Annotated in this window: 49 protein-coding genes and 1 tRNA gene (2 of these 50 only partly in view); 18 read left to right on the top strand and 32 right to left on the bottom strand. The window is 67.8% G+C overall.

Going from position 1 to position 57,671, the window contains the following annotated elements:
• The 17 genes from AC3RXZ_RS15170 to AC3RXZ_RS15090 all read right to left on the bottom strand — a co-directional run.
• A protein-coding gene (locus AC3RXZ_RS15170; RefSeq protein ID WP_243232798.1) for an ABC transporter permease crosses the window boundary here: on the bottom strand, window positions 1-710 show its 5' portion. The gene continues 25 nt to the left of window position 1, outside the view; only the first 710 of its 735 coding nucleotides appear in the window; its start codon is at window positions 708-710; its stop codon lies off the left edge, out of view.
• Entirely contained in the window at window positions 707-1,480 is a 774-nt protein-coding gene (locus AC3RXZ_RS15165) for an ABC transporter ATP-binding protein (RefSeq protein ID WP_491494571.1), read from the bottom strand. The genes AC3RXZ_RS15170 and AC3RXZ_RS15165 overlap by 4 nt, the downstream gene beginning before the upstream one ends.
• 46 nt (window positions 1,481-1,526) lie before the next feature.
• Window positions 1,527-2,123: a TetR/AcrR family transcriptional regulator gene (locus AC3RXZ_RS15160; protein WP_491494570.1), complete on the bottom strand. Its 597-nt coding sequence runs from the start codon at window positions 2,121-2,123 to the stop codon at window positions 1,527-1,529.
• Between the two features lie 43 nt (window positions 2,124-2,166).
• Window positions 2,167-2,934, bottom strand: coding sequence for an AAA family ATPase (locus AC3RXZ_RS15155; RefSeq protein ID WP_243232801.1), 768 nt, complete (start codon window positions 2,932-2,934; stop codon window positions 2,167-2,169).
• A complete protein-coding gene (locus AC3RXZ_RS15150) occupies window positions 2,934-4,409 on the bottom strand; it encodes an L-serine ammonia-lyase, iron-sulfur-dependent, subunit alpha (protein WP_491494569.1) in 1,476 nt (491 codons plus the stop codon). The genes AC3RXZ_RS15155 and AC3RXZ_RS15150 overlap by 1 nt, the downstream gene beginning before the upstream one ends.
• Window positions 4,410-4,501: 92 nt before the next feature.
• Window positions 4,502-4,574: transfer RNA gene (locus tag AC3RXZ_RS15145), tRNA-Arg, on the bottom strand.
• A gap of 75 nt (window positions 4,575-4,649) precedes the next feature.
• A complete protein-coding gene (locus AC3RXZ_RS15140; RefSeq protein WP_243232807.1) occupies window positions 4,650-5,213 on the bottom strand; it encodes an asparagine synthase in 564 nt (187 codons plus the stop codon).
• Window positions 5,214-5,247: 34 nt separating this feature from the next.
• Window positions 5,248-6,117 carry a hypothetical protein gene (locus tag AC3RXZ_RS15135; RefSeq protein ID WP_491494578.1) on the bottom strand — a complete coding sequence of 290 codons (870 nt, stop codon included), beginning with the start codon at window positions 6,115-6,117 and terminating at the stop codon, window positions 5,248-5,250.
• Window positions 6,117-6,365: a hypothetical protein gene (locus AC3RXZ_RS15130; RefSeq protein WP_243232808.1), complete on the bottom strand. Its 249-nt coding sequence runs from the start codon at window positions 6,363-6,365 to the stop codon at window positions 6,117-6,119. Before AC3RXZ_RS15130 ends, AC3RXZ_RS15135 begins: the two co-directional genes overlap by 1 nt.
• Window positions 6,362-7,039, bottom strand: a complete 678-nt coding sequence (locus tag AC3RXZ_RS15125; RefSeq protein ID WP_243232809.1) for a GntR family transcriptional regulator — start codon at window positions 7,037-7,039, stop codon at window positions 6,362-6,364. The genes AC3RXZ_RS15130 and AC3RXZ_RS15125 overlap by 4 nt, the downstream gene beginning before the upstream one ends.
• A 57-nt stretch (window positions 7,040-7,096) precedes the next feature.
• The gene (locus tag AC3RXZ_RS15120) at window positions 7,097-8,041 is read right to left on the bottom strand and encodes a GNAT family N-acetyltransferase (RefSeq protein ID WP_243232810.1); all 945 of its coding nucleotides are present in this window, start codon (window positions 8,039-8,041) and stop codon (window positions 7,097-7,099) included.
• A 39-nt stretch (window positions 8,042-8,080) separates the two neighbouring features.
• Entirely contained in the window at window positions 8,081-8,950 is an 870-nt protein-coding gene (locus AC3RXZ_RS15115) for a sulfurtransferase (protein WP_243232811.1), read from the bottom strand.
• Window positions 8,951-9,053: 103 nt separating this feature from the next.
• Window positions 9,054-9,497, bottom strand: coding sequence for a Fe-S cluster assembly sulfur transfer protein SufU (gene sufU, locus AC3RXZ_RS15110; protein ID WP_491494568.1), 444 nt, complete (start codon window positions 9,495-9,497; stop codon window positions 9,054-9,056).
• Window positions 9,494-10,795 (bottom strand): aminotransferase class V-fold PLP-dependent enzyme, encoded by a 1,302-nt coding sequence (locus tag AC3RXZ_RS15105; protein ID WP_491494567.1) that lies wholly within the window; start codon window positions 10,793-10,795, stop codon window positions 9,494-9,496. Before AC3RXZ_RS15105 ends, sufU begins: the two co-directional genes overlap by 4 nt.
• Before the next feature lie 27 nt (window positions 10,796-10,822).
• Window positions 10,823-11,131, bottom strand: coding sequence for a DUF7882 family protein (locus AC3RXZ_RS15100; RefSeq protein ID WP_243232814.1), 309 nt, complete (start codon window positions 11,129-11,131; stop codon window positions 10,823-10,825).
• 97 nt (window positions 11,132-11,228) lie between these two features.
• A complete protein-coding gene (locus AC3RXZ_RS15095; protein ID WP_243232815.1) occupies window positions 11,229-12,164 on the bottom strand; it encodes a helix-turn-helix transcriptional regulator in 936 nt (311 codons plus the stop codon).
• On the bottom strand, window positions 12,161-12,508 hold the full coding sequence (locus AC3RXZ_RS15090) for a DUF6804 family protein (protein WP_243232816.1): 348 nt from the start codon (window positions 12,506-12,508) through the stop codon (window positions 12,161-12,163). Before AC3RXZ_RS15090 ends, AC3RXZ_RS15095 begins: the two co-directional genes overlap by 4 nt.
• Before the next feature lie 135 nt (window positions 12,509-12,643).
• On the opposite strand from AC3RXZ_RS15090, the gene helR reads away from it, so the two are divergent.
• From helR to AC3RXZ_RS15065, 5 genes are all read left to right on the top strand, one after another.
• The gene (helR, locus tag AC3RXZ_RS15085) at window positions 12,644-14,800 is read left to right on the top strand and encodes an RNA polymerase recycling motor ATPase HelR (protein WP_491494566.1); all 2,157 of its coding nucleotides are present in this window, start codon (window positions 12,644-12,646) and stop codon (window positions 14,798-14,800) included.
• A gap of 81 nt (window positions 14,801-14,881) precedes the next feature.
• Window positions 14,882-16,243, top strand: a complete 1,362-nt coding sequence (locus AC3RXZ_RS15080) for a hypothetical protein (RefSeq protein WP_243232819.1) — start codon at window positions 14,882-14,884, stop codon at window positions 16,241-16,243.
• 4 nt (window positions 16,244-16,247) lie between these two features.
• On the top strand, window positions 16,248-17,936 hold the full coding sequence (locus tag AC3RXZ_RS15075) for a SulP family inorganic anion transporter (protein WP_243232821.1): 1,689 nt from the start codon (window positions 16,248-16,250) through the stop codon (window positions 17,934-17,936).
• Window positions 17,937-18,000: 64 nt separating this feature from the next.
• Window positions 18,001-19,083 carry an ATP-binding protein gene (locus AC3RXZ_RS15070; RefSeq protein WP_243232822.1) on the top strand — a complete coding sequence of 361 codons (1,083 nt, stop codon included), beginning with the start codon at window positions 18,001-18,003 and terminating at the stop codon, window positions 19,081-19,083.
• 73 nt (window positions 19,084-19,156) lie between these two features.
• Complete coding sequence (locus AC3RXZ_RS15065) at window positions 19,157-21,721, top strand: LuxR C-terminal-related transcriptional regulator (RefSeq protein WP_491494565.1); 2,565 nt, start codon at window positions 19,157-19,159, stop codon at window positions 21,719-21,721.
• A gap of 14 nt (window positions 21,722-21,735) precedes the next feature.
• On the opposite strand, the gene AC3RXZ_RS15060 is transcribed toward AC3RXZ_RS15065, so the two are convergent.
• Entirely contained in the window at window positions 21,736-22,179 is a 444-nt protein-coding gene (locus AC3RXZ_RS15060) for a DUF6325 family protein (protein WP_243232826.1), read from the bottom strand.
• Window positions 22,180-22,347: 168 nt separating this feature from the next.
• Between AC3RXZ_RS15060 and AC3RXZ_RS15055 the strand changes: the two genes are divergently transcribed.
• Window positions 22,348-22,968, top strand: coding sequence for a TetR/AcrR family transcriptional regulator (locus tag AC3RXZ_RS15055; RefSeq protein ID WP_243232827.1), 621 nt, complete (start codon window positions 22,348-22,350; stop codon window positions 22,966-22,968).
• A gap of 1 nt (window position 22,969) precedes the next feature.
• On the opposite strand, the gene AC3RXZ_RS15050 is transcribed toward AC3RXZ_RS15055, so the two are convergent.
• Window positions 22,970-24,094, bottom strand: coding sequence for a Gfo/Idh/MocA family protein (locus tag AC3RXZ_RS15050; protein ID WP_491494564.1), 1,125 nt, complete (start codon window positions 24,092-24,094; stop codon window positions 22,970-22,972).
• On the bottom strand, window positions 24,091-24,915 hold the full coding sequence (locus tag AC3RXZ_RS15045; protein WP_491494563.1) for a sugar phosphate isomerase/epimerase family protein: 825 nt from the start codon (window positions 24,913-24,915) through the stop codon (window positions 24,091-24,093). Before AC3RXZ_RS15045 ends, AC3RXZ_RS15050 begins: the two co-directional genes overlap by 4 nt.
• A 112-nt stretch (window positions 24,916-25,027) precedes the next feature.
• Between AC3RXZ_RS15045 and AC3RXZ_RS15040 the strand changes: the two genes are divergently transcribed.
• Window positions 25,028-25,924, top strand: a complete 897-nt coding sequence (locus AC3RXZ_RS15040; protein ID WP_491494562.1) for an alpha/beta fold hydrolase — start codon at window positions 25,028-25,030, stop codon at window positions 25,922-25,924.
• On the opposite strand, the gene AC3RXZ_RS15035 is transcribed toward AC3RXZ_RS15040, so the two are convergent.
• Window positions 25,925-26,683, bottom strand: coding sequence for a glycosyltransferase family 2 protein (locus AC3RXZ_RS15035; RefSeq protein WP_491494561.1), 759 nt, complete (start codon window positions 26,681-26,683; stop codon window positions 25,925-25,927).
• 129 nt (window positions 26,684-26,812) lie between these two features.
• Here AC3RXZ_RS15035 and AC3RXZ_RS15030 point away from each other — a divergent pair, with 129 nt between their 5' ends.
• A complete protein-coding gene (locus AC3RXZ_RS15030) occupies window positions 26,813-28,096 on the top strand; it encodes a DUF3500 domain-containing protein (protein WP_243232831.1) in 1,284 nt (427 codons plus the stop codon).
• A 6-nt stretch (window positions 28,097-28,102) separates the two neighbouring features.
• Here the strand turns inward: AC3RXZ_RS15030 and AC3RXZ_RS15025 are convergent, their stop codons facing one another.
• Window positions 28,103-28,735 carry an NAD-dependent epimerase/dehydratase family protein gene (locus AC3RXZ_RS15025; protein WP_243232832.1) on the bottom strand — a complete coding sequence of 211 codons (633 nt, stop codon included), beginning with the start codon at window positions 28,733-28,735 and terminating at the stop codon, window positions 28,103-28,105.
• Window positions 28,736-28,973: 238 nt separating this feature from the next.
• Here AC3RXZ_RS15025 and AC3RXZ_RS15020 point away from each other — a divergent pair, with 238 nt between their 5' ends.
• Entirely contained in the window at window positions 28,974-29,546 is a 573-nt protein-coding gene (locus AC3RXZ_RS15020; RefSeq protein WP_243232833.1) for a YdeI/OmpD-associated family protein, read from the top strand.
• Window positions 29,547-29,853: 307 nt separating this feature from the next.
• Here the strand turns inward: AC3RXZ_RS15020 and AC3RXZ_RS15015 are convergent, their stop codons facing one another.
• The 5 genes from AC3RXZ_RS15015 to AC3RXZ_RS14995 are packed head-to-tail and all read right to left on the bottom strand — an operon-like array spanning window position 29,854 to window position 34,818.
• Window positions 29,854-30,246, bottom strand: a complete 393-nt coding sequence (locus tag AC3RXZ_RS15015) for a phosphotransferase (protein ID WP_491494560.1) — start codon at window positions 30,244-30,246, stop codon at window positions 29,854-29,856.
• A gap of 25 nt (window positions 30,247-30,271) precedes the next feature.
• Window positions 30,272-30,637: a phosphotransferase family protein gene (locus tag AC3RXZ_RS15010; protein WP_491494577.1), complete on the bottom strand. Its 366-nt coding sequence runs from the start codon at window positions 30,635-30,637 to the stop codon at window positions 30,272-30,274.
• Window positions 30,522-31,424: a response regulator gene (locus AC3RXZ_RS15005; RefSeq protein WP_491494559.1), complete on the bottom strand. Its 903-nt coding sequence runs from the start codon at window positions 31,422-31,424 to the stop codon at window positions 30,522-30,524. Before AC3RXZ_RS15005 ends, AC3RXZ_RS15010 begins: the two co-directional genes overlap by 116 nt.
• Window positions 31,424-32,575, bottom strand: coding sequence for a sensor histidine kinase (locus tag AC3RXZ_RS15000; protein WP_491494558.1), 1,152 nt, complete (start codon window positions 32,573-32,575; stop codon window positions 31,424-31,426). The genes AC3RXZ_RS15005 and AC3RXZ_RS15000 overlap by 1 nt, the downstream gene beginning before the upstream one ends.
• A gap of 47 nt (window positions 32,576-32,622) precedes the next feature.
• A complete protein-coding gene (locus AC3RXZ_RS14995; RefSeq protein ID WP_491494557.1) occupies window positions 32,623-34,818 on the bottom strand; it encodes an MMPL family transporter in 2,196 nt (731 codons plus the stop codon).
• A 96-nt stretch (window positions 34,819-34,914) separates the two neighbouring features.
• On the opposite strand from AC3RXZ_RS14995, the gene AC3RXZ_RS14990 reads away from it, so the two are divergent.
• The 4 genes from AC3RXZ_RS14990 to AC3RXZ_RS14975 all read left to right on the top strand — a co-directional run bounded on the left by AC3RXZ_RS14990 (window position 34,915) and on the right by AC3RXZ_RS14975 (window position 42,522).
• Entirely contained in the window at window positions 34,915-36,654 is a 1,740-nt protein-coding gene (locus tag AC3RXZ_RS14990; RefSeq protein ID WP_491494556.1) for a GH35 family beta-galactosidase, read from the top strand.
• 157 nt (window positions 36,655-36,811) lie between these two features.
• Window positions 36,812-38,146, top strand: coding sequence for an MFS transporter (locus tag AC3RXZ_RS14985; RefSeq protein WP_491494555.1), 1,335 nt, complete (start codon window positions 36,812-36,814; stop codon window positions 38,144-38,146).
• A gap of 112 nt (window positions 38,147-38,258) precedes the next feature.
• Window positions 38,259-39,866, top strand: a complete 1,608-nt coding sequence (locus tag AC3RXZ_RS14980; protein ID WP_491494554.1) for a DUF5597 domain-containing protein — start codon at window positions 38,259-38,261, stop codon at window positions 39,864-39,866.
• A 46-nt stretch (window positions 39,867-39,912) separates the two neighbouring features.
• A complete protein-coding gene (locus tag AC3RXZ_RS14975; RefSeq protein ID WP_491494553.1) occupies window positions 39,913-42,522 on the top strand; it encodes a beta-glucosidase in 2,610 nt (869 codons plus the stop codon).
• Window positions 42,523-42,575: 53 nt separating this feature from the next.
• Here AC3RXZ_RS14975 and AC3RXZ_RS14970 read toward each other — a convergent pair whose 3' ends face one another.
• Window positions 42,576-43,535: a LacI family DNA-binding transcriptional regulator gene (locus tag AC3RXZ_RS14970; RefSeq protein WP_491494552.1), complete on the bottom strand. Its 960-nt coding sequence runs from the start codon at window positions 43,533-43,535 to the stop codon at window positions 42,576-42,578.
• A 238-nt stretch (window positions 43,536-43,773) separates the two neighbouring features.
• On the opposite strand from AC3RXZ_RS14970, the gene AC3RXZ_RS14965 reads away from it, so the two are divergent.
• From AC3RXZ_RS14965 to AC3RXZ_RS14950, 4 genes are read left to right on the top strand one after another with little or no spacing between them, the layout of a single operon-like run.
• Window positions 43,774-46,224, top strand: a complete 2,451-nt coding sequence (locus AC3RXZ_RS14965) for a glycoside hydrolase family 2 TIM barrel-domain containing protein (RefSeq protein WP_491494551.1) — start codon at window positions 43,774-43,776, stop codon at window positions 46,222-46,224.
• Window positions 46,225-46,244: 20 nt separating this feature from the next.
• Window positions 46,245-48,452 carry a glycoside hydrolase family 3 C-terminal domain-containing protein gene (locus AC3RXZ_RS14960; protein ID WP_491494550.1) on the top strand — a complete coding sequence of 736 codons (2,208 nt, stop codon included), beginning with the start codon at window positions 46,245-46,247 and terminating at the stop codon, window positions 48,450-48,452.
• A gap of 14 nt (window positions 48,453-48,466) precedes the next feature.
• A complete protein-coding gene (locus AC3RXZ_RS14955) occupies window positions 48,467-49,255 on the top strand; it encodes an SDR family NAD(P)-dependent oxidoreductase (protein ID WP_491494549.1) in 789 nt (262 codons plus the stop codon).
• Between the two features lie 23 nt (window positions 49,256-49,278).
• The gene (locus AC3RXZ_RS14950) at window positions 49,279-50,448 is read left to right on the top strand and encodes a glycoside hydrolase family 1 protein (protein WP_491494548.1); all 1,170 of its coding nucleotides are present in this window, start codon (window positions 49,279-49,281) and stop codon (window positions 50,446-50,448) included.
• Window positions 50,449-50,526: 78 nt separating this feature from the next.
• Here the strand turns inward: AC3RXZ_RS14950 and AC3RXZ_RS14945 are convergent, their stop codons facing one another.
• The 3 genes from AC3RXZ_RS14945 to AC3RXZ_RS14935 form a co-directional block, all read right to left on the bottom strand.
• Window positions 50,527-52,302, bottom strand: coding sequence for a family 43 glycosylhydrolase (locus AC3RXZ_RS14945; protein ID WP_491494547.1), 1,776 nt, complete (start codon window positions 52,300-52,302; stop codon window positions 50,527-50,529).
• A complete protein-coding gene (locus AC3RXZ_RS14940; protein ID WP_491494546.1) occupies window positions 52,299-54,785 on the bottom strand; it encodes an alpha-L-rhamnosidase in 2,487 nt (828 codons plus the stop codon). Before AC3RXZ_RS14940 ends, AC3RXZ_RS14945 begins: the two co-directional genes overlap by 4 nt.
• Window positions 54,786-55,056: 271 nt before the next feature.
• On the bottom strand, window positions 55,057-55,446 hold the full coding sequence (locus tag AC3RXZ_RS14935; protein WP_491494545.1) for a hypothetical protein: 390 nt from the start codon (window positions 55,444-55,446) through the stop codon (window positions 55,057-55,059).
• A 257-nt stretch (window positions 55,447-55,703) separates the two neighbouring features.
• Between AC3RXZ_RS14935 and AC3RXZ_RS14930 the strand changes: the two genes are divergently transcribed.
• Complete coding sequence (locus AC3RXZ_RS14930) at window positions 55,704-57,347, top strand: endo-1,4-beta-xylanase (RefSeq protein ID WP_491494544.1); 1,644 nt, start codon at window positions 55,704-55,706, stop codon at window positions 57,345-57,347.
• 209 nt (window positions 57,348-57,556) lie between these two features.
• Here AC3RXZ_RS14930 and AC3RXZ_RS14925 read toward each other — a convergent pair whose 3' ends face one another.
• Window positions 57,557-57,671: the final stretch of an IS256 family transposase gene (locus tag AC3RXZ_RS14925; RefSeq protein ID WP_491494576.1), read on the bottom strand. Its footprint extends 1,127 nt past the window's final position; the window shows 115 of its 1,242 coding nt (coding positions 1,128-1,242); its start codon lies beyond the right edge, outside the window; the stop codon is at window positions 57,557-57,559.

Below are 57,671 nucleotides of genomic sequence, written 5' to 3'. Positions count from 1 at the left end.
AGCGAGGCCAGCCCCAGCGCGGCCACCGCGAACGCGACGACGATGAGCATCGGACCGAACACGTCCCAGCCCTCGTCCCCCGCCGCGACCGCGTTGATCGTGTCGATCGCGTAGCTCAGCGGCAGCCAGTCCGAGATCGCGTACAGCACGTCCGGCATCTGATCGCGCGGCATGAACAGGCCGCCCAGGATGATCTGCGGGAACACCAGCAGAGGCATGAACTGCACGGCTTGGAACTCGGTCTGCGCGAACGCGCTGGCCAGCAGGCCCAGGGCCGTGCCGAGCAGCGCGTCCACGACCGCGACGAGGCCCAGCTGCCAGAGCGGACCGTCGACGTCGAGTCCGCACACCCACACCGCGAACGACACCGTGATCACCGCCTGCAGCAGTGCCATCAGGCCGAACGCGAGCGCGTATCCCAGGATGAAGTCCGCCTTGCCGAGCGGTGTCGTCATCAGCCGCTCCAGCGTCCCCGAACGCCGCTCGCGCAGCGTCGTGATCGAAGTGATCAGGAACATCACGATGAAGGGGAACAGCGCCAAGATCGCCCCGCCGAACTGGTCGAAGACGCCCTCCTGATCGCTGAACAGCCACGCGAACAGCCCCACCAGCAGGCTCGGCGCGACGAGCATCAGCGCGATCGATCGCGGATCGTGCCGCAGCTGCCCGAGGACTCGTCCCGCCGTCGCCAGCATCCTCAGCCCGTTCATGCCTCGTCCTCCGCCCGGTCCGCCCGGCGCGTCCGTCGCGTCGCCCGATGCTGCTGCACGTCGCGTTCGACGAGCGCGAGGAACGCGGCATCCGGATCGTCCGCGCCGGTCTCGGTCAGCAGCTCGTCGGGGGTCGTGTCGGCGATGAGCCGGCCCGCCCTCATCAGCAGCAGGCGGTCGCATCGCAGCGCCTCGTCCATGACGTGGCTGGAGATGAGCATCGTCACCCCGTCGTCCGCGAGGGAGCGGAACAGTTCCCACAGCTCGGCGCGCAGCACCGGATCCAGCCCCACGGTCGGCTCGTCCAGCACGATGAGCTCGGGCGAACCGATCAGAGCCATCCCGAGCGAGACCCGGCTCTCCTGTCCGCCGCTGAGCGAGTCCACGGTCTGGCCGGCCTGGTCGCTCAGGCCGACCACCTCGATCACCCGGTCGACGTCCGAGCGCGGCGCTTTCAGGAGCGCCGCGACGTAGCGCAGGTTCTGCCGCACGGTGAGGTCGCCGTACACCGCCGCCCCCTGCGTGCCGTAGGCGACGCGCGTGCGCAGCGCGCGGGTGCCGGCCGACTCCCCCAGCACGGTCACGGTCCCGGACGCGACGCGCTGCACCCCGACGATCGACCGCATGAGGGTCGTCTTGCCGCATCCCGAGGGACCGAGCAGGCCCGTGATCCGCCCGCGCGGAATCGACACATCGAGCCCGTCGAACACGCGCACGTGTCCGCGCTGGACGCGAAGCTGCGAGACCTCGACAGCCACTTTATTCATCATGTGATGAATTCTTCACCTGGGCTGCTCCGCCGTCAAGGGCGATCGCTCAGTCGAAGAGGTAGCGCTGCACGGTCGGTCCCACCCGCTCGACGAGCTCGTCGACGGATGCCGCAGCGATCGGCGGGATCCTCAGCAGATACCGCGTCAGCAGCATCCCGGCGATCTGCGAGGCGACCAGGCTCGCGCGCAGGTCGGCGTCCGGAACGCCGAGGGTCCGCGCGATCCGCCCGATCAGCTCCCGCGACAGGAACCCGGACAGCACCGGTGTCGTGAGCCGACTGCTGATCGCCGTCCGCATGAGCATCACGCCCCGGCGCTGCACCTCCGGCTTCTCGAAGGCTTCGAGCACGTAGCGCACCAGGCGCTCCCCGACCTCCTCCCGGGGTCCTGCGATGATCGCGGGGACGTCGATGTCGGGGCGCAGCGGGATCCCGACGGCCTCGGCGAACAGATCCGCCTTGGTGCCGAAGTAGTGGTGCACGAGCGCGGAGTCCACGCCGGCGCGGCCGGCGATCGACCGGATCGTGGCGCCGTCGTAGCCGTGCTCACCGAACTCGTCGACGGCGGCGGCGATGATCCGGGCCCGCGCGTCGGATCGTCCTCGCGGGCGCCCTCGTCGCCGCGGTGCACTCGCCTCCGTCATGCCGCCAGCCTACTCAGCGCCGAGGCCGCGACACGACGGCGGGTCAGTCCAGGAGATGCCGCAGATACCGCGGCGGCGAGTCGAGGAACGAGCGCCAGTGGCTCACGAGCTCGAGCCCGTCCCACTCCGCCTCGCGGATGCCCCACTCCCCCACCTCGAGGATCCGCGCCCCGGGGAGCGCGGCCAGCACCGGGGAGTGCGTCGCGCACAGCACCTGGCCGCCGTCGTCGGCGATGCGGCGGAGCACCGCGATGAGTGCGAGCGTCGACTGGAACGACAGCGCCGCCTCCGGCTCGTCCAGACAGTAGAAGCCGGGCTCGTCGAAACGGCTGTCCAGGAGGGCGAGGAACGACTCTCCGTGGCTCATCTCGTGGAAGGGGACGTCGGGCGCGCGCAGCGACGGGTTCTTCTCGAGATACGTGTAGAAGGAGTGCATGGTCTCGGCCCGCAGGAAGAATCCCCAGCGGCTCGCGCCGATGCCGCGCTGCAGCCGCAGCCAGTCCGAGAGCGGCGATTCGGTCGGGCGCGTGCTGTGCTGCGCCTGACGCGAGCCGCCCTCGGGGGACAGCCCGTACGCGACGGCGATGCCCTCCACGATCGTCGACTTCCCGCTGCCGTTCTCCCCGACGAGGAACGTCACCCCTGGCGAGAGGTCGATGCCCTCGCGCAGCACCTGCGCGACCGCAGGGATGCTCGTGGGCCAGCGGCCGCCCGGGGCCGGGGCGTCGTCTGTCGCCCGCACGGACACGACCGGCTGCTCGCGGCGCCGTCGGCTGCCCGGCGCCCAGATCGACTCGGAGGCGTCCCTCATCAGCACTCGATCACGTTGACCGCGAGCCCGCCCTCGCTGGTCTCCTTGTACTTGGTCGACATGTCCAGGCCCGTCTGGCGCATGGTCTCGACGACGGCATCCAGGGACACGTAGTGCCGGCCGTCGCCGCGCAGCGCCAGTCGGGCGGCGGTCACGGCCGTCGACGCCGCGATCGCGTTGCGCTCGATGCACGGGATCTGCACGAGCCCGCCGATCGGATCGCACGTCAGCCCCAGGTGGTGCTCCATGGCGATCTCGGCGGCGTTCTCGATCTGGCGGTTGGTGCCGCCCATCACGGCCGTCAGTCCCCCAGCGGCCATGGCGCACGCCGACCCGACCTCGGCCTGGCATCCGCCCTCGGCTCCGGAGATCGACGCGTTGGCCTTGAAGAGCGAGCCGAGCGCCGTGGCGGTCAGCAGGAAGCGCCGGATGCCGCGACGCCGGTTCGCCTCGGCGATCGCCGCCTCGTCGGCCACCGCGTCGTCGGCGGGCTCGGTCGGCGACTGCAGCAGCGCGCTGCCGACGAGCTCGCCGTGCGGGGTGACGGCGTTTCCCGACCCGAGTCCGGAGTCGGCGAGGAAGCGCCACCAGTACATCGCCACGGCGGGGAGGATGCCGGCGGCGCCGTTCGTCGGAGCCGTCACGACGCGCCCGCCCGCGGCGTTCTCCTCGTTCACTGCCAGCGCGAACGCGCCCAGCCACTCCCCCGGGATCTCCCGTCCGCCCTCGGCCTCGGCGGCCTCGAGCTGCGCGCGGATCACCGCGGCGCGCCGCTTCACCTTCAGGATGCCGGGGAGAACGCCCTCGGCGTGCAGGCCGGCGTCCACGCATCCGGCCATGGCGTCCCAGACGGCGTCCAGCCCCGCCGCCACCTCGGCCTCGTCGCGCAGAGCCGTCTCGTTGCGCCGGGCGAGCTCGGCGATCGTCAGGCCGTGCTCGTCGCACAACTCGAGCAGCGTCGCGGCGTCGTCGTACGCGAACGGCAGCGGCGCCGTCGCGATCCGACCCGCCTCGCCCTCGCGCCGGATGAATCCGCCGCCGACCGAGTAGTAGGTCTCCTCGGCGACGACCTCGCCGCCCGAACCGTGCGCCGTGATCGTCATGGCGTTCGGATGCCCCGGCAGCCGCGTCCGCGGGGCGAACACGATGTCCTCCTTGGCGAACGCGACGGGATGGACTCCGGCCAGGTGCAGCGCGGCACCGTCCGGAAAGTCCGCCCACGCGCGGCGTACGCCGACCGGGTCGCACGTCTCCGGGCTCAGCCCTCGGAGGCCCGCGACGACCGCGTCCGGGGTGCCGTGGCCGATGCCGGTCGCTCCGAGCGACCCGTACAGCGTGCAGGTGACGCGCGCCACGGCATCCAGCGGCGTCCGGTCGACGAAGTCCAGCGCCGCTCGCATCGGTCCCACCGTGTGGGAGCTCGACGGCCCCACGCCGATGGAGAACAGGTCGAAAGCCGAGACGTACGCAGTCACCGTCCCAGGCTACGCTCGAGAGCAGACGTCCGGAAAAGAGAGAACCCCCGCCGCTTCCGCGACGGGGGTTTCAATACTGTCTCAACACAGTGCGCGCCCCGAGGGACTCGAACCCCCAACCTTCTGATCCGTAGTCAGATGCTCTATCCATTGAGCTAGGGGCGCACGGCCTGTTCCGCTGAACGCTTTCCGGGCCGTCGTCAAGAATACATGAGGAACCGCGCCGGAGCGAATCGAGCCTCAGGCGGACTCGGCCTGCCGCTTGCGCCGCGCCCGCTGCTCGGAGGACAGCGCCTGCAGGTCGACCAGGCGCAGCGCCTGCATGCGCGCTTCGCGCATGGTCTCGTACTCCGGATCCTGATCGGGCCGCATGCCCTCGACCCGCAGACGCCGATCGAGATTGTGGCGCACGTCCGCCCACGCGGCCTCGCGCGCCTCCTCCACGAGTGCGCGAAGCCGGTCGTCGTCCTCGGCCATCGCCCGCAGCCGCGTGGCGACGCCCGCGGACTGCTTCGCCCTGCGGCGGAGGTTGCGCACATCGCGATCCCGGTAGTCGTGCGTGCCAGACGGGTCCGAATGCCGCCCCCTGGCGCGCTTGCGGAGCTTCGTCACCAGCTCGGCGGCGTCCTCGGACTCCTGCGCCATGGCGAGCAGCGATTGACGCGCGTCGTCGAGATAGCGATCGGTGTCGAACACGCCGCCCTGCGCGATGGTGCCGACGAGGATGTGGTTCTTCACCGCCAGCCGGGTCGCGGCCGTGGCGATGGCGACGCCCTCTGCGATGGCATCCGCTGTCCGACCCACGACGACCTCCTCCCTGAAATCGTACCGGCACGGGTCACCGCACCGCGCCGACCCAGATGCCCGAGGCCCACGCCTGCTGGTCGCCGTCGCACCCCACCGAGCCGGCGTAGCCGCGCACGAGTGCCATGCAGTTCGCCAGGAACTCCGGGTCACCGCCGAACAGGCTCTGGTACGCCGCCGACGCGTTCAACGAGCCCCACACACGGAACTGATGGATGTGCGCCAGTTCGTGCGCCATCGCCCAGTTCAGCCTGCCGTCGCTCCAGGTCGCGATGTCCGCCCGGAACTTGATGTAGCCGTTGCTGTTCGCACACGCCGGCGCCGATCCGCCCGCGCACGACGAGGACTCGTAGAGCCCCACGCCCCCGCCGCCGACCCGGTCCAGCGCTGCACGGACCCGCGCGTAGGCGTCCTGGCCGCCCGCCGCCCACTTCGGCCCCGGCGCCGCCGAGCTCGCCGCCTGCACCCGCTCCCAGCCTGCGACCTCCTCGTCGACCTCGGTTCTCAGGGCGCGGATCGTCGCGGTCGCGGCGACGACGACACCCGGCTCCTCGCGCTCGGCGAGGACCGTCTGCTGAGTGGACACGGCCGCCGTCCGCTCGTCCGCGACATCCACCTTGCCCTCGGCCTCCGCGAACGCCGAGGACAGCGCTTCGAGCTCGGCGAGGAACTCGGGACGGACCTCGAGGACCGATTCGAGTTCGGCGGACTCGTCGTCGGCGAGCGCGATCATCCCCGCCAGGTGGACGGCACGCGCTTCGGCCTCGTCCGCCTGGGTCGTGACCTCGATCACCTGCGTGATGAGGTCCCGCCGCTGCTCATCCAGCGTCGCTGCCTTCGCGTACACGCCGGCGGCCACCACGGCGACGACGGCGAGCGTCACCGCGACCGCTCGGCGCCGCATCACTTCAGGAACCCCTCGGTGTCCGCCAGGCGATCCTGCTGCTCCGCGATCGTGACGCGAAGCGCCGTGAGCGTCCCCGCCAGCTCGAGGTTCTCCGCACGCGCCGCCTCCCGGCGCGCCTCGGCGTCCTCGAGTTCCTCTCGTGCCTGCGCCACCGCCTGCTGGCGCTGCTGATCCGCGAGCACGACGGCGCTCGCACCCGCTACGAGCAGCAGCCCGCCGAGGACGAACGCCGTCGTGCGCATCACGGACGGGCGGCTTCTCTGTCCGGGGCTCCGGTCGCCTCGCGCAGGCGGCGTTCGGCCGTGGCCCGCCCTCTGGCGAGGTGCTGGGGCACGAGATCCCCCAGCAGCTCCACATCGCGCGCGGCGATGGCGGCGAAGATCTCCTCGTGCTCGGCGACCATTCCCGCCAGGTCGTCGTGCTGGCCGAACAGCCAGCGCAGTCGGGTCACGAACACGCCGATCAGCTCGGTGAGCATGTCGTTCCCCGACAGCCGGGCGGCGACCTCGTGGAACTCCCCCGCCGCCGATCGGCCGGCGAGGATGTCGCCCGCCTCCGCGGCGGCAGCCTCCCGATCGAGCGCCTCGCGCAGCTGCACCAGTCCTTCCTCGTCGTGCCGTGCCGCAGCGAACTGGAAGATCACAGTCTCGATGGCCTCGCGCACCTCGGAGAAGTCCTGGATGTCGCGGGCGGTGAACTCCCGGACCACCGCCCAGGTGCGCGGCCGGGCGACGACGATGCCCTCTCCGACGAGCGCGCGGATCGCCTCGCGGACGGGCAGGCGGGAGACGTTCAGCTCGGCGGCGATGTCCCGCTCCACGAGCCGTGAACCGGGTGCGCGGCGCCCGAGCATGATGTCGTCGCGCAGCATCCTCGCCACCCGCGCCGACTCCAGCTCCACGGCCCCCGCCTCCGTCATGGATGGATTCTCCCACCTGCCCGGGATTCGCACCACCGCTGGTATCCCATCCAGGGCTCACAGCCTCAGCAGCGCCAGCTCCTCGACACGGCGGTAACCGAGCCGCTCGTACAGGGCCACGGCCGGCGCGTTCGCGGCGAACACGTGCAGACCGATCGATCCGGCACCCCTCGCGGCGCTCTCCCGCTCCGCCGCGAGCATGATCTCCCGCCCGTAACCCCGCCTGCGGTGGGCCTCATGAACGGCGACGTCGAGGATGAACGCGTGCGGCGTCCCGGCCCGGGTGCGCAGGCCCAGCCAGAGAATGCCGACCTCCACCCCTTCCGCCTCCGCCACGAACAGCGCCTGTCCGCGACTGGAGAGGCCCTCCGGCAGCTCTTTCGCGAACTGCCGACGCGCCTCGGCCGCGGCATCCGCGGGAGTCATGCGCCCGGTGCCAGCGAGCTCCTCGGCGAAACCGCGTTCGGACTCGGCCGCGAAGCGCTCGAACCGCTCCGGAGTCATCCCCACCACGCGAACGGCTCCCGGCTCCTCGACGCGCTCCGGCAGCGGTTCGAGCAGCATCTGGACGGAGGATGCCGCGAATCCGCGCCCCGCGAGCAGCCGGCGGGTCGCGACGTCCTGGGGGAAGAGGGTCACCGCGAGGGTGACGGCTCCCGACCGGCGCCCGGCGTCCTCGATCAGGTCTGCGAGCGCCTCGCGGTCGGCGGGAGCCAGGTCGTCGTCCGCCTGCACGTCGACGAGGAACGCGCGCTCGCCCGGAAGGCTCAGCCACACGAAACCGCGCTCCGCCCCGGCTGCGTCGAAAACCCGCAGGATCGCCGACTCCTCCGTCGCCGCGCCGCCGGGCATCAGCTGACCGAAGATCGCGTCGGCGTGCTCCACGGCATCCGGACCGGGACGGAAGCCGGATTCCTGCAGCAGCCGGATCAGGCGTCCTCTCGTCCGCGATCTCCAAGCGGGCAGGCGATCGGCGGGAAGAGGCTCCAGGCGCAGCGTCACGCCACCATCCTCCGCTCCGCGCCGCGCCGCGTCCAGACGTCACACCGCCGTGAGCCTCCCATACGGCAGGATGCCGACGGCCACCGGCAACCCGCGGTGGTTCGACCACTCGCTCCACGACCCCGGATACACCGCGGCGCGGATCCCGGCCTGCTCGAGGGCCAACGCCGTGTGCATGGCAGCGACGCCGGAGCCGCAATACACCGCGACGCGGCTGCCGTCACGGATGCCCGCCCCGGCGAAGACCCGCTGCAGCGCAGCAGGAGGCAGCAGTCTCCCGTCGCCGCCCACGGTCGCCATGGCCGGCAGATTCACCGCGCCGGGGATGTGCCCGCCGACGGGGTCGAGCGAGGCCTGCGCACCGCTGTACTGCTCGGGCGTGCGGACGTCGAGCAGGATGCCGTCGCGCGCGAAGTCCGCCACCTCGCCGATCTCGAGCCGGTCGCCCTCCCCCGCCGCCAGCACGACGTCGCCCGCTTCGGGGAGCACGTCGCCGCCTTCCAGCGGCAGCCCCTCCGCGACCCAGGCGCGGATTCCGCCGTCCAGCACCCGCACGTCCACGCCCGCGCGACGCAGCAGCCACCACAGACGCGCGGCGGCGACGCCGCGATTGTCGTCGTACGCGACAGCGATGTCCTCGTCGTGCAGGCCCCAGCCGCGCGCGGCGACCTGGAGGTCGTCGAGGGCCGGAAGCGGGTGGCGTCCCCGCTCCGGCTCGCTGCGACAGGCGAGCTCGTGTTCCAGATCCACATACACGGCTCCGGGCAGGTGCGCGCGCACGTACTCCGGGCGCCCTTCCGGGCGATCGAGCCGCCAGCGCACGTCGAGGACCCGCACGGCGGGGCCCTCACCGTGCTCGGCGCGCCGCTGAAGGTGGATCAGCTGCGCCGGGCTGACGAGATTGGTCATGGCCCCAGCATCCGCGTCCGGGCGCCCGCCGTCATCGGGTCATGACACGTCGCTTCACGAAGCGACACACGACGTCACACGGAGTGCGGGGCCGCTCGCGGAATCAGTCGAGCTTGCGCAGCGCGTCCTCCGCCGCGACCCACGCGAGCATGGCGCACTTCACCCTCGCGACGTAGCGGGACACTCCGCCGAGCGCTGCCGCGTCCCCGAGCAGGTCGGAGTCGGGCTCGATCTTCCCACGGGAGCGCATCGCCTCGCGGAACACCTCGATGCGGCGCTCGACCTCGGGCTGGGGCATCCCCTCGACGAGTTCGGCGAACAGCGAGGCGGACGCCTGGGAGATCGCACAGCCGTGACCCTCCCACGCCACGGCCTCGATGGTGCCGTCGACGGCGCGGTGCACCTGCAGGGTGATCTCGTCCCCGCATGTCGGGTTCACCTGATGCGACTGCGACGGCACCTCGTCGCGCAGGCCGTAGCCGTGCGGGGTGCGTGAGTGGTCCAGGATGAGCTCCTGGTACAGGTTCTGCAGATCGGACGAGCTCACCGGTTCCCCCCGAAGAAGTCGATGGCGGCCGCGACGCCGTCGATCGCGGCGTCCACGTCCTCGGCGGTGTTGTAGACGTAGGTGCTCGCCCGCGTCGAGGAGGTGACTCCGAGCCGGCGGTGCAGCGGCTGCGCGCAGTGGTGACCGACCCGCACGGCGATCCCGCGGTCGTCGAGGAACTGGCCGAGATCGTGCGAGTGGATGCCGTCGACGTCGATGCTCGCGAGACCCACGCGCGGCAGGTCGATGCCGCCGCCGAGCACGCGGACGCCGTCGATGGCGCCGAGGCCGTCGACGAGGCGCCTGCCGAGTTCGGCCTCGTGCGCGGCGATCCGCGGCATCCCGATCGCGTCCAGGTACCGCACTGCCGCGGCGAGCGCGATCGCCTGCGACACCCGCTGCGTCCCGGCCTCGAAGCGCTGCGGCGACGGCAGGTACTCGGCCTCCGTCGTCGAGACGGTCGTGATCATCGACCCTCCGGTCAGGAACGGGGGCATCGCGTCCAGCAGCGTCCGGCGGCCAAAGAGCGCGCCGATGCCGGTCGGACCGAGCATCTTGTGCCCGGAGAACACTGCGAAGTCGACGTCGAGCGCGCGCACATCGACCGGCAGATGCGGCACGGACTGGCAGGCGTCCAGCAGGAACAGCGCACCGACGTCGTGAGCTGCGGCGACCAGATCCTCGACGGGGTTGACCACGCCCAGCACGTTGGACACGTGCGTGGCGGCCACAAGGCGGGTGCGTTCGGTGATGTACGCGGGCAGCTCCTCGAGCCGCAGGGCGCCGTCGTCGTCGAGCGGCAGCACGCGCAGCGTCGCGCCCGTGCGCGCCGCGAGCTCCTGCCACGGGATGAGGTTGGCGTGGTGCTCCATCTCGGTGGTGACGATCTCGTCGCCCGGACCGATCCGCAGCTGCTCGGCGGCTGCGCCACCGCGACCGGCCGACGCGTTCGAGATCGCATACGCGACGAGGTTCACGGCCTCGGTGGCGTTCGAGGTCCAGACCAGTTCGCCCTCGCCCGCGCCGATGAATCCTGCCACGGTCGCGCGGGCGTCCTCGAACACCTCGGTCGCCTCGGCCGCGAGCGTGTGCGCTCCGCGGTGCACGGCGGCGTTCAGCGTGAGCAGGTGGTCGCGTTCGGCGTCCAGCACGGCGAGCGGGCGCTGCGAGGTCGCCCCGGAGTCGAGGTACACGAGCGGATGCCCGTTCACCTCCGTGCCGAGGATCGGGAAGTCTGCGCGGATCCGGCGCACCGCGGCGTCGGTCAGCGCAGCCGCGGCTGTCGTGGTGGAGCTCATCCTTCTAGCTTCTCACCCCCGAGGTGCTCAGTCACTGGATTCGAGGTGCTCCTCGACGAGCACGATGCCTCCGCTCGAGCTCGCGGAGTTCGCGAGATCCGCGACCCACGCGGCGCTCAGCTCGGTCGGCTCCGGCTCTTCGAACACGAACCGCAGCGGGATCGACGGATGCAGCCAGATCGTCGAACGGCCTCCCGGCTCTCCCTCCGGATGCCGCCACGAGAGCGTGAAGCTCTCGTTGCGGCGCAGTTTCGTCGCCACGACGACCTTCAGGTGCGCCAGAGCCCGGTCCTCGATGAAGATCGGCTTCGCGTCGCCGTAGTGCAGATGTCCCATGACGCGACGTTAGGCCGTCCGTCCGGGGGTCGAGCGCCGGGACGTGCCGGGTATCCGCAACGCGACGCGAGCGGTGCGCACCGCGTCACCAACTGCGTCACCGAAGGCGTCGGGCGACGACTCCCGGCGCCACGCCGTACTCGGCGCGGAAATAGGCCGCGAACCGCGACGGGTGGGTGAATCCCCAGCGCCGTGCGACGGCCGCGACGGTATCGCCGGTGCGCTCGAGGTCCCGGCGAGCGCCCTCCAGGCGCGCGCGTCGGAGCGCCTCACCGGGAGTCGTGTCCAGCGCGCGCTGGAAGGCGCGCTGGAGGCCGCGCGTGGACATGTGGACCGCCGCTGCCACATCGTCGACGGTGATCGGCAGATGCGCATGCTCCTCGATGTGCGTCAGAGCGCGACGCACGGTTGCCGGAGCCGCCCGCGTCTGCGGCGAGCGCCCCATCGTGTCGCGGAACGAGGTGCCGAAGGAGGAGAGCGTGATCACGAGCGCGTGCCGTTGCAGCGAGGCGAGCAGGATCTCGTCCTTCAGCTCTGCGGAGGACAGCGCCGACAGCAGATAGTCGACTGTGCCGCTCCAGAGCTTGCTCGCCGCGGCATCCGCCATCAGCGCGTCCTGCACGGACAGCTCGAGCCCATCGTCGCCGGAGATCTGCCGCGCGGCCGACTGGGCAGCCGCCTGGTCGAAGATCAGAGCCTGCACGGTCGCGGGGCCGTCCCAGTGCGCGCCCACGGATCGTCCGTCCGTGATCCAGGCGCTCTCGCCGGTCACGACGCCGTCCGCGGTCCGCACCCGCGCGCCGCCGCCTCGCACCCGGCAGGCCAGGATCTGGTCGACGGGTTCCACGACGGAGGTCACGCCGGCGGCGAGCTCGTAACGCACGACGGACAGCTTCGGAAGCGTCGCGGACGCCCAGTCGAACCGGAAGTCCCGCGCCTCGACCCGCTCCAGCCCGGCCGACGGGACGAAGCGCTGCCAGGTCTCCTCGACGCGCCCGACGTCCCGCGACCGGAACCTCAGCACGGCGCTCACCGGTCGGACGCGTTCCTCTCGGTCTTGATGAGCGCTCCCGCGGCGAGGAACAGCACAGCGCCGATCACACCCGCGATCGCCCACACGCCGTACTCCACGTCCACCGCGAAGACCGGGTTCCAGAACACCGCCACCAGCACGAAGACGATCGTCCACCACCACTGCCCGGCCTGCACCGCGAACCACGCCACGATCAGGGCGAGGATCGCCACGACGAAGCGGACGATCGTGGCGCCGATGCCCTCCGGCACGAGGGGCGACAGGAACAGGGCGATGGCGGCCAGGATGCCGGGCGCCAGCGCATTGCGCTGGAACGGCGGATCCGACGGACGGGAGGCGTGCATGAGACCAGTCTCCCAGCTCCCCCGCACTTCCAGGATACCGGGGAGACGGGGGCTTGCGGCAAGGGCCCCCGGAGGGCGCATACTGGTCCGTCGCGCCCGTCGACACCCGGCGGGGCGCGTGCGAACGGAGCCCGCGTGAACCCCTCGTCCCTCACCGTTTTCGACCTGCCCGACCGCCTCGCCGCCAAGGCCGACCCGGCTCTCATCGCCGAGGACGAAGCCCATTTCGCCCGGATCGCCGCGACCCTCGAGGAGGCCGTCTCGTCAGCATCCTCGAGGCTCGACGCCGTCCTGCATTCGCCGGCGGGCGTCGGCGGAGCCGCGGTCGAACGCGACCTCGAGATCCACCGGCTGAACGCGCGCCTGGGCATGCTGCGCCGGTACGGCGTCGACCTCTGCCTGGGGAAGATGACCCCCGACAGCGGCGAGCCGGTGTACATCGGACGCACGGGCCTGACGGATGCCGAGGGCGAGCCGCTGCTCGTCGACTGGCGCACGCCCGCAGCGGAGCCGTTCTTCGCGGCCAGCCATGGCGCCCCGATGGGACTGGTGAGCAGACGGCGCTACCGCTGGACGGGCCGGCGCATCAGCGACTACTGGGACGAGGTGTTCACGGCGGACGGACTTCGCAATCGCGCGGCGCTGGACGACCAGTCCGCCTTCATCGCGAGCCTGGGTGCCAGCCGTTCACCGCGGATGCGCGACGTCCTCGCGACGATCCAGGCGGATCAGGACGCGATCATCCGCGCGGGCGGGGACGGCGCCCTCGTGGTCGACGGCGGCCCGGGGACGGGGAAGACCGTGGTGGCGCTGCACCGGGCCGCGTACCTGCTGTACGCCGAGCCACGCATCGCCGCGGGCAGTGGGGGCGTGCTCGTCGTGGGCCCGCATCAGCCGTACCTCTCCTACGTGGAGGACGTGCTGCCGAGCCTGGGCGAGGAGGGTGTGCGCACCTGCACGCTGCGCGATCTCGTGCCCGAGGGCGCTGAGGCCCTGGCCGAGCCCGACCCGCATCGCGCCGCGCTCAAGGCCGATGCCCGTCTGCTGGATGCCGTGGCGACCGCCGTGCGCCTGTACCGGCGACCGCCTCAGGACCGCATGCTCGTCGAGACGGAGTGGGCGGACATCCCGCTCGACCCGGAGGACTGGGCCGATGCCTTCGACGCCGTCGAACCGGGTACTGCGCACGACGACGCCCGGCCGGACATCTGGCGCGCCCTGGTCGAGATCCTCGCGCGTCGCGCCCGTGTGCCGCAGCGCGTGCTCGCCCCCGCTCTGGCCGCGAACGATCGGCTGGGCCGGGCGTTCGAACGCGCGTGGCCGCTGCTGGACCCGACCGCGCTCACGGCCGCGTTGTTCTCGGATGCCGCGTTCCTGCGCCGATGCGCTCCATGGCTCCCGGCAGCCGAGGTCGATGCGCTCGTCCGGGCGGAGGACGCCGCCTGGACGGTCTCCGATCTGCCGTTCCTGGACGCCGCCCGCCGACTGGTCGGCGATCCGTCCGCCGAACGTGCCCGCCGTGAGCGCGCCGCGCAGCTGACCGCAGAGCGCGCGTACCGTGAGGACATCGCGGACTATCTCATCGCCAGCTCCGACGACGACCTCGGTCTCATGTCCATGCTGCGCGGCGACGACCTGCGCAACTCGCTCGACGACCTCGACGCCCTTCCGGACGTGTCGAGCGCCCCGCTGGACGGCCCGTTCGCGCACATCGTCGTCGATGAGGCCCAGGAGCTCACGGATGCCGAATGGCGGATGCTGCTGGAGCGCTGCCCCTCGCGCAGCTTCACGATCGTGGGTGACCGCGCGCAGGCCAGGCACGGGTTCACCGACACGTGGGAGGCCCGCCTCGCCCGCGCGGGCCTGGGCGAGGTCCGCATGGCCTCGCTCACCGTGAACTACCGCACGCCCTCCGAGATCATGGCGGAGGCGGAGCCGGTGATCCGCGCGGCGATCCCCGACGCCAACGTCCCGAGGTCGATCCGTTCCGGCGGCGTGCCGGTGCACCATGGCGCCCTCCGCGAGCGGGACGCGATCCTGACCTCCTGGCTCGCCGGGAACGAGGACGGAACGGCCGCCGTGATCGGGATCGATCCCGGGCCGACTCCGCCGCGCGTGCTGTCCCTCACGCCGGAGACCGCGAAGGGCCTCGAGTTCGACCTGGTCGTGCTCCTCGACCCCGACGGCTGGGGCGACGGGGTGGAGGGGGCCGTCGACCGCTACGTCGCGATGACGCGCTCCACGCGCGAGCTCGTCGTGCTGCGCCCCGACGCGCTCACCCGCGCGGGATGATCGAGCGCGTCCCTCCGGACGGACGCGGGGCACAGTGAGGAAGCGGGCCGCCGCCGCGGCCCGGACACGGATGGGGGAACCATGGCCGCCGAGACGGACACCGCAGCGCTGCAGGCGAGGATCGCCGCCCTCGAGGCCGAGAACGACGCGCTGCGCACCGAAACGCCGCGCCGGCGGCGCGTCCGCGGTCGCAGCATCCTCGCGGGCGTCCTGCTGGTCGTCGCGATCCTGCTCGCGCCGATCGCAGTGCTCGGCACCTGGGCGCGCGTTCAGCTCGTCGACACGGACCGCTTCGTCGCGACCTTCGCCCCGCTCGCCGAGGACCCACAGGTCCAGTCCTACATCGCCGACCAGGCGATGACCGCGATCGATGAGAACCTCGACATCCAGGGCATCGTCGACGACCTCGCGGACGGGCTGACCCAGCTGGATCTGCCGCCGCGCGCCGAGAACGCGATCCAGCTGCTCACGGTTCCCGCCGCGCAGGGGATCCGCACCCTTGTCGGCAACGCGGTGGACCGCGTCGTCGCCTCGGATGCGTTCGCGGGGATCTGGCAGACGACGCTGCGCGAGACCCACTCCCGCGCCGTCGCCATCATCCAGGGGCAGGAGGGCACGGCGATCACGCTCGGCGGGGACGGCACGCTGTCGATCGATCTCGGCGTGGTGATCGGCAACGTCAAGGACCATCTCGTCGACAGCGGCTTCGGCTTCGCCGAGGCGATCCCCGAGATCCAGCGCACCATCCCGCTCGCGACGGCGGACTCCTTCGTCCTGATCCGGACCCTGTACCAGGTGGCCACGGCGGCCGGCTATTGGCTGCCCTGGGTCGTGCTGGGCCTGCTCGTCGTCGGCGTCGCGCTCGCCGTGAAGCGCTCCCGCGCGGTCGTGGCGGCCGGCGCGGGGCTCACGATCGCGTTCCTGGCGCTGCTCGCCGGTTTCGGCATCGGCCGGCAGTTCTTCATCGGCGCGGTGAGCCCGTCCGTCATGCCTGCGGGAACGGCCGCGGTCGTCTTCGACCAGGTGACCGAGCTCATGAACGCGACGCTGGTGGCACTCACGGTGCTCGCCCTGCTCATCGCCCTGGGCGCGTGGCTGTCCGGGCCCTGGCGGCCCGCGCGCCGGATCCGGCGCATCGGACAGGATGCCGAGAACACCCTGCGCCGGACCGCCGAGCGGTACGGCCTGAGCACGGGATCGTTCGGCGCGTTCCTCGACCGCGCGGCCCCGGCTCTGCGGGTGATCGTCGTGCTCGGCGCCGTCGCGATCCTGTTCCTGTCGCGGCCGATCACGATCGGCGGCGTGCTGTGGACTCTGGTCGGCGTGATCGTCCTCCTGCTGCTCATCGAGGTGCTGCGCCGCCCGGCCGATGAACCGGAGACGGCGACGGACGCGGCACCGGATGCCGAGGCCGCCGCGACCGTGTCGCGGCCTCCGGCCTGAGCTCATGAGGATCCCCGGCCCTGTCCAGGCGTACCTCGGCCGCTTCGGCGGACGCGGCACGGTGCGCAAGGATCTCGTCGCCGGGGTCGCGCTCGGCGTCGAGAGCGTTCCGGACGGCCTGGCCGCAGGTGTCCTCGCCGGGGTCAATCCGCTGTTCGGTCTGAACGCCTATATGGTCGGTACGTTCGCCGGGGCCCTCACGACGGGCTCGGTGTTCATGAGCGTGCAGGCGACGGGCGCCATGAGCGTCATCCTCGCCGATGTCCCCGAGATGCAGGGGCCGCTCGCGGCCACCGCCGTCGCGACCGTGACGGTGATGGCCGGGCTCATCATGCTCGGCCTCGGGCTCGCCCGCATGGGCAGCCTCGTCCGCTTCATCCCCACGGCCGTGCTGATCGGATTCGTCAACGCCGTGGCGGTCAACATCGTCCTCGGCCAGCTCGACAACCTCACCGGCTTCACGAGCACCGGCGCGAACCGGCTGGTGCGGGCGCTGGACAGCGCGCTGGGCATGTCGCACTTCAGCTGGCCCTCGCTGCTCGTCGGGGCCGTCACGGCGGCGATCATCCTGCTCCTGGAGCGCACCAGGATCGGCGCGCTCGCCCTCGTCGTCGCCGTCGTCCTCGGCTCCGCCGCGGCACTGCTGATGCCGAACGAGTCCGTCGCGACCGTCGGCGATCTGGCCGAGGTGTCGCGGTCGGTGCCGGGGCTGAGCCTTCCCGATCCGTCCCTGATCCTGGCGCTCATCGTCCCCGCACTGTCGCTCGCCCTCGTCGGGCTCGTGCAGGGGGCGGCGATCTCGGGCTCCATCCCGAACCCGGACGGCCGCTATCCGAACGCCTCCGCGGACTTCCGCGGCCAGGGGATAGCGAACATCGCGACGGGGATGCTGCAGGGCATGCCGGTCGGCGGATCGATGTCGGCCACGGCCCTGGTGCGTGCCGCCGGAGCGCGGACGGCTCTGGCGAACCTCACCGCCGGGGTCGTCATGCTCGTGACGCTGCTGGTGTGCGGCCCGCTGATCGAATACGTCGCCATGCCGGCGCTGGCGGCCCTGCTGATCCTCATCGGCGTCAGGACCTTCAAGATCCATCAGGTGCTGCTGGTGTGGCGCACCGGTGCGATGCAGATCGCGGTGTTCCTCGTCACCTTCGTCCTCACGCTGCTCATCCCGCTGCAGTACGCCGTGCTGGCGGGTGTGGGCCTGTCGGTCGTGATGCACATCGCGCGGCAGTCCAATCGCATCAGGGTGCTGCGGTGGGTTTTCGACGGCGATGGGTTCCGGCCGCGGGAGGTGGCGCCGCCCGCGGAGCTCCCCGGAGGCGAGACGGTGGTCCTGACCGCTTACGGCAGCCTGTTCTTCGCCTCGGCGCACTCCTTCCGCGCCCAGCTGCCGCAGCCGACGCCCTCCTCGGCCGGCGCCGTGGTGGTGATCAGGCTGCGCGGCACCGAGGAGCTCGGCGTCACGTTCCTCACGATGATCCGCGACTACGCCGTCGACCTGCGCGCCCACGGCGCCACCCTCATGATCACGGGCGTCGAGCCGCGACTCGCGCATCAGCTGGACGCGACGGGAGTGGGGGCGATCGTGGGCGAGGAGAACATCTTCCCGCTGCGCCGGAGACTCGGCGACTCGCTCGACGACGCGCTGAACGCGATCCGCGCGCGGCGATCGCCGGACGACGCGGGCTGAGGCGTCACCCCGGCCGGGCGACGCGCTCCCTCCGCCCTCCGTCGATGCCTCTACGATGACGGGCATGAGCGCTGAGATGCCGATCGGCACCCTCCTGGATTCGTCGGACACCGCGTACCTGCGCGCACCCCGGTTCAACCGGCACACGTTCTGGTGCGGCCAGAGCGGCTCAGGGAAGACGTACGCGCTCGGTGTCGTCCTCGAGCAGGTGCTGCTGCACACGCGCCTGCCCATCGTCGTGCTCGACCCGAACTCGGACTTCGTGCACCTCGACACCCCCCGGGAGTCCGCGCCGGAGGACGCCGCGGCGCAACTGGCCGCGCGGGACATCCGCATCCTGCGACCGGGGTCCGAGGGCGAGGACCATCTTCAGGTGAGATTCGTCGACATGGACATCCGCTCCCGTGCGGCCGTGCTGCAGCTCGACCCGGTGCTGGACGCCGAGGAGTTCAACGCGATGCTGCGGGTGGGCGCGACATTCACGAAGGCGGACGACCGCCGCCTCGGCGACTGGCTGGAATCCCACGACGACCCGATGTTCCGGCGGCTCGCGCTGCGACTGCGCAATCTCGGCATCCTGGAGTGGGACCTGTGGGCGTGGGGCGGCCACGACGTGACCGATGTCGTGAACGCGACGCCGGACGCCACCGTGCTGGACCTCGGCGGGTTCGACTCGGCCGCACAGCTGCAGACCGCCGCGCTCGCCGTCCTCGACCGGCTGTGGGCCCAGCGTCACGAGCGCACCGGCCGCCTCGTGGTGATCGACGAGGCGCACAACCTCGCGGCGCCGGATGCCGGGACTCCGCTCGCCAGAGCCCTCACCGAGCGCATCGTGCAGATCGCGGCCGAGGGGCGAAAATACGGCATCTGGCTGCTGCTCTCCACGCAACGGCCCTCGAAGCTGCACCCCAACGTGATCTCGCAGTGCGACAACCTGGCGCTGTTGAAGATGAGCTCCACGCGCGATCTCGCCGAGCTCGGCCAGATCTTCGGATTCGCCCCCTCAGAACTGCTGGATCAGTCGCCGACGTTCCGCCAGGGGCAGGCGCTGTTCGCCGGCGGGTTCGCGTCGGAGCCGCAGCTCGTGCAGATGGGGGCGCGACTGACCCGCGAAGGCGGCTCGGACGTTCCGATCGGCATCCGCTGACCGCAGATCCCCTCGGGACACGCGGCGGGGCGGTGCTCGTACCGAACAGCCGCGGCACGCAATACTGAGGGGCATGGTCCCCCCGCCATCCGCTCCCGCCCGCGTTCGCGGCGTCCGGTTCCGGCCGCCCGTCCAGCAGCGCGGGCACCTGCGGCGGCCCCGGCTCACGGAGCTGCTGGATGCGCGGCTGGCCGAGCATCCGACCGTCCTCGTCGTCGCACCCAGCGGCTACGGCAAGACCTCCGCGGTGGCCGAATGGGCCGCAACGCGCGCGGGGCGCGTCGCGTGGCTGACGCTCGGGTCCTGGGACGCCGACCGCGCACACCTCGACGTCAGCGTCCTCCGCGCTCTGCAGGCGCTGGCCGCGGAGTCCCGGCGGCCGGAGCTCGCGGGTCTCCTGGCGCTTCAGCCCGAAGAGGTCGACGCCGCACTCGCGTTCGACGTCGTCTCGGAAGCGCTGGCGTCCTCCCCCGAGCCCGTCGTCCTCGTGGTCGACGACGCGCACCGCGCCGAGGACGAGCTGTCCGAAGGCCTGCTCGGCGCCTTCGTCCGCGGAGAGTGCGAACAGCTGCAGGTCGCGGTGGTCGGGACGGGCTACGTCGAGATCGCCTTGAGCCGCTTGGCGCTGTCGGCGCCGCACTGCGTCGTGCACCCGCAGGACCTCGCGTTCTCGAACGAGGAGATCGCCGCGCTGTACGCCGCGACCGGGCTTCCGCTCGACCCGGACGCCGTGCTCGCCGAGACGAGCGGCTGGCCGATCGCGCTGAGGTTCGTGCAGCTGTCCGGGGTGCACCCCGACACCGCCGGCGGCGGCGACGAGTCGCTGCTGCAGCGCTATGTGCGCGACCACGTCATCGCCGCGCTGCCGGAGGAGCTGGCCGCCTTCGTGCTGGACTCCTCAGTGTGCAGCGTGCTGACGCCTGAGCTCGGCGCGGCGATCGCCGGCGCACCGGACGGGGGCGCGCTGCTGGAGCGGTGCACGGAGATGGGGCTGTTCCTGGATCGGTTCGAGACGGCATCCGGCCCGGCGTACCGCTGGCACGGGATCGCCGCACGGCAGTTCCGGCGCCTGCTCGAGCAGAAGTCGCCTGGCCGGCGCGAGGAGGTGCTCCGCATCGCGGCCGCGCACCTGCGGGACGAGGACCCGCTCGCGGCTGCGCGCTACCTGCTCGACGCGGAGGATCCCGACGCGGCCCTGCGCATCGTCCTCGACCACTGGCTGGGGCTCACCGTCGGGCCGAAGGCCCGCGCACTCGACGCGTGGTGCGCGGCGCTGCCCGGTGAGTACGCCGACGACCCCCGCGTGCTGCTGATGCGCGCGTGCGCGCAGGACGTGGTCGGCAACCGCGACGTCGCGCTGATGTACTCGGCGAGGGCCGACGCACGATCCCGGCTCGTCGACGCCGCCGAGTACGCCGTGCTGCGCTCTCGCGCGGACCTCTTCCTGCTCGACGACCGGACCGATCTGGCCGCGGCGAGCGCGCAGGTGCGTCAGCAGCTGGAGGTCGCGAACGCCCAGAGCTCCACGGACCGGGCCGCGCTGCTGTACCTGCTCGGCTGGTCGGAGCTGCGGCATCGCGCCTCCCCCGACCTCATCGTCCAGCTGTTCTCCTCCGCCGCTGTCGAGGCGCGCGCCGCCGGTCAGGACACGCTCGAGCAGCGCTCTCTCGGGCATCTGGCGTTCACGCTCGCCTGGGCGGGTCAGTTCGCCCGAGCGGACGAGGTCCTCGACGGATCGGATGAACGACCGGACGAGGCCGGATGGGCGGCGTACGCGGGAGGCAGCGCCGCCACCGCATCCGGATTCGCCGCCTTCTGGCGCGACGACCTCGACCGGGCTCAGGCGGACCTGACGCGGGCGACGCGCAGCGGCAGCGCCAACCGGTCCTTCGCCGGGATCGCCCGGATGATGCTCGCGTTCACGGCCGCGGCCACGCGCGACGCGCACGCCTGTCAGCACGCTGCGCGCGAGCTGCAGGCGCTGCCGGCCACGATGCAGCAGGGGGTGTCCTGGCCGGCGTTCCGGCATGCCTCACTGGCGATGCTCTTCGAGGCGACCGGACGACGCGAGCAGGCGCTGCGGATCGTGTCGATGTATGAGGAGGCCGATGATCTCCCGCTCGTGACGGTCATGCTCGCGGGCGTCGCCGAACGGCTCGGCCGTCCGCAGACCGCGCTGCACATGCTGCGCCGGATCGCCCGCTACGACGCGATCTCCTACGTGCGGGTGAGCCGCATGCTCGTCGAGGGCGTGCTGCACTGGCGCGCCGAGCGCCTGCCGCAGGCGCACGACGTGATCGAGCGTGCGCTGGAGGTCGCGGTCGCCGAGGATCTGCGCCGGCCGTTCGCCGGCGGCGGCCTGGACGTGCGCCAGGTGCTCACGGAGCAGCTGGCGTGGGGCACGAAGCACGAGGAGTTCATCACGGCCTGCCTCGCTCCGCGTCCGGGAGCCGGGTCGCTGCAGGAGCTGTCCGAGCGGGAGCGCGAGGTGTTCGCACAGTTGCGCACCACGCGCACGATGCAGGAGATCGCCGAGGGGCTGGGCGTGTCGATCAACACGATCAAGACGCACCAGCGCGCGATCTACCGCAAGCTCGGCGTCGCGTCCCGCCGCGAGGCCGTTCGCCTTTTCGCCTGAGAGGGGCGGGCGACTCAGTCGTCCGAGGCCATGCCGACGACCGTGTTGACGACGGTCGCCGGGATCCGCTCGGCCGCGATGACCGTTGCCCCGTCTCGCGCGAGCTGCTCGGCCAGCTCCCTGGCCCACAGCAGCTCGAGGGCGACGACCGCCGCGGCGCCTCCGGACGGGAGCCTCTCCGCGATCGCTGCGAGATCCTCCTCCCCCGCCAGACCAGGGGCATGCAGCTCCAGTCCGTCGAGCGCGAAGCCGTCGAGGTCGACCTCGTCGACGCGGACTACGCCCGCGACGCTCTTGGAGAGAAGCACGAAGTCCAGCATCCGCACGACGCCGTCGGCGACCTGCGCGGCCAGCGCGTGCAGGAGCTCGGCGGACAGCACGGGCTCGCGCAACGCGATGACCGTGAGCTCCACCGGCCCGAACTGCACCGGAGCGAGCGTGGCGCGGCTGCCGCTCATCGGCCGACTCCCTCCCGCGACGGAATGCGTCTGCGAGGATGCTCGCACTCGTCCGGGAAGGACGGCCAACGGGTCATCCCGCAGGGGTGATGCCGTTCCTCAACAGTCCTGCGCAGGGACTGAACCTCCGATCGGAGGTTTTCGCGCTCGTCTCGGTATCATCGGGATATGAGCTCGCCCGACGCCGACGCGCCGCGCCCCCGGGGCCGCTACCCGAAGGGCATCGCGCGGCGCCAGGAGATCCTGGACAAGGCCATCGAGGTCTTCGCGCGGCGCGGGTCGCAGAAGACCAGCCTGCGCGCGATTGCGCAGGAGGTCGGCGTCACGCACGCCGCGCTCACCCACTACTTCGGCTCGCTCGAGGAGCTGCTGGTGGAGGTGTACCGCGAATCGCAGCGCAAGCCGCGCGGGGCGAAGCAGCCTCCGGCCGCATCGAGCCCTGCCATGGCGATGCGGGCGTCCGCCGAGGAGAACCGCAGCATCCCCGGCCTCGTGCAGTTGTACTCGACGCTGACGGCGATGGCGCTCGAGGAGAACCATCCTGCCGCCCAGGAGTTCATCACGGAGCGGTTCGCGCGGCTCCGCGCGGGCATCGCCGAGCAGGTGCGCGAGTTGCAGGCCGCCGGCCACCTGCGCGCGGATCTCGATCCGGTGCTCGTCGCCGCCCTCGTGATCGCGGCATCCGACGGTCTGCAGACGCAGTGGCTGCTCGACGATGCCGTCGATCACGAGGCGGCGCTCGAGATGCTCGACCGGCTGCTCAGGGGCGCGACGCCCCCGAGCGCCTGAGTCAGAGCGTCGACGCGAAGGGGTCGAATCCCTCGGGCAGCAGCGGCACCGGTGCGACCGTGCTGCCGACCACGACGGTCTGGCCGGTGGCCGCGGACTCCTGAGCGGAGAGCAGGATGTCGAGCACGTGGAACCCGAGCTCGCCGGAGGCCACGTGCGGGCGGTCCTCCGCGATCGCGCGGACCATATCGAGCGCGCCGATGCCGCGGCCGACCTCGACGGCGTCGTGCTCGATCTCGATCCACTCCTGCTGGAACGACATGCCGTCGCGGATCACGCCGAGCGGCTTGACGTAGGCGATGCGACCGGCGAACTGGTTCGGGTCGGCGATCACGATGGTCCCCTCGGTGCCGTGGATCTCCACGACGCCGTGCCGCTCGAGCGCCGAGTCGAAGCTCAGCAGGCTCTGAGCCTGAGTGCCCTGTTCGAAGGCCGTGACGATCTGGATCGTCGACGGCACCTCGACCGGGAACGTCGCCCCCGCGTTCGGGCCGGTGTGGATCTCGCGCTCCTCTCGGGCCTTCGATCCGACGGCGGCGACACGGTCGACGGGGCCGAGCAGGCTGACGAGGGCCGAGAAGTAGTACGGGCCCATGTCGAGCAGCGGGCCCGCGCCGTGCGCGAAGAGGAACGCCGGGTTCGGGTGCCAGAGGTCGGGACCCTGCGTCTGGAACGCGGTCTGCGCGAACAGGGGGCGGCCGATGAGCCCGCCCTCGATCGCACGTCGCGCGGCCTGGAAGGCGGGGCCGAGCAGGGTGTCGGGCGCGGAGCCGATCCGCAGGCCCGCGGTGTCCGCCTCGCGCAGCAGCTCGGCGGCGCCCTCGCGGTCGAGGCCCAGCGGCTTCTCGGTCCACACGTGCTTGCCCGCGGCGATCGCGGCACGGGAGACCTCGATGTGCACGGCCGGGATGGTGAGGTTCACGACCAGGTCGACGCCGGGGTGGGCGAGGACGTCCTCGGCGGAGCCGGAGGCGGGGACGCCGTACTTCTCGGCCTGCGCCTGCGCGCGGTCGAGCAGCAGGTCACCGACGATGAGCACCTCGACGTCCGGGAAGGACGACAGGTTCTGCAGGTACGTGTCGCTGATGACGCCGACCCCGATGATGCCGATGCCGATGGCGCTCATCGGGCGAACCCGCCCTCGGTGAGGAAGGCGTAGCTGGCGGCGATGTCCGCGAACACGTCTCCGGGGGCGTTGTCGTACTCGATGATCGCGTACTGGAGAGCGGATGCCGCGTGCAGCGCGTCGGCGAGCGGGACGTCTCCGGTTCCGGCGTGACGCTGGTCGAGGGAGTCGGAGCCGAAGGCCTCGGCACCGGGGGCGAACGGGTTGCTGGCCGGAGCGACGCCGTCCTTGACGTGGGCCGCGACGAGCCGGTCGCCGAGGCGCGAGACGAGACCGACGACGTCCTGTCCGCCCACGAGGGCCCAGTACAGATCGAGCTCGATGACGACGCGCTCGTCCGTGAGCGACACGAAGCGCTCGTAGGCGGTCTGGCCGTCGAAGTCCGCGACGAACTCCTGCGCGTGGTTGTGGTAGCCGACCTGGAGGCCGAACTCGGCGGCCTTGTCGACGAGCGCGTTCAGCCGGTCGGCGATGTCGGTGACGCCCTCGAGCGTGAACCAGCGCTCCGGCGCGACGAACGGGTCGATGACGGTCGTGAGCCCGACCTTCGCTGCAGCCTCGAAGACGGCCTCGGGGGCGGGGGTGGGGATCGATCCGTCCGGCGTCCACAGCTCGTCCGAGAGCAGTGGCGCGTGCCCGGTCGGGGAGGCGAGCCCCGAGGCATCCAGCGCCGCGCGGATCTCGTCCGGACGGCGCACGAAGTCGAACGCCTCGACGTTGCGCAGGCCGATCGCGGCGAGCTTGTCGAGCGAGCCCTCCTTGTCGGCGGAGAACTCCGCTGCGAGCGTGTACAGCTGGACCGAGGCTTCTGGCAGGGCCACGTTGACCTTCCTTCTCTGACGGGAACACGGGGCCTCTGCGGCACCCGCGGGCCAGAATAGCAGAAACCTCCGGGTGGAAGTTCTACCGTCCTGGCGATCCGGACGGTACCGTGTGAGCGTGTCGACGGAATCGAGAAGCGGACGGGCCCAGGTCTCCCCTGCCGCCCTGGACGCGGCGCTCGGCGACATCGACTGGACGCGCCTGTCGGCGGGATCCGAGCCCTCGAGATTCGCGGCGCCGAGCGGAGAGCTGGCGGTCGTGTCGCTCGGCGATCCGGAGCGCCCGCGCGTCGTGCTCGTGCCCGGTGCGACCGGCTCCAAAGAGGACTTCTCGCTCATCCTGCCGATCCTCGCCCAGGCCGGCTACTTCGTGCAGTCGCTCGATCTGGCCGGCCAGTACGAATCGCATGCCGCCGGCGCGGACACGGCGTACACCTATCAGCTGTTCGTCGACGACCTGATCGCGTTCCTGGAATCCGGCGGGCCCGCGCATCTGCTGGGCTACTCGTTCGCGGGCACCGTCGCCCAGCTCGTGGCGGTGCGGCGACCGGATCTGCTGCGCTCCCTCGCGCTTCTGACCACGCCACCGGGCCATGGGAACGTCTTCGCGCGCATGCGATGGCTGGGGCCGTTCGCGCCGATCGCGAGCGCGCGCCGCGGGGCCGCGCTGATGATCTGGGGCATCATGACGAACAAGAACCGGGTGCCGCCTCGTCGGCTCGCCTTCGTGCGATCGCGGTTCGCGCTCACGAGCCGGCGCAGCGTCGAGGAGATCGTCGGACTGATGATGGCCTCCCCCGATGTGCGCACCGAGGTGCGGGAACTCGCACTGCCGAAGCTGGTCGCCGCCGGCTCACGGGACCTGTGGCCGCTCACCGCTCACGCGCGGTTCGCCCGAGATCTCGGAGCGGAGTTCCGTGTCTATCCGACCGGGCACAGCCCGAGCGAGACGACCCCGCACCAGCTCAGCGCCGACCTGCTCGAGCTGTACGCCTCCTCTGAGGGCTGATCACCGGCGCGCGGAGGCCTCGCGCGCGCGGCGCCGTGCCCGCCGCCGACGACGCGGACTCTCGTGCGGCAGATGGAGCCGGACCGTCGGCAGCACCCAGCTGAGCCGTCTCCAGAGGGAAGCCCAGTTCCGGAACGGCCGCGCCGAGACCTCGACGACGAGGCCGCGGTCGCGCAGCACGGTCATGTCGGGGCGCACGTGGAAGGAGAGATCGAAGTCGTCGTGGATGTTCTTCTCCTCGCGATGCACCTCCTCGCTCAGCATCCGCCACGCGCTGGTGCGCATGGCCATGTTCGAGCCGAACAGCGGCGCATGCCCGAGGAACGGGGTGAGGACCGCGTACATGCCGCCGATGTAGAGGCGTTCGCCCATCCAGTGCACGAGCGGGGTCGCCCCGTAGAAGCGGGGATCGCCGGTGAGGAAGTCGAGCTCGGGGCGCTCGCGGAACGTCCGCACGATCCGTTCGATCCACTCCGGCCCCGGGCGGGAGTCGGCATCCAGTCGGGCGATGATGTCGCCGGATGCCGCGTCGTAGCCGGCAGAGGCCGCCTGCGGGATCCCCGGCACCGGTTCGACGACGACGCGTGCTCCGAATCGCTCCGCGACGGCCGCGGTGTCGTCGGTGCTGCCGTTGTCGACGACGACGATCTCGTCCGCCGGGCGGGTCTGGTTCTGGAGCGCGCGCAGGCACGCTTCGAGCATGCGCGCGTCGTCCCGAGCCGGGATCACCACGGACAGGGCGGGGAGGTCGGTCGTCATCGTCCTCCTATTGTGCGCGGGTTCGCGGGCTCGCTTCGGCGCGGCTCGCCCCGTCAGCAGCCACCCCTCAAAGGAATCCCATAGTCTCGTCATCGGCCCTGCTGAAAAGCGATGCGTACCGTCGTCGGCATGATCAACACGAAGAACGCAGCTCAAGCGTCCGTCCGCCGTCGATGGATCCGCCCCGTGACATCCGGGGCCACCGCTCTCCTGCTCGCGACCGGCCTGACCCTCGCAGGATGCGCATCGCCTTCGGAATCGTCCCCGTCGTCCTCGTCGTCCTCGACGAGCACACTGGACAGCGCGATCGCCACCGCCTCCAACGGCAGCACGGATGCCACGACCACCGCTCAGACGATCCAGGACACCACGGCCGCCGTCGAGGCCTTCCTCGCGACGCTCTCGGACGAGCAGGTCGAGGCGGTCACGTACGACTACGACGACGAGACCAAGACGACGTCCTGGTCGAACTTCCCGGTCACCTTCGTTGAGCGGGCGGGCCTCAATCTCGCCGATCTCACCACCGAACAGCAGCAGGCGGCGATGGCCGTGCTCGAAGCCCTGCTGAGCGACGAGGCGTACGAAACGGTGACCGGAATCATGGGCGGCGATCAGTACCTGCTGGAGAACAGCAGCAGCACCGAGACCTCCCTCGGCCAGTACTACATCGCGTTCTTCGGGGAGGCGTCGGACACCGATGCGTACGCCGTGCAGTTCGGCGGACATCACCTCGGCATCAACGCCGACCTGAACGGCGGCGAGGAGTCCATCACGTTCGCGCCGACCCACCTCGGCGTCCAGCCCGCGGTCTACACGACGGAGGACGGAGAGGAGGTGCAGCCCTTCGACGCGATCTACACCGACGCGTTCGCCTTCTTCGACAGCCTCACGGCCGAGCAGCAAACGACGCTCACCTCGGGAGACGTGACGATGTGCGCGCCCGGTGACACCTGCGACTACTCGTCCGGGGACGGCCTCACCGGCGCGGACCTGACGGATGATCAGCGGGAACTCCTGCTGGAACTCATCGCGAACTGGGCGGCCATGGCCGACGAGGAGACAGCCGCGACGACCCTTGCCGAGATCGAGGCGACGCTCGACGAGACTGTGATCGCCTGGTCAGGCGAGACAACCTACGACATGAGCACGGGGGACGGCATCTCGTTCTCGATCTCCGGACCCGACGTGTATGTCGCGTTCCAGGCCCAGAACGGTTCGGCGGGAGCAGACGTCGACGGGGTCACGACGAGCGGATGGGGGCACGTGCACACCATCTACCGTGATCCGTCGAATGACTACGCGAACAGCGTCGAGCAGCAGGAGGCGACCGGCGGCATGGGCGCAGGACCCGGCGGCGGGGCCGGCGAGGCGCCCGCTGGCGGTGCACCCGGAGAGCCGCCGGCCGGCGAGTGACCCCTGTCAGACGGGCCGCACGCCGACGTCCGTGATCGTGATGATCCCGCTCGACGCATCCAGCGCGGCGAGCGTGCAGGCCGCCGCCTCATCGATGTGAACGCGCGGCCCTGCCGGAAGCGCATCCGGGTAGAAGGTCCCCGGCCCGTAGAACTGGCCGTAGCGCAGCACCACGCCGCCGAAACGGAGGACGGCGTCCTCCAGGCTCTGCACGCCGGCCGCACCCTCTCCGGGAGGCAGTTCCCAGGCGACGCTCTGCGCCAGCATCCGCGAGCACCCGGCTGCCGCGGCGGCCTCGACCAGGTTCCGAGTCCCCTCGACCCTGATGCGCGCGTTCGCGGCCCGTCTGGCTGGTAGCTCTGCGGCGGAATCGGGCAGGTCCGTCAATTGATGGATGACCAGGTCCGGGCCGAATCCCTGCATGGCCTGCGTCAGCCCCGCGGCGTCGTAGACGTCACAGATCACCGGTTCGGCGCCGAGGTCGCGAATCAGTGTCGCCTTGTCCGCAGAGCGGGTCATCCCGGCGACGACATGGCCGGTCCGGACGAGCATCCCGGCCAGGCGAGTGCCGATCACACCGGTGGCGCCGGCCAGGAAGATCCGGAGCGGAGTGTTCGGCGAAGGCACGGGTCCGATCATGCGAGCACCTTAGCGGGGGCCGACGATCCCCGGAAAATCGGCGGAGACGGAGGCCTACGCACCGTGTCGAAGCCGCGGCGATGCTCACGCACCGAGCGGGTCTCGTGAACGCCTATAGGCCGTCGGGAGCGCCACTCGCCAGCCGGCACTGCTCGCCGCACCCGCGGACTCGTCACCCAGCTCCCCGACAGCGCACGGCACAGAGCGATCCGTCGTACGTCCGGGCTATCCTCCCCTCATGGCCGATCGCGCGAACAAGCCCGAGCTGCACATGGATTCCGTCGCGGACTGGGAAGCCTGGTTGAGTGCGGACCCGGACCCGAGCGGGGTCCGACTACGACTGCGCAAGAAGGCGACGACCCGGCCTGGGATCACGTACGCCGAGGCGCTCGATGTCGCGCTGTGCTTCGGGTGGATCGATGGGCAGTCGCAATCTGTCGACGCCGATTACTTCCTGCAGACCTTCACGCCGCGGCGACCGCGGAGCATGTGGTCGAAGGTCAACATCGGTCACGTGACTCGGCTGATCGAGGAAGGTCGCATGCGTCCCGAAGGTCAGCGCGAGATCGACCGCGCGAAGGCGGACGGACGATGGGACAGCGCGTACCGGCAACGCGACAACGATCTTCCCATGGAGCTGCGGGAAGCCCTCGATGCGGACCCGGAGATCGCCGAGGCCTTCGCATCTCAATCGGCGCAGAACCGATTCTCGATGGCCTTCCGTGTCGCGAACCTCAAACGGCCCGCCTCGCGAGCTGCACGTGTGGCCGAGTACGTCGAGATGCTCAAGCGAGGCGAAACCCTTCCCTGAGGACCACCGCGCAGTTGGATGCGTCAACGGCGGCATCCCTCAGCGGTCTCGCGGTCACCGTGCCGAATGCCCGCACGATCCGGGCCCACGAAAGAGCACTTGACCAGGAATTCTGTGGCGGAGACGGAGGGATTTGAACCCTCGGTCCCCGTGAGGGGACTCCACCTTAGCAGGGTAAATCCCGCGATCTCGGGCTCGAGCGCCCACTCGCGCGCTACGACTGGGATCGCGGCGGATCCGCGGAATCACGCGGGTACCCGGGGATTAGTGCTTCTCGCTCGACTCGCTCTCCAGACTCGGGGTGCACTCAAGAATCGTCGTTCTCGGGATGCTCCGGACACTTTTCGGACACACGAGACGGGCGCGATTCGACCTCCCACCGGGCCCCACCCGCTCGGGCACATCCCGCGTTGAACTCTACGTCGTCGGCAGGGTCACGAAAGAGGGACGTTGACACGAAGTCGGCAAGTGGGTCACCCCAGAACATCCGCTCACCGTCGATGATGCCACTCAACCTCACAGTGTGACCGTCCGCACATGCGAAGACGTTACCGTCCCAGAGGTCGAAATGATCCAGAGCGGACTCATCCACCTCGTTGAGTAGTCCGAGATGACCTCGGTTCACCGCGCGAAGATCGGCGCTCGGAATATCGGTGCGAACACGATAGTGGTCGATATCCGAAACCGCCGCGTCCCACATGCGCGGGAACGCCTCGCCCCACGAGCTACCGCTCAGCGCCAGCCCATCCGTAGCTCGCCCCCTTTACCGCGTGGAGCTGAGCCGCCGCCTCCCCGATCTGTGACCTCACGGCGCCTCGCCCAGCAGACGTCAGCGAGTCAGAGACCCGATTGAGAGGCCCGCCCTCGAGGAAGGAGAGGATGACGACATCCCGGTCGGCCACCTGCCGACTGAAATCACTGGCAAGCACCGCGGGCACCGGAGCCCTCCCGCGCGCGTGCCGATAGAAGGACACCTCAGAGCGCATCAGACCATGCTCGTAATGAAGGCGAGGGGCATCGTCCGGTGGGGCAACGTTCAGAACGACCTGAGACCCGTCCGACAGGCTGAGACGATAGGCCGCGTTGTACATCCCGTCGGTGAGATCGGCCATTTCCTCTACAAGCAGACCGAGGTGTCGTTCCACGAGCGAGCCGATCACGGGTCGAGCCAGAGGGATTTTGGAGTCGCTGTTCACGGGCGCAAGGTTCTTCCTGTGTCAGGGCGCGAGGCCGCTCCGGTAGGCGATAGCTACCAGCTGCCCCCCGGTCACGGGCTTCGAGTTTCGTCATGGCGCGGTTGAGATGCGTCTTCACCGTGAACGGAGAGATCGACTGCGCTGCCGCGATCTCAGCGTTGTCGGCGCCTGTCGCGGCGGCGATGACAAGATCTCGCTCGCGAGGGGTCAGTGAGGCGATGCGCGCGCTGAGCTCCGCGTCCGGCTTCCGAGGTTCGCGTTCGGACGCGAGATGGGCGGTGACAGCACGAGAAGCTCGAGGGGACAAGCTCGACTCGCCGGCAGCCGTACGTTCGACGGCATCGATGAGTTCATCTGGCTCGGCGGACTTGCTGATGAAACCGTCCGCACCGGCTCGCAACGCGGCGAGGACGTCCGCGTCGCCGTCAAAGGTCGTGAGCACCAGAACGCGTGTCGATGCCAGAGATGCATCGGCCCGAATCCTTCTCGTCGCTTCGATCCCGTTGATCCCTGGCATGCGCAGGTCCATGAGCACGACGTCGGGGAGGGCCTCGCGGACGAGTCCGACGCCGATTCCTCCATCCTGCGCTTCCCCCAGAACAGTGATGTCCGCGGACTCGAGCACCCCGCGGATGCCAGCGCGGACGATCCCCTGATCATCGATGAGCACGACGGTCGTCATCAATACTCGCCTTCATGTGAGTGGAGGTGCATCGGCAATCGCGCCGTCACTTCGAATCGACTGCCCTTGTGTACAGCTTCGAGGGCCCCGTGCACACTGGCCGCGCGTTCCGTCATCCCGACGATTCCGAAACCCCCGCCCTGGGCCCCTCCATGTGCCACCGCGTTGCTCACGTCGATGTGCACCATGTTCCCTTTCGCCCGAACGCTTACGACGACATCACCGGCGCCGTGCTTCAGCGCGTTGGTGAAAGACTCCTGCAGAATTCGATACACGGCAACTCCGACAGAGCGGTCCAAGCTTGGCAGGGGGTCGAGGGTCTCCTGCACGTGTAGTCCGGCCCGGCGCGCTGTCGCGACGAGAGAATCGAGTGCCGCGGGACCAGGAACTTCCTCAGTCTCGCTCGATCCGAGGGGGTCGCGAAGAAGAGTCAGGATCTCCTGGAGCTCGTCCACCACTTCCCGACTGGACGCGCGGATCTGTCGAAGGGAGGCTGTGACGCGTTCGGGGTCTTTCTCAAGGTGTCGCTCCGCGGATCCCGCGTGGAGCGATATGACCGACACTGAATGAGCGACCGAATCGTGCAGGTCTCGGGCGATTCGCAATCGTTCTTCCCCGACGTGGCGCGCCACCTCGCTCTCGCGGAACGCGACCGCTGACTGTGCTTGCGCTTCCAAGGCCCGGACATAGTCATCGTTGGACCTCAAGGCCATCCCGAAGGCGACAACCGCAGCGGTCCACACGGGAAGGATCAGTGCGACTGGTTCCCAGGGGCGCTCATCGAAAACGACAATCGCTCCGGCGTACAGCACGAGGGCATGCACCGCGGCGAGAACGAGGGTCCACGTCTTAGGGGCGCGGATAGCGAGGGTGAAGAGGACAACCTCGGCAAGGACCCAGGTCGGGAAAGCGATGTTCGGCGTGAACAGCACCACCCCGCTCGCAACCACCGCGCCCATTGCAGCCCACACGGGCACCCGCCGCCGACCGATAACGGCCGCCGCGGCCACGACCAAGCCCGGAGACGTCCACCAGGTGCGATCCGCGATGATTGTGACCGCTGCAACGATGAACGCGACGAGGGCGACGACGTCCAGCAGCCATTCCCAACGGTGCAGGCTCACTGTCCGCCGCCTCCTCGCCATCATCATGCGGATGATTCTCTCACCCGCGGTTTCGGACTATTGCTGATCTTTCGTCATCGTCCGACCCCTACAGCGTCACGCGCGGCAACGGGCGCGTTCTCGGTTCGTGGCGCTGGCTGCGGATCAAGACCCGCCCCCTCGACATCGATAGTGGGAAGGACACGGTCGAGCCACTTGGGAATCCACCATGCCGCCTTGCCCATCAACGAGAGCGCTGCCGGCACGAGAATCATCCGGACGATGAACGCATCCGCGATGACGCCGACCGTGAGAGCCATGGCGATGGAGCCGACCAGGGAGGAATGGCTCATGGCGAATCCTCCGAAAACGGCGGCCATGATGGCGGCTGCCGCCACGACGACGACTGCCGAGTGTCGGAAGCCCGCGCGCACGGCCTCCAGTGGTGTCAGCCCCCGCTCGTGAGCCTCGTGCATGCGGGATACGAGGAACACCTGGTAGTCCATCGCTAACCCGAAGAGAATGCCCGTGACCACGATGGGCAGGAGGCTCAGCAGCGGGTTCCCCTGCGGAGCTTGGACGATGACGTCGAGCCAACCCCACTGGAAGATCGCGACGGTTGCGCCCAGGCCTGCGCCGAGCGACAGCAGGAAGCCCGCGGTCGCTACGAGGGGGATGAGAAGCGAGCGGAACAGGATCACCATCAGGACCAGCGAAAGGCCGACGATGAGTGCGATGTACAGCATGAGGGCGGACTGCAGCTGCTCATCGGAATCCAAGCCGATTGCTGTTGCTCCCGCAACGAGAAGCTGCGCTCCACTGATATCGCCATCTTCCGCCCGGATGTCGTGCACGAGGTCTGTCGTGCGCGAATCGAGCGGGCCGTACTTCGACATGACCGTCAGCATCGCCGTGTCACCGTCGTCCGTCACAGCGGCGGGGATCACCATATCGACGTTGTCGAGATCGACAAGCTTGTCGACGACGCGGGAAAGCACTGTCTCGACATTGTCGGATCGCACGAGAACGACCAGCGGGTCCTGGGCGCCGTCGCCGAACTTGTCAGCGACGATCTCGTAGGCGGCGCGCTGCGTAGAGTCGGGATCCTCTCCTCCAGGCATGGTGAGCGCCGTCTGCATCGACATGAGCGGCACAGCCGCCACGACGAGCAGCGCCGTGCCTCCCAAGAGGCTGAGTGCGCGACGCCGCGTCACGAACCGCGCCCAGCCGGCGATGAAGCCGTTCTTCTCCGTGATGTCCGTCCCCACCAGCTTGCGATCCCGGCGCGACAGAGCCCGAGTGCCCATGAACGAGAGCAAGGCGGGCACCAGGGTCAGCGCCATCAGCACAGCAATTGCAACCGCAAACGCCGCGGCGAGACCCATCTCTCCAAGGAACGGGATACCCACCACCGTCAGTCCGGTCAACGCGATGATCACGGTGGCTCCGGCGAAGACGACCGCAGAGCCGGCAGTACCGACGGCCACGCCAATGGCACTGTGCAAGCCTCTCCCCACGCGAAGCTCGGTGCGGAACCTCGCGAGGATGAACAGTGTGTAGTCGATCCCGACGGCGAGGCCGAGCATGACGGCCAAGATCGGAGTGAGGGACCCGATGGGGGTCACCGCGGAGAACGCCAGCACACCGAGGATTCCGACAGCCACGCCGATGAGCGCGGTGAACATGTTCGCGCCGGCCGCAACCAGGGAGCCGAAAGTGATGAGAAGGACCAGGAATGCGAGGGCCGCGCCGACGATCTCGCTCGGCCCGAGGATCTCCGGCACCCCTTCACCGAGTGAGCCGCCGACTTCGGCGTTCAGACCATCAGCACGCAGAGTCTGCGCGACGTCTGCGAGGCGTTCGGTTGCGGTTTCTGCGTCTGCGGCGTTGTCCACGGACACAGTAGCGACCGCGGTTGAGAGGTCTTCGGAGATGTACGGACGGGTCTGGTCGAAGGGGTCGGAGACGGACTCCACCCCGTCGATGTCACGGACGTCGGCGAGCGCATCCGCGATGCTAGTCATCGCCTCCGCATCGACAATGTCGCCGTCCGGATTCTGGATGACGAGTTGCAACGAGCCGACATCCGAGTCGTCCGGCGGGAATTCCTTATCCAGCACGCTCATTGCCTCGCTGGAGGGAGTGCCCTGAACATCGAACCCCCCGTCGCCGAACTTCATCCCGGATAGCGCGACCACTGCCAGCACGGCAACGGCCAAGAGCCACGAGATCAGCACCGCCCAGCGATGACGTGCGGAGAACCGGCCAAGCCGGGAAAGTAGTCGAGCCATGAGAGTCCTTCGAAAGGCGCATCAGCGTGCGCACGAGTGCTTTCTTCAACTCTGATTCCTCCGCGTCCCGCTCGCGTGGTCCGTGCGCAGGCTCCGATGTACTGCGTTGGCAGTAGACGCGACGCTGGACCCCGTGAACGAAACCGGTACATCTGCTACATTTTTGCCACTGCACTTCGACGACGAGGACCCATGCCACGCACATCATCTGTATCCCCGCCCGCCCGGCTTGTCAGCGAGCGAGGGGTGAAGCACCTTCACGTCCATGGCAAGCGCTTCGTCGTCCTCGGGGGTGAGCTGCATAATTCCTCGAGCAGCAGCAGCCCCGCCATTCAAGATGCCTTCGATGCCCTGGACGGCATGAATCTCAACACCGTTCTTGCGCCTGTCTCGTGGCGACAGCTGGAGCCCCACGAAGGCGAGTTCGACCTTTCTCTTGTCGATGAGCTCGTCTCCACAGCGCGTGACAAGAATCTGCATCTGATCCCGCTCTGGTTCGGGACATGGAAGAACGGGCGCTCAACTTACATTCCCGACTGGGTGCGATCCGACCCTAAGCGCTTCCCCCGGGCCGAAATCAGAACGGGCGAGACTCGCGACTGCTTGACTCCTTTCGCCACCGAAGCCGCAGAAGCGGACGCGCGGGCCTTCGCCGCACTCATGGCGCACATCCGGCACATCGACTCTGCCGAAGGAACCATCGTGATGGTCCAGGTGGAGAACGAAGTCGGAATCCTGGGGGACTCCCGAGACCGTAGCGCGGTGGCAGAACATGCCTACCGCAGCAGCGTCCCGGAAGACGTCCTCGCCGCGCTCCGCACGGATGCGCCTCTTCGTATTCGAGAAGCTTGGAGCTCTCGCGGTGAACAGCAAGCGGGCACATGGTCGGAGATGTTCGAAGACACCACAGACACCGATGAAGCCTTCATGGCGGCAGCCTATGCGCGCCATGTCGAGCGAGTGGCCGCTGCCGGCAAAGCCCAATACCCGCTCCCCCTGTTCGCGAACGCATGGTTGTACACGCAGCTCGAGGTTGCGGAGGGAAATCCGGCGGGAGGCCAGGAGCCAGGCATCTACCCCAGCGGTGGCCCACTCCCCCATGTGGGAGCGATATGGAGCGCACTCGCGCCTTCGCTCGACTTGCTCGTCCCCGACATCTACTTCGGGGACTTCGACCAGATCTGCAGGGACTACATCGGCCTCAGTGGCGGCCTTCTCATCCCGGAGATGCGCCGAAATGTTGCTGGTGTCGCGGACGCGTTCGTCGCCTTGGGCTCGCACTCCGCCATCGGGGTCTCCCCGTTCGGTATCGACACCACGGAGTTACCCGAGGGTGAGGCCTTATCCGATGCCTACGGGGCACTAGCGGTCCTCGCGAAGGTCAGCTCAGCGCCTCCCATCGGGAGCTTCAGACTTCATGCCGAGCTCGAGCAACAAGAGGTTGCGCTGGGGACGTACACCGCCATTGCACGACGCGAGCCGAACAGGGTTGGCGGGTTCCACGAGTGGGGCTATGGGCTCATCGTTCAGGAATCTGAGGACACGTTCCTTGCATGCGGCAGAGGAGCTGAACTGTCGTTCTACTGCGCAGAAGGTCGAGCGGAGATCGTCAAGGTAGAAGAGCTGAGAGCTCGTGAAAGCGGCGTGGAGGTCTACCGCGAGCTCAACGGTGACGAGACAGAAAGCGGCAGCGTCGTGGTCTTGCCGTCTCTCGAACCGCGACCGCCATCCGACGCGTACCACATTCCTTCCATCCGCCGCCGTAGTGGCGTGATGCGGTTTACTTTGGCGAGCCCGCCGCCTGCTACCGCTCCGGCCACCGGGGCATCGCGGTAGAAGCGTGCATGAACGGTGGGCAGAGAGACCCAAGTCACTCCGTGGATTGACACGCGTCAAAAACAATGGTTCCCTGTACCTAGCAACCACCGACATCGGCCCCGAAGCCGGCTCGGACCAGAGCGCCCGATGACGGGCCCGTGATGAAGGCAAACCCATGAGACGCAAAGACGCGGCAAACATCGTGCCGACCAACACACCTATCGAGGACGTATCTCAGCTCACCCTGCGGGCAGAGGATGAGGAGGATCCCACGACAGCGGAACTGCGCATTCCGAAGGTCGGGCCGGGCTTCGTCTTCGTCTACAGCTTCGCGTACTTCGGGTACTTCCTATGCCTGTTCATGCCGGCGCTCTTCAGCCTCCCGTACAAGATTCAGCTCGTTGACCCCGCGAGCAAGGAGACCGTGCTCGGTCTGGTCGTCGGCATCAGCGCCATCGTGCTGCTGCCAGCAGGACCAGTACTCGGAGTACTCAGCGACCGAAGCAAGTTCGCCTGGGGGCGACGCCGGCCGTTCCTCATTCTCGGCTTCTCGGTCTTCGCCATCAGTGCGTTCCTGATCGCCATCGCGCCGAACGTGCCTCTCATCCTCGTTGGATATGTGATCGCTCAGCTCGCCGCATCCCTCGTAGGCGTCGCCATGAACCCCACCCTCGCCGAACACGTGCCCCCCGCACAGCGCGGCAAGCTGGGTGCGCTGAGCGGCGTCATGGCATCGATTGCAGGCGTCTCGGCCACCCTGGTTGGCAGCCTGTTGCTCAACAACGTGTTGCTGCTCTTCCTGGCCCCCGTCGCCGTCTTCGCGCTCGGTGTACTGCTGTGGGTACTCGTCATCCCCGACAGCCCTGCACCAGAGCGTTTTCAGTCCGTCAAGGTTGGATCGTCCCTGCGCAGCCTGCTGTTCAACCCGCTTAAGCACCCGGATTTCTCGCTCGTGTGGGTCGGAAAGCTGTGCATCGGAGTGGGAACGGCATTCTTCAGCACTTACCAGCTGTACTTCCTCTTGGACCGACTCGGCTTCAGTGCAGAACAGGCGGGTCAGCAGCTCGCGCTCGCCGGCGGGCTGGCGCTCCTCGCCACCATCGGCTTCACGATTCTGGGCGGATTTCTCTCTGACAAGTTGCGGCGTCGCAAGCCATTCATCTACATCGCCGCGGGCATGATCGCCGCTGGAATGGCTATGGCGGCCATTGCACCTGACTTCGGGATCTACATCATCGGAGGCGTCCTCATCTCCGCCGGGTCCGGCGCGTTCAACTCCGTGGACCTCGCACTCGCGTCTGACGTTCTGCCCGACCCCGCCGCCGGCGGCAAATGGATGTCGATTTACCAGGTGTCCGGCACGGTCGCCACCGCTATCGGACCTGTCATCGCGCCCCTTCTGCTCGCCATCGGCGGAGGCTCTGGGAATTACACCGCGCTCTTCATCGCGGGTGGAGTCTTCGCCCTCGGCGCCGCGGTCACCGCAGCCCGGGTCCGTGGAGTGCGATGACCTGCTAGTTCCCCTGCGCCGCCGGGTGGCCGAGTGACAGCTCCTCGGCCACCCGGAGGCATCTTTCATCCCGGGCTCCTTCACTCGCGTCGGCGCCCAACCACGAAATGGAGTGACACTGTTGCCTAGCACGACTGACCTGTGGACCGGGCCGTACCTGAGCGTGGATGGCCGACCCTTCGTGGTCATCGGAGCGGAAGTACATAACTCCAGCTCAAGCACCGAACGGGCGATCACTGCGTCTTTTGACACGGTCGCGCTCCTTGGCGCCAACACGGTTCTTGCACCTGTCGTATGGGACCTCTTCGAGCCGGTTGAGGGCTCTTACGACACCCGGCTTATCGACGCGATGATTGAAGGAGCGCTTGCGCGAGGCCTGAAGCTCATCCCCCTGTGGTTCGGGTCTTGGAAGAACGCCGCCTCAACGTACGTCCCGGCATGGGTGAAACAGGACGCCGAGCGCTTCCCGCGCTCGCTCCTCTCAACCGGTCAGCACGCCGAACATCTCACACCGTTCGGGTCCACGTCACGCGAGGCCGATGCGCGCGCGTTCGCTGCCCTGATGCACCACATAGCCGCAGTCGATGCCAACCACACGGTGATCGCCGTGCAGGTCGAGAACGAGATCGGGTTGCTCGGCGACACCCGCGACCGCAGCAATAATGCGGAGCGCCTGTTCAATGACCGTGTGCCTGCCGCTGTCATTCATGCGGTTGCCGGCGACGTCGACGCACCTCTCCATGCGGAATGGGTCGCCCACGGCAGCCTTAAGGAAGGGACATGGGCGGAGGTCTTCCCTGCGGGCGACCGAGTTGACGAAGCGTTCATGGCCGCCGGTTTCGCCGCTTACGCGCAGGTCGTGGCTGCCGCGGGGCGAGCGGAACTGAATGTTCCCCTGTTCGTCAACGCCTGGCTCGACCGCGATAGCGTACTCGACGGACCGGTCGCCCTTGCCGGTGGCAAACGGCCTGGACAGTATCCGAGTGGCGGACCCGTTCTGCCGGTCGCCGCGATCTGGGAAGAGCTCGCCCCCGACATCGATTTCCTCGCACCTGACATCTACGTTGATGACATCACAGAGGTACTCGCTGGTTTCAAGGCTCGCCGGGGGCGCCTGCTCATCCCAGAGTTGCGCGGCGACGCCCCCGGTATCCCGCAGATGTTCGAAGCTATCGGAAACCACGCGGCGCTTGGCGTCTCCCCGTTCGGTGTGGACTCCTATACGCCAGCAGATCCTGAGTTCGCTCCCCTCGCCGACGCCTTTCACCTCCTCCGAGCTGCGGCAGCCGTCGTCGCGGCCAATCCCGACGTGCAGATGCGCGCCATCATCCTCAACGAAGAGAACCCAGGTGCGGAGATCGTCCTCGGCGATGTGACGGTGACCTTGCACACGAAGGACGAGTGGGGGTACGTCACACCGGTCTATCCCGGGTACGCCATCGTCATCGAGGACGGTCCGGAGGGGGTCTATCTCCTCGGCCGAGGATTCTGGATCACCCTGGCAGCCACGGACGGACGGACGGCTTCGTTCCTTTCCGCGACCGCTTTCGAGCTCGAGGGCGACAAACTTGTTCCGACGCTGCACCTAAACGGCGATGAGACGGCCTCGGGCTCGTTGATCCCCTATCCCTTCCCCGGGAGCGGGCTTGTACCTGGCCGCGCCATTCCCACCCGCATCCCCGAGACGGGAATCACCCGGTTCTCCACCTACGCGATCTGAGCGCGCCGCGCCTCTTCCTCCTCTGACCCCACTGAACGGACCTGCTGTGAACGACGATTACCTGCCCTACCGCGACTCCACGCAACCTGTGGGGGTGCGAGTACGAGACCTTCTCGAGCGCATGACGCTCGAAGAGAAAGCTGCCCAGACGGCATCACCTTTCGGCACGGCTGTCGATGCACACAACCCGCCTACGACAGGCTGGGGTACCGCGACCGCCGCTATCGCTGCATTGAACTTGCCGCCCCGGGAGGCGGCGGCGCGTGTCAACGAGCTGCAGCGGAAGCACATCGAGGACACGCGCCTCGGTATCCCCGTCCTTCTCGCGGAGGAGGCACTCCTCGGTTTCAAGGTCCAGGGAGCAACCACCTTCCCAGACGCCATCGCTCAGGCAGCGACGTGGGATCCGGAGCTCGTGAGGGAGATGGGCGCGGAGATCGGGGCCCAGATGGCAGCCCTCGGCGCGAGGATGGCGCTGTCTCCGCTCGCAGACGTCGCTCGCGACCCGCGATGGGGACGCGTCGGCGAGACCTACGGTGAGGACCCCTACCTCGTCGGCTCGACGGCATCGGCTTTCGTTCGGGGGCTGCAGAACGCTGTCCCGGGAAGTCCGATCATCGCGGCGCTCAAGCATTTTGTCGCTTACGGGGCAAGCGACGGCGGACGCAATACCGAGCCCGCTCAGGTGGGAGACCGACTCCTGCGCGAGTTCTACGGCGTTCCGTTCGAGATGGCGATCCGCGATGGCGGCGCCGATGGAATCATGCCGTCCTACAACGACCTCGACGGCGTGCCCGTCACCGGGTCGCCGGAACTCCTCGACGGCCTCCTCCGCCAGGACTACGGCTTCGACGGAGTCGTCATTTCCGACCTCGACGCCATCGGGCAGCTCCATACCAAGCACGGCGTGAGCGATTCACTGGTGGCCTCGTTTGCTGACGCCATTCGCGCAGGCGTGGATATCGACCTCGACAACCGCGTGTCCACCGACCGCATTGTGGAGGCGGTCGAGACGGGGCTGCTCACCGAAGGCGAGCTGGACCGGGCTGTCGGGGCAATCCTCCGGGCAAAGTTCCGCCTGGGCCTTTTCGAGAACCCCTACGTGGACATCGATTCGGTCCCGGAGACCCTCGACTCTTCCGCTGCACGTGGACTGGCGCGGCGGGTCGCCGAACGCTCGGTGGTCCTGCTCAAGAACGACGCGGTCAACGGCACCCCGCTTCTCCCGCTGACGACGACGCCGGACACCATCGCCGTCATCGGGCCGAATGCGGACCGACCCATGGGCCAGCTCGGGCACTACGCTTACCAGGTCCTCGACAGCATGACGAAGCGGTTCGCTCTCGCGGCGAACCCGCAGGCTCGTCTCGAAGATGTCGAGGAGCTGCGTGGCAAAACCGGCGCCGACGACGCCGACCTCCTCGTGGACACCGTGCCGCTCGTAACCTTCCTCCAGGGGATCCGCGAGCGTGCTGGAGACGCGACAACCGTGCTCCACGAAGTGGGGTGCCCGGTCGAGCGCATGGACCGCTCAGGCATCCCGGCCGCCGTCGACGCAGCCCGACGCTCCGACCTCGCCGTCCTTGTTGTCGGAGACCAGGCTGGCATCAACGGCTTCGGAACAGTCGGAGAGGGACTCGACAGCGCCACGTGCGAGCTGCCGGGTGTGCAGCGCGAACTGGTGGAAGCAGTCCTGGACACGGGCACACCGACCATCGTCGTGCTCAGCCATGCGCGACCGTACGTGCTGGGCTGGCTCGCGGACCGGGCTCCGGCAATCGTCTCTGCCTGGCTCGGCGGAGAGGAAGCCGGAGCCGCAACCGCCGCCGTACTCTTCGGCGACGTGAACCCGGCAGGCAGGCTCCCTATCGCCATGCTGGAGAACGTCGGCTCCGCGCCCGTTCCCTATTGGAGGACGCTGCAGAGCAACGACAGCTATGTCGACGGCTCGGCGCGCGCGGTGTTCCCCTTTGGGCACGGACTTAGCTACAGCCAGTTCGAATACCGCGATCTCGCATTCCAGGCACCCCAAGTCGGAACCGACGGTGTAATCCGCTGCACATTCACCGTTTCGAACACGAGCGACCGAGACGGCGACGAGGTCGTTCAGGTGTACGGTCGTGACCTGGTGGCGCGAGTCGTTCGTCGATCTCGCGTGCTGCTGGGGTTTCAGCGAGTCTTCCTCCGCGCGGGTGAAGTGCGACAGGTGCTGGTCGAGATCCCCTCGGAGATGTTCGCGTTGTGGGACCGCCGGGAAGGCTGGGTGGTCGAACCAGGAGCACTGCGCCTCTTCATCGGCGGGTCGTCCGTGTCCACGCCCTTGAAGGGCAGTGTCGAACTGAGTGGCGAACTTCACCATTGCTCTCGTAACCGAGCGCTCTGGAGCACCGTCACTGTGGATGGCGAGCTGACCGATGTCGTCGAGGTTGCACGTGAAGAGGTGGCGGTTCCGGCGCTGACCTCCGCGAGCACCATCGGAGACTGGCTGAGCCACCCCAAGGGACGGGCAGTGTTGTCTGACGCCTTGAACGGTGCCGACGAAGAAACACTGGCGCAGGCCATCGGTCTCACGCTCGATCAACTCGTGATGTACAGCCAAGGCGCTCTGCCAGCCGATCTGCCGCAGACGCTCCTGACGCAGGTCACCGAGGTCTAAACCGCGCGTCTGAAGGGCTGGGAGATCGAGGCGATCTCCCAGCCCTTCCGACGTCAGCGCGCCGTGCTACCTCCGTCGACCACCGAGACCGACGACTTCATGGTGTCAAGCTCGTCGAGGGTGAAGCCCTCCGGCCCGTCGAGAAGCGCCCGCACGATCTCGTGGGCACTGAAGCGAACATCGATGTCGATTGTGGTCAGCGACGGTTCAGTCACCCCTGACGCAATCGTGTTGTCCACCCCGATGACTCCAATATCACCCGGCACGTTGCGGCCGGCGCGAATGGCTGCCGACATGACGGCAAGTGCAACATCGTCGTTGTACGCCGCAATGCCGACGCTCTGTCCCCGCAGCATTTCGGCCGTCTGCTGACCACTCCCCCGCTCGAGGGAAAGGCGGATGGTCGGCAACACCGTGACGCCCGCCCGCTGACATTCCTCCCGTGCTCCTCGCTCGCGCGCCGTAGCGTACGGCTGCTCGCGCAGCGCCTCGGGAGTTGCGATAGCCACGGCTGTGTAGCCCCGTTCGATGAGGTGTCGTGCTTGCATCGCGCCGATTTCACGGTCGATGGCTTCCTGATACTCGCGCGGCGGATCAACTACCGCCACGTTCGCTTCGTCCAGGCGGACGCGCTGGCTTGTGGCCAGCGGCGCCACGCTCCATAGCCCCGCGGGGCGCAACGCAAGGACGGCTTCGTCGATCTGCGCGTCGCCAGAGGACAACCTGATGAGGTTAGTGCGGCCCGCCAGTGCGAGTTCATCAGTGACCCTGTCGATCAGCTCCCGAAGGCGCGGACCGAGCGAAATATTGGGCAGGAGCGTGATGACGATGTCACTGGTTCCCCTGGCGAGGGCTCGACCGGCAATGGACGGGCGATACCCGAGCTCGCGCGCGACTGACTGTACGCGGTCGACCATGTCCGGCCGAAACCGATGGCCGTGGCCGTTCAAGATCTGGCTCACGGTCGACCTGGAGACCCCTGCTCTCGCAGCCACGTCCGCACTGTTGGTCATGTCGGTCTCCTTCTGGCGCCTTCGCCAGTTTACGAGAAAATCTCCACGCGCCATTGTCGCGTGTCAACATCCTAGTCCCGCCTCCGCGCCCGGTAACACAGCCGGCCGTCGCTGAGTCGTCGGGCCTCCCCTTAGACATCTCGACAGCGCCCGAGATTATCGTCTTTGACACGCGTCAATCTTCATGATTTGATGCACATGGGGCCCCTCGGCCTCTCGCACCAGATTGAGGACGACGATGACTTTGATGCGCCCCACCGCTGCGCGATCCGACACACTGTTGTCCACGTGGCGTGTTACTTCGGACGATGGAACCGAGGTCACCGTGCGCCTCCCCGATGACGCGATGCTGCGAGCTGGGCGCGACCCGGAGGCGAGCGGCGGTGCCGAGACCGGCTGGTTCCTCGGGGGCAATTACGACTACGTGACGCAGTGGAGCGCCCCGCATGGGGACGGGGAGGTCGTGCTCGTCTTCGAAGGCGTCCAGGGTGACGCAGATGTCACGGTTAACGGCGAGAAGGTCGGGACCGTGCGGAGCGGGTACACCGAGACAGAGCTGACTATAACTAACGTCGTAAGACGCGGCGCGGTCAATGACATCCGCGTCGTCGTTCACCATCGCGAACAGCCCGCAGAGCGCTGGTATCCGGGCTCCGGACTGTACAGGCCCGTCCACGTGGTGACTCGACCGCTGACGCACTTCGGCCCCGACTCCGTGCGAGTAACGACAACCGAGATCGAGAGCGCTCGCGCAGGTGTGCGCGTTGATGTGCGCATGTCCGGAGAGGCGCCGGCTTCCACCCGCGTGGCCGCTCGACTGACAGCTAACGGCGAGACTGTTGCGCAGGGGCTGCTTCACGGCTCGTCCGGTGCTATTCATCTCGACGTCACTGATCCGCGCCCGTGGAGCGCAGACACGCCCTTCCGCTACGAGCTACTCGTCACGGCAGAGTCTGACGGCGACATTCTCGACGAGTGGAGACGCCGAGTCGGGCTTCGAACCGTGAGTGTCGACGCTCAGCAGGGGCTTCGCATCAACGGTAAGCGAGTACTCCTCGCCGGCGCCTGCATCCACCACGACAATGGCCTCCTGGGTGCCGCGACCCACCGCGCAGCTGAGTACCGGCGGATCCGCATCCTCAAAGACGCGGGGTTCAACGCGATTCGTAGCGCACACAATCCACTGTCGCGGGATCTTCTCGACGCGTGCGATGAACTCGGGATGTACGTGTTGGACGAGCTCGCCGACTACTGGTTCGTGCGCAAGTCCCGGTTCGACCACTCGGACCGATTCCGTGACACGTGGCGCCGCGACGCTGACGCGCTCATTGCGAAAGACCGCAACTACGCCAGCGTCATCATGTACGCCTCTGGTAACGAGATCCCGGAGACGGCCACCGCCGCGGGCGTTGAGCTCTCGCGCGAGATCACGGAACACTTCCACGCCGCGGACCCCACCAGGCCGGTGACCGTAGCCATCAATCTCTTCTTGAATGCGATGGTTTCGATGAACGCGTCGCCCTACAGCGCGACGGGAGATGACTCTGAGGAGGCGATGGCGGGAAGCACCGAAGCGAACGTGATGATCAATCACATCGGCCGACTGATGAGCGTCGTCTCCCGCCTCCCGCGCGCAGACCGCGCCTCGCGCGAGGCGTTTGCCACGGTCGACGTCGCCGGGTATAACTACGGGATCGCGCGCTACAAAGGCGATGCGCAGCGCTACCCGCACCGCGTCATCTTGGGCTCAGAGACACTCCCCAGCGATGTTGCGAAGGCGTGGCGTCTTGCTCGGGAGATTCCCGCTGTGATCGGCGACTTCGTGTGGGCGGGTTGGGAGTATCTCGGCGAGGCCGGAGTGGCCGTGTGGGTGCCAGGGAAGAAGGCCGGACTGGCGAAACCGTACCCGTACGTTATCGCGGGCCCCGGGATGTTCGATCTCACTGGTCGGGCCGACGCGTCTCTTCGCCTCGCTCAGGCGGCTTGGGGCGTGCTGGACGCGCCCGTCATCACTGTTCGCCCGCTCGACCGCTCTGGCCAACCATACGTACGGTCAGCGTGGCGAGTCACGGACGCGGTGGAGAGCTGGGCATGGCGTGGCAGCGAAGGAAAACGCGCGGAGATCACTGTGTACAGCACCGCCGATGAGATTGAGCTGGTGGTCGGTGATCGCTCTATCGGGCGTCGGCGTGCGGGAAGGAACACGGAGTTCCGCTTCTCGTTCACTACTCAGTGGCAGAGCGGAACCGTGCGCGCTATCGCTTACCGGGATGGCAGAGAGATCAGCCGCAGTGAGCTGCGTTCTGCTTCAGACGACGTGGGCGTGCAGTTGCGTCCCGAAGCAGACACGCTTCGCGCCGATGGCGACGACCTCGCCTTCGTGCACGTCGAGCTGGCCGACGCGGACGGCGTTGTCGAGATGCTCGACGATGACCACGTTGACGTCGAAGTCAACGGACCCGCCGAACTCGTCGGGTTTGGAACTGCGAATCCGGCGCCTGTGGGCTCATTCCTCTCGGCGCGCACGACGACCTACCGAGGGCGGGCGCTTGCAATTGTCCGCTCGACCGGGGAGGCGGGAGAGGTGCGAATCACCGCGCGCTCTCGCCACCACGGGGAGACGACCGCCACCCTACGGGCCATCCCATCCGACGCATCTGTCAGCCACGAGGCGCCACGCCTCGCGTGACCCACAACCCAGGAGAAACCATGTCTGATTCCACCCCGGACATCCCGCTGGATGACAAGCTCGCGCTACTGTCAGGCGCCACGTTCTGGGAGACCCACTCGGTGCCTTCCGCCGGCATCCAACCACTCTTCCTCGCTGACGGCCCGTACGGTTTGCGACACCAGTCCGGCCAGCACGACAATCTGGCGATCTTCGCCAGTGATCCCGCCACCTGTTTCCCTCCTGGTGTGGCCGTCGGCTCCAGCTGGGACCCGGAGCTGGCTGCACGCGTCGGCACCGCGGTCGGTCGCGAGGCCGTCGCGCAGGGCGTGGATGTCGTCCTCGGACCTGGGGTAAACATCAAGCGCACCCCATTGTGCGGGCGGAACTTCGAGTACTACTCGGAGGATCCGCTCATCTCTGGGGTCCTCGGCGCTGCGTACACCACGGCGCTACAAGCCGAGGGCCCGTCGGTGTCCGTCAAGCATTTTGCGGCGAACAATCAAGAAACAAACCGGCAGACCATCAGCTCGGACGTTGACGAGCGGACGCTGCGCGAGATCTACCTCCCCGCTTTCGAGCGCGTGGTGCGGGACGCTCGGCCGGGCTCGGTGATGGCGTCGTACAACAAAATCAACGGTGTTCACGCCTGGGCTAACCCGTGGCTGTTGACTCAGGTACTGCGCGACGAGTGGGGCTTTGACGGCGTCGTCGTGTCGGACTGGAGCTCCGTCACCGACCCGGTCGCCGCCGTGCAGGCGGGCCTCGACCTCGCCATGCCCGCCGAACCTGAGCACATCGAGAAGCTGCGTGCGGCAGCAGAATCTGGAGCGCTCAGCATCAACGCCGTTGACTCCGCCGTCGCTCTCTTGACCGCACTGGCGGCTCGACCTCGCCCTGAGCGAGTCGAGATTGACGTGGACGCGCATCATGCCCTGGCGCAGGACGTGGCTGAAGGCTGCCCAGTACTTCTCCGTAACGAACACGACGTCCTGCCGCTTCCCAAGGGAGTGGACGTCGCTGTCATCGGACTTCTCGCGGCCGAGCCCCGTTTCCAGGGCGGTGGGAGCGCGAACGTCAACGCCACAAGAATTGATGAGCCTCTCACCGAGCTGCGAACGCTGCTTGAGCGTGAGGGGTCGACCGTCACATACGCAGCCGGGTACAGCCTCATCGGCAGCCCGGACGCCGAGTCTCTTGCAGACGAGGCCGTCACCGTCGCACGTCGTGCCGATGTCGCGGTGGTTTTCGCGGGCCTTGGAGAGGAACAGGAATCCGAGGGCTTCGACAGAAACACGCTGGACCTCCCCGTAGATCAGATCCACCTGATCCGCCGGGTTGCCGCCTCTGCTGCGCGCACGGTCGTCGTACTCTCCCACGGAGGTGTCGTAAGTCTGGAGGGCTGGCACGACGACGTCGATGCGATCCTCGATGCTTTCGTTCTCGGCCAGGGCGGCGGACGCGCCATTGCTCGCATCCTCACAGGAGCGGTCAACCCATCCGGACGGCTGGCGGAGACGATTCCGTTGCGCCTCGAAGATCACCCGTCGTGGGTAAACTTCCCCGGGGAACAGGGCCACGTTCGCTACGGCGAAGGAGTGCTCGTTGGATACCGCTACTTCTCCAGTTCGGGGACGCCGGTACGCTACCCGTTCGGATACGGACTCTCCTACAGCTCGTTCGATTCGGTGCTCGACTCCGTCGAGGTGACAGGGTCCGACTCCGCGTCCGTTACTCTGAGCGTCCGCAACACGGGCGAGCGGGCTGGCGCGCACGTGGTGCAGGTGTACGTCTCCACCGATGCGGGTGACGTGCGTCGACCCACGCGCGAGTTGCGGGCTTTCGAGAAGGTCACACTCGATCCTGGAGAGTCGCGGGAAGTGCGGTTCGAACTCGACAGGCGTAGTTTCGCCTACTGGGACGTGGAGCGTGCCGACTGGAGTGTGAAGGAGGGCGAATATCGCGTGCAGCTTGCGGATGACGCATCAAGCGTCCGCGCAGAAGTGGCGATTGAGCTTGAAGGCGACAAGTCCGCAAGCGCAGTCACGCTCGACAGCGCAATTGCCGCATGGCTGGACCACCCCTCCATCGGAGAAGAGACCAATAAGACCCTGGGCTTCGCGTCCGTAGAAGTGCCCGCCGAACAAATGGCTCAGGTGCGCTCTATGACAATGCGGCAGTTCGTCCGCATCTCCGGCCTACCCATCCCCCTCGAGGCGCTGCAGCTGCTCGCCGACCGCACTCACTGATCACCGGAGTAGACATGCAAATTGAAGGCAAAGTATTCGCAGTAACCGGGGCCGGTAACGGCATGGGACGCGAGGTCGCGCTGGAACTGGTACGAAAGGGTGCGCGCGTCGCAGCAATCGACCGTGACGAAGAGGCACTCGCCCAAACTGCGGCTCTGGCCATCGTCCCGAACCGCGTCAGCATCCACCAGGGCGACGTCACTGACGCCGCCGGCGCCACCAAGCTGCCCGCCGCCATCGAGGCCGTACACGGTCACGTGGATGGCCTGGTCAACGTTGCCGGAATCATCCACCGTTTCGAGCACTCCTCCGATCTCACCCAGGAGGAGCACGAGCGCGTGTTCGCAGTGAACTACTGGGGCACCGTCAACATGTGCCGCGCGTTCCTGCCCACACTCCGACAGCGGCCGAAAGCCTCGCTGACCAACATGTCCAGCTTGTCCGCGCTCGTCGCCTTTGCAGGCCAGACGTTCTACGGGGCCAGCAAGGGCGCCGTCAAGCAGTACACCGAAGGCTTGTATCAGGAGCTCCTCGGCGAGAAGGTGCAGGTGAGCGCCATCTACCCAGGCAACATCTCAACCGAGATCAGCAAGAACTCCGGCGTAACCATGCTCGATGCGGGATCGAAGAAGGTTCGCGCTACGACACCACGAGATGCAGGGGTCGCCATCGTTCGCGGCATCGAGCGTGGTTCATTCCGAATCGTGGTCGGCAATGACGCGAAGGCCCTCGACCGCTTGGTGAGGCTGGCCCCGCGTTGGACTACCAACCTCATCGCCAAGCAGATGGCTTCAGTGCTGTGAGCAAAACGAAGGATGGTTCCGACATGTCACAATTCCCCGACCGGTTTCTCTGGGGCGCAGCCACAGCCGCACATCAGGTCGAAGGCAACAATCTCAACAACGACTGGTGGCGGCTCGAGCAGGTAGCCGCAGACTACGGCGTCCAGTCCAGCGGGGACGCGCTGGACAGCTATCACCGGTACCGCGAAGACATGCAGCTGCTGTCGGACCGAGGTTTCACCGCATACCGGTTCAGCCTCGAATGGTCGCGTATCGAACCGCTCCCTGGCCAGTTCTCTCGCGCGGAGCTCGCTCACTATCGACGCATGATCCTCACCGCGCGCGAGCTGGGACTAGAGCCCATCGTCACTCTTCACCACTTCACCCACCCGCTGTGGTTCGAAGACCGCGGAGCATGGCTCGGGGAAGATGCCGTCGGCGCGTTCCAGCGGTACGTCGAGCAGGCCTGCACGATTCTTGAGGACGTCGAGTGGGTCATCACCATCAACGAGCCCAACATCTTGGCCATCACGCACGGCGGCCAGCGACAGGTCGCGTTGGGAAACGAGTACCCGAAGCACGGTCTCCCTGATCAGGAGATCGGCGACGTGCTGATCGCGGCCCACCGTGCCGCGAAGGCCGTGGTCCTCCGCCTCACGAAGGCTCGAGTTGGCTGGACCATCGGCAACCAGGCGCTGACGTCGACGCCCGGCAACGAGGAGAGGTACTCCGAGGTGCAGTACCTCATCGAGGACAAGTACCTTGAGGTATCTCGTGATGATGATTTCGTCGGGACACAGTCGTACACGAGCCAGCCGGTGGATGCAGACGGCATCGTTCCGCACCCGGCAGCCGAGGACAACACCCTCATGGGCTGGGCGTACCGTCCCGACGCTCTCGGTATCGCCGTACGTCACGCTCGGGAGGTCGTCGGCCCTGACGTCCCCATCCTCGTCACCGAGAACGGCATCGCCACGGCGAACGATGACACCCGGATCGCCTACACATTGCAGGCACTGACAGACCTGTCGTCGGCTATCGCCGAGGGAATCGACGTACGCGGCTACCTCCACTGGAGCCTCCTCGACAACTTCGAGTGGGGGCACTGGGGTCCGACGTTCGGACTCGTTGCAGTAGACCGGGAGACCTTCGCGCGTCACCCGAAGCCGAGCCTGGACTGGCTCGGTGCTGTGGCCCGCGCAAACGCGCTCTGAGTGAGCAAATAAGTCGGTCCCACGCGTTTCGCGTGGGACCGACTTATGCAATGTGCGGCAGTGACGACCGACGTCCCGTTACTCGCCTGCGATGAGCACTGGGTCCCCGGCCGTCACTCCGCCAGGACCGTACGCGTCCACGGCGACCCAGTACTCTTCCCCGGCGTTGAGGGTAGAGAGTGTGACCGACTCGGCCGCGAGTACCTGCCAAGAGTGATACAGCCGGTCCGGGCGCAAGCCATACCGGACGTTGTAACCGTCAGCCTCAGGCACAGCCTTCCAGGTCACTTCAGCGTCGAGAGGACCGGTCCGTCGCACGGTCGCTTCAGCTCGAGGCGGTGCCGGCACCGTGTGGTGTCCGAACACCCGGACGCCGCTCAGCGCAAGAGGCGCGTTCCAGGGCGACGACACACCCGTGATGCGCACGAAACGCACCTGTTGCGGGTGTTCCAGGACGAGGAGACGATGCGGGCGATCCGATGCATCGGTGCGTCCGTCGTGCAGCATCGACCAGGCTTCCCCGTCGACGGATGCCTCCAGGGTGTACCGCACCGGATGGTCCTGCGGATGCACGGCCCGCAACGCGACAGGCTGCTCGTCCGGACCGCGGCGGGGCCGGCGGGGCTTTCGGCGAGCGAGCTGGTGGTCAGCGGTGTTGATTTGGATGGCATGCACCTCGCGCGGGTGCTCGAGGTCGAGGGTGAGCGTCTCCTCTGGGCTCTCATCGCCAGCCACCCACCAGGTGCGAACGTCTTCATCTACAGCCAGTTCCGGCCCATGACCTGGAGTTGCAGAGCTCGCGGCCACGCGCGCACGGTACGACTGCAACATCCATCCCGTACTCGCTGTCCATGGGTCGGCAGGACCATCGGGGACGGCCGTTGGGTAGTCCCCGAAGGTCTGGTTGCAGAAGAGCACGCCGTCATCGTCGAACCCCGCGGGAAAGATACCCAGTCTGCGCTCAAACCGGTGGTTAACGGAGATCCGCATGGTGGCTGCGTGCCACCAATTCCCGTACCCGTCCTGGAAGGTGCTGCCGTGGCCGGCGCCGGTGATAAATCCGCCGGGCTTGGAGGAGAACGGGTTGTGCGGCGACGGGGTGAACGGTCCGAGGGCGGATGGAGCTGTGTAATAGCCGTCGGCGTACACGTTGTACTCAGTGCCCGGGCCGGCGTATTGGAAGTAATACGTGTCTTTGTGGCGCGTCATCCACGCGCCTTCCAGATACGGAGACGGGCTGTGCGTACCGAAGGCCTTCGCACTGAACTTCTCGCCCAGCGTCGCGGGAGGAGCCATCCGGTTGTTCTCGCCGTTTCGCTCCCAGCCGTACGCAGAGATGTCACCCGACAGGACGTCGACGGGTTCCCCAAGCGGGCAGAGAGAGTCCGGAGACACTTCGACGCCTCGCAACGGCTCATTGTTCGAGCACCCCCAGTACAGATACGTTCGAGAATCGAGGTCCTGGAACAGGTTCGGGTCCCACCACGCGAAGGCACTTTCGCTGATCTGCTCGAAGCCTTGGCCGAGAGGATCGCGCGACCGGAAGATGGGACTACCGGGCTTCCGCCTCGACGCCGTGACGATGAGCGCCCCGTCGACTTCGCGGACGTCTGGCGCGTAGTCCCCTGCGGGCAGGTCAGGCGCGGCGGCGAAATGCCATTGGCGCAGATCAGCCGAATGCCAGAACCCGCCACTCATCGACGCGAACATATAGAAGTGGTCCTGGAACCGCACCACCGAGGGGTCGGCCGCCTCCCGGAAGACCGCGCGCAACGGTCCGCGGGCAAAGTCCTGGTACCGGTATGCGAGATCGAGGGGGTTGCAGAAGACGTGGATGTCGCCTCGATTCGTCACAGCGCGGCCAACGTCTCACGGAGGTCTCGTTCGAGCTCCGGGGTGCTGTGCGGGACTGCGGCCAGCAGGATGTTGAGATTGACGTGCGCTGCGTCAGGCCCTGATGCATCGATGGGGAACGGAAGGTGCTTCTTGAAGACCTGAGTCAGCGCTCGCCACGCCGTGCGATCCTCGGCCAGGGTCTTCAGGGACGTATCGAACGTATAGTCCTCGTGCTCCTCGACGCCGACGTCATAGGACCAGGTGTGCGTTCCCGCCCCTACCTCCAGTTCGAGACCATCCGGATGGTTGGGCAGCACGACCTCCGCAGAGGCTCCCTCGGGCACCGTCGCCGTCATCGAGACCTGTCCCTCCGTGATGTTCCATGCGATGCGGACCTCGCCGAGGACGGTGTCGTGCACGAGGAGTGCAGACGTGAGGTCCCCACCTGGCTGCGGCGCAATACGCATACGACGGTATCCAGGCTCCACGGCCTCAAGACCGCCGATGACACGGTGCATCCAGTGTGCGATGGATCCCAGCGCGTAGTGGTTGAGAGAGGTCATGCCGGTGGAGTTCAGAGTTCCGTCAGGACGGACCGCATCCCATCGCTCCCAGATGGTCGTTGCGCCCTGAGTCACCGGATAGAGGAAGGACGGGCACTCCTTCTCCGTAAGGAGGAGGTAGGCGGTATCGACGTGCCCCGTGTCGGAGAGCGCGTGTGCGACCAGAGGGGTTCCCACGAAACCCGTGGACACGGTGTAGCCACCCTTTGTAACGAGCTGCGCTAGGCGCTCACCGGCACGCACTCGCTGCTCCGGTTCCAGCAGGTCGTAGCAGATTGCGAGCGCGTAGGCCGTCGCCGAGTCGCTCACGAGTCGTCCGGACGGGGCCAGGTACTCGGCACGGAAGGCGGTGCGGGTGCGCTTGGCCAGTTCCGTGTACCGCACTGTTTCGTCGACCAGTCCGAGTGCCCGCGCGGCATCCGCCATCTGTTGCGCCGTTTTCACGAAGCACGCCGAGGCCACCAGGTACCGGTCCGTCTTGCCGCCGCTGGCATCGTCAGCGGGTGCATCCGGGTCAAGCCAGTCGCCAAACTGGAAGCCCGAACCCCACAGACCCGTCGGGTCGAGGAGAGCCTCGACCTGGTCCACGAAGGCTGTCATCGCCGGCCAGTTCTGGCGGAGGATTTCGACGTCGCCGTATTCCCGGTAGAGAATCGACGGCAACCCGACGACCACGTCGCTCCACAGCGCGGTCGGCGCCGAGGGCGTCGTCGATACGTCCGGTACGTAGAAGGGCACGTACCCTTTCTCGCGTTGCTCCGCAGCAACGTCTTCCATCCAGGATCCGAGTACTCCTCGAACGTCGTACAGGAATGCGGCTGTCGGCGCGAAGGCATGAAGATCACCCGTCCACCCCAGTCGCTCGTCCCGCTGCGGACAATCGGTCGGAACACCGAGGAAGTTTCCACGCATGGACCAGACCACGTTCTGGTGCAGGCGGTTGAGCAGGCGATCCGAGGTATCCAGCCACCCAGTGCGGTTCATCTCGCTGTGGATGACCACCGCGGTCAGAGCGGTCGCGTCGAGCTCACCAGGCCAGCCCTCGACATCGACATATCGGAAACCGTGGAAGGTGAAGTCCGGCTCCCAGGTCTCCTCGTCGTCGCCCTTGAGCGTGTAGGTGTCGGTTGCTTTAGCGGTGCGAAGAGTCTCGTACTCTGGTTCGCCGTGCGCATTGAGAAGCTCAGCGTGGCGCAGAACCACGGTCTGCCCCTCTTCCCCGCTGACGCGAATGCGGACCCACCCGGTGAGAACCTGTCCGAAGTCCACGACCGTGCGACCGCCTGGCGTGGAGATGATGGAGGCAACAGGCAGCTCCTCGGTGCGGCGGATGGGCGGTGGGCCGTCCGCCGTCACCACGGAGACGTCCTGCGGATGCGCGGTCGCCGGCTCCCAAGCGGCGTCATCGAATCCGGGCAGATCCCATCCGGTCGACTGCAGCCGAGCGTCGTACACCTCACCGTCGTAGATACTCGCGGAGCGGACCGCGCCTTCACCGACGCGGAAGCTCTGATCCGTCGTGATGCTTTCGGTTCGGTCTTCGTACTCCAACACCAGCTCAGCCAACAGGGCGGGGCGGTCACTGTAGTGATGGCGCTTGAGCTCGAACCCGATTTTGCCCACCGCCCAACCATCCGCGACTATCGCTCCGAGCACGTTGTCACCCGGCGTGATGTGTTCGGTGACGTCGTACGTGGAAACGGCGATGCGGTGTTGGTACGCGGTCCATCCCGGCGCGAGGACATCCTCGCCCACCCGTCGTCCGTTGACGAAGCTGGTGACGATCCCGAGTGCGGTTACGCGCAACGTGGCCGAGCGCAGGCCCTCGCTCACCTGGAACTCTCGGCGGAAGTACGGTGCCGGATCCCCCTCCTCGCTTACGTTCGCTGCCGAGATGAACTGTGCCTCGGGAGAAAGGACGGGGTAGGTCGTGGTCATGTCGGGGCCCTTCTGTGCGCCTCGCCGTAGCGTGATCCCCGCGCGAACGACACAGGGACTCTGTCAGATAATCACGAATATTGACGCGCGTCAAACCTATGTCGCGCGGGCGTTGAGATCGCTCGCGCTCGCCAGAACCGCGGGCAACGAGCGGCGCACATCCCAGATGGCGGAAATAACCCCGGGTCGCGTGTCACCCGACGATCACAGGAACGGCGCCCGTAACACCCTCACCCAGAATCGTGCGCAACCGATGTCGGCCCTCTCCGAATCACCCCTCCGCATTTACGACAAGTGGGTCGAGGATCAAGGACAGCGTCAAACGCGCTTGCGCCGATCCTTCAGGAGCCCTGGCACCGACGGTCGCCGAGTCGACGAACAGCGGTATGGAACCCTCGTAGCGAAGGCTTCCTTTGTGCGCTGCCCCATCTTCCACGGCCGCCTGGGCATCGATGTCTTGCACACGCTGGCAGGCAGGGCCATGTCGGTCGGAGCACTCCGCTCGACATCGATGGAGATCCCGCATGACGTCATTCACTGGCGACTCCCACCACGTGCGGAGCTGAGCGATGTCGACCCGCGCGAACTCATGCGCCTCGTACTGCTTAGTCATGAGGATCTTCATCGAACGCGGAGCATCACCGACACCGTCATCATTCATTGGCTCAGCGTAAGCGTCCGCGACTCATCCACCGTGCCGCGAGGGCGCAACGGGCGGTTCCTTGAAATCCGTACGTCTGCTACATTTTCTCCAACCGTCAGCACGATAAGCGTGCCAGCGGCTCTCGATCCCACTCAAAGATGAGTCAGAAAGGATCTGCGACGCCCCGCAACGCACATTTCCGAGTTCCCTCCCTGCAGTTTCCCTACCCGTGCGCGGACGCTGGTTTGCGCGCGGAGAACAAGAATCAGAGACTCATGAGAACACGCAAGACGCTCGCCCTTGTATCTACCCTCTTCCTTGGAGCATCCCTCATCACCTCCGCACCCGCCATGGCAGACCACACCACCGATTCCGGACCAACCATCCGAGAGCTTGCCGAACAAGCAGGCATCCTCTTCGGCTCTGGTTCCGTGAAGGCCTCAGAATCCACAACGGACGACCGCCCCGCCAACTACTTCACGGACCCCCGTTATGGGGCAACGCTGTCCGAGCAGTTCAACAGCCTGTCACCTGAGAACGAGTTCAAGTGGAACATGGTGCAGCCGGAGGAGGGCGTCTTCGACTTCGCCGGCCTCGACCGTCTCGTTGCCTTCGCGCAGGAGCATGACATGGAGGTCAAAGCTCACAGCGGCATCTCCCGGTCGTTCAACCCCGACTATCTGGTCGCCAAGACCGATCCGGCAGAGTTCCGGGCCGCCGTCGTCGAGCATTTCGAGACCATCATGCAGCGTTACAGCGGAAAGATGGATCGGTGGGACATCGTCACGGAGATGTTCACGACCTTCGGCGGCGAGGGCCTCGAACACAACCTGTTCTATGAGCGCATGGGCCCGGACTACGTCGCCGAAACTCTGCGCATCGCGCATGCCGCAGACCCGACGGCGAAACTCTTCATCAACGAGAACATGGTCGAGTTCTATCCCGCCAAACGGCAGGAGCTCTACGACCTTGTCGCAGGCATGGTCGCAGATGGCGTCCCCCTCGATGGCGTGGCCCTGCAAATGCACGAGACATATGTCGGCCCGACGCCTGGAGTGCTCACCGACATCATCAACGACTACCGCGCACTCGGACTCGACGTCACCATCGCCGAGCTCGATGTGCACACCTACGACCCCATCTCGCAGGCTCAGATCTACGGAGATGTCGTCGCTGAAGCACTCGCGGCTGGAGTGACCGACATCAGCGTATGGGGCTTCACGGACAAGCACCTCTACACCTGGCTTCCCGGCGCGAAGCCGACGATGTTCGACGAGGAGTTCAATCCGAAGCCGGCCTACGTAGCGGTTCGCGACGCCCTCAAGTCCTACATCCACAACGGCTCCGCACCCAGCGCGGCAGTCTTGTCGAGCACTGCAGGATGGGCGAACGGGCTCCGCGACGGTAACTACAACATCGAGATGAACCTCTGGCATGGGACACCCGGCAGCTACTACCGACTCTACGAGAACGACGTTCTCGTAGACGGCCAGCAGCTGAATGCGGTAGATGTCACGTCCCAGACGGCGTCAACGGAGTTCTCGGGCAAAGCGAACGGCACGTACACGTACCGCGCCGAGCTCATCAACTCAGAAGGCGTCACCCACACGTCTTCTGTCACAGTGACCGTCACCGATGCCGCACCGGCACAGCCGGTGGTCAGCACGGACAACTGGGACCGCGATGGGAACGTCATCGCGACCGCGAACCTGTGGTGGGGAACCAACGCCACCTCATATGCGTTCTTCCTCGACGGTGTGGAGGTCGGGGCTGGCGAGCTGAGCGCAGCGACCCCGAATGCGCAGACCGCAACGCTCACGCTGGAGGATGTCGCCCGCGGAGCGCACACGCTGACAGCGACGTTCACGAACGCGAACGGCTCAACCTCATCTGAACCCGTCGTCGTGACGGTGGATTGATCAGCGGGGTGGGCGAGCAGGCTTCCTCTGTTCGCCCACCCCGCCCCGAACCGCTGGCCGCGTTCGCTGACACACCCCCGCAAGGCGGACGCGGCCAGCCCACCGCTCACGACAGGCCTGCCGGCACCCGGACTTACTTAGGCCCGACTAACTGCATCGCTGTCCGAGCGGGTCTGTCCGATAAACGGTGGATCTGATCTGGCGCATGGTTAGTTGATGCGGCCTTCGAACGTGATCGCGAACGCGTTCAGCGCCGGCTTCCACCTCGTCACCCAGCGTGCCCGGCCCCGCCCGGTGGGGTCAAGCGATCGGGTCACGAGGTAC

The sequence above is a fragment of the Microbacterium cucumeris genome, from assembly GCF_058349845.2.
Note: the sequence above shows the minus strand (reverse complement) of the source record. Positions and strands in the feature narration are given on the sequence as shown.

What these genes read in the sequence shown, in the direction of transcription:
- AC3RXZ_RS15165 (WP_491494571.1), bottom strand. Translation starts at nt 1,480, where the DNA reads ATGATGAATAAAGTGGCTGTCGAGGTCTCGCAGCTTCGCGTCCAGCGC.
- AC3RXZ_RS15160 (WP_491494570.1), bottom strand. Translation starts at nt 2,123, where the DNA reads ATGACGGAGGCGAGTGCACCGCGGCGACGAGGGCGCCCGCGAGGACGA.
- AC3RXZ_RS15155 (WP_243232801.1), bottom strand. Translation starts at nt 2,934, where the DNA reads ATGAGGGACGCCTCCGAGTCGATCTGGGCGCCGGGCAGCCGACGGCGC.
- AC3RXZ_RS15135 (WP_491494578.1), bottom strand. Translation starts at nt 6,117, where the DNA reads ATGCGGCGCCGAGCGGTCGCGGTGACGCTCGCCGTCGTCGCCGTGGTG.
- AC3RXZ_RS15125 (WP_243232809.1), bottom strand. Translation starts at nt 7,039, where the DNA reads ATGACGGAGGCGGGGGCCGTGGAGCTGGAGTCGGCGCGGGTGGCGAGG.
- AC3RXZ_RS15115 (WP_243232811.1), bottom strand. Translation starts at nt 8,950, where the DNA reads ATGACCAATCTCGTCAGCCCGGCGCAGCTGATCCACCTTCAGCGGCGC.
- AC3RXZ_RS15105 (WP_491494567.1), bottom strand. Translation starts at nt 10,795, where the DNA reads ATGAGCTCCACCACGACAGCCGCGGCTGCGCTGACCGACGCCGCGGTG.
- AC3RXZ_RS15100 (WP_243232814.1), bottom strand. Translation starts at nt 11,131, where the DNA reads ATGGGACATCTGCACTACGGCGACGCGAAGCCGATCTTCATCGAGGAC.
- AC3RXZ_RS15090 (WP_243232816.1), bottom strand. Translation starts at nt 12,508, where the DNA reads ATGCACGCCTCCCGTCCGTCGGATCCGCCGTTCCAGCGCAATGCGCTG.
- AC3RXZ_RS15080 (WP_243232819.1), top strand. Translation starts at nt 14,882, where the DNA reads ATGGCCGCCGAGACGGACACCGCAGCGCTGCAGGCGAGGATCGCCGCC.
- AC3RXZ_RS15075 (WP_243232821.1), top strand. Translation starts at nt 16,248, where the DNA reads ATGAGGATCCCCGGCCCTGTCCAGGCGTACCTCGGCCGCTTCGGCGGA.
- AC3RXZ_RS15070 (WP_243232822.1), top strand. Translation starts at nt 18,001, where the DNA reads ATGAGCGCTGAGATGCCGATCGGCACCCTCCTGGATTCGTCGGACACC.
- AC3RXZ_RS15065 (WP_491494565.1), top strand. Translation starts at nt 19,157, where the DNA reads ATGGTCCCCCCGCCATCCGCTCCCGCCCGCGTTCGCGGCGTCCGGTTC.
- AC3RXZ_RS15060 (WP_243232826.1), bottom strand. Translation starts at nt 22,179, where the DNA reads ATGAGCGGCAGCCGCGCCACGCTCGCTCCGGTGCAGTTCGGGCCGGTG.
- AC3RXZ_RS15055 (WP_243232827.1), top strand. Translation starts at nt 22,348, where the DNA reads ATGAGCTCGCCCGACGCCGACGCGCCGCGCCCCCGGGGCCGCTACCCG.
- AC3RXZ_RS15050 (WP_491494564.1), bottom strand. Translation starts at nt 24,094, where the DNA reads ATGAGCGCCATCGGCATCGGCATCATCGGGGTCGGCGTCATCAGCGAC.
- AC3RXZ_RS15035 (WP_491494561.1), bottom strand. Translation starts at nt 26,683, where the DNA reads ATGACGACCGACCTCCCCGCCCTGTCCGTGGTGATCCCGGCTCGGGAC.
- AC3RXZ_RS15030 (WP_243232831.1), top strand. Translation starts at nt 26,813, where the DNA reads ATGATCAACACGAAGAACGCAGCTCAAGCGTCCGTCCGCCGTCGATGG.
- AC3RXZ_RS15025 (WP_243232832.1), bottom strand. Translation starts at nt 28,735, where the DNA reads ATGATCGGACCCGTGCCTTCGCCGAACACTCCGCTCCGGATCTTCCTG.
- AC3RXZ_RS15020 (WP_243232833.1), top strand. Translation starts at nt 28,974, where the DNA reads ATGGCCGATCGCGCGAACAAGCCCGAGCTGCACATGGATTCCGTCGCG.
- AC3RXZ_RS15015 (WP_491494560.1), bottom strand. Translation starts at nt 30,246, where the DNA reads ATGTGGGACGCGGCGGTTTCGGATATCGACCACTATCGTGTTCGCACC.
- AC3RXZ_RS15010 (WP_491494577.1), bottom strand. Translation starts at nt 30,637, where the DNA reads ATGTACAACGCGGCCTATCGTCTCAGCCTGTCGGACGGGTCTCAGGTC.
- AC3RXZ_RS15005 (WP_491494559.1), bottom strand. Translation starts at nt 31,424, where the DNA reads ATGACGACCGTCGTGCTCATCGATGATCAGGGGATCGTCCGCGCTGGC.
- AC3RXZ_RS15000 (WP_491494558.1), bottom strand. Translation starts at nt 32,575, where the DNA reads ATGATGATGGCGAGGAGGCGGCGGACAGTGAGCCTGCACCGTTGGGAA.
- AC3RXZ_RS14995 (WP_491494557.1), bottom strand. Translation starts at nt 34,818, where the DNA reads ATGGCTCGACTACTTTCCCGGCTTGGCCGGTTCTCCGCACGTCATCGC.
- AC3RXZ_RS14990 (WP_491494556.1), top strand. Translation starts at nt 34,915, where the DNA reads ATGTACTGCGTTGGCAGTAGACGCGACGCTGGACCCCGTGAACGAAAC.
- AC3RXZ_RS14985 (WP_491494555.1), top strand. Translation starts at nt 36,812, where the DNA reads ATGAGACGCAAAGACGCGGCAAACATCGTGCCGACCAACACACCTATC.
- AC3RXZ_RS14970 (WP_491494552.1), bottom strand. Translation starts at nt 43,535, where the DNA reads ATGACCAACAGTGCGGACGTGGCTGCGAGAGCAGGGGTCTCCAGGTCG.
- AC3RXZ_RS14965 (WP_491494551.1), top strand. Translation starts at nt 43,774, where the DNA reads ATGACTTTGATGCGCCCCACCGCTGCGCGATCCGACACACTGTTGTCC.
- AC3RXZ_RS14960 (WP_491494550.1), top strand. Translation starts at nt 46,245, where the DNA reads ATGTCTGATTCCACCCCGGACATCCCGCTGGATGACAAGCTCGCGCTA.
- AC3RXZ_RS14955 (WP_491494549.1), top strand. Translation starts at nt 48,467, where the DNA reads ATGCAAATTGAAGGCAAAGTATTCGCAGTAACCGGGGCCGGTAACGGC.
- AC3RXZ_RS14950 (WP_491494548.1), top strand. Translation starts at nt 49,279, where the DNA reads ATGTCACAATTCCCCGACCGGTTTCTCTGGGGCGCAGCCACAGCCGCA.
- AC3RXZ_RS14940 (WP_491494546.1), bottom strand. Translation starts at nt 54,785, where the DNA reads ATGACCACGACCTACCCCGTCCTTTCTCCCGAGGCACAGTTCATCTCG.
- AC3RXZ_RS14935 (WP_491494545.1), bottom strand. Translation starts at nt 55,446, where the DNA reads ATGAATGATGACGGTGTCGGTGATGCTCCGCGTTCGATGAAGATCCTC.
- AC3RXZ_RS14930 (WP_491494544.1), top strand. Translation starts at nt 55,704, where the DNA reads ATGAGAACACGCAAGACGCTCGCCCTTGTATCTACCCTCTTCCTTGGA.